Annotated in this window: 47 protein-coding genes (1 of these 47 running past the window's edge); 21 read left to right on the top strand and 26 right to left on the bottom strand. The window is 73.0% G+C overall.

Features of this window, described 5'->3' with window-relative positions:
- Window positions 1–1,426 carry the 3' portion of a Na+/H+ antiporter NhaA gene (nhaA, locus tag Sm713_RS37575; RefSeq protein ID WP_212914405.1) on the top strand. 458 nt of this gene lie to the left of the window's left edge, so only the last 1,426 of its 1,884 coding nucleotides appear in the window; the start codon falls outside the window, past its left edge; its stop codon occupies window positions 1,424–1,426.
- Window positions 1,427–1,618: 192 nt separating this feature from the next.
- On the top strand, window positions 1,619–2,506 hold the full coding sequence (locus Sm713_RS37570; protein WP_212914404.1) for an LLM class F420-dependent oxidoreductase: 888 nt from the start codon (window positions 1,619–1,621) through the stop codon (window positions 2,504–2,506).
- A gap of 97 nt (window positions 2,507–2,603) precedes the next feature.
- On the opposite strand, the gene Sm713_RS37565 is transcribed toward Sm713_RS37570, so the two are convergent.
- Both Sm713_RS37565 and Sm713_RS37560 read right to left on the bottom strand, forming a co-directional pair.
- Window positions 2,604–3,848: a phosphodiester glycosidase family protein gene (locus Sm713_RS37565; protein WP_374196116.1), complete on the bottom strand. Its 1,245-nt coding sequence runs from the start codon at window positions 3,846–3,848 to the stop codon at window positions 2,604–2,606.
- 243 nt (window positions 3,849–4,091) lie between these two features.
- On the bottom strand, window positions 4,092–4,619 hold the full coding sequence (locus tag Sm713_RS37560) for a cupin domain-containing protein (RefSeq protein WP_212914403.1): 528 nt from the start codon (window positions 4,617–4,619) through the stop codon (window positions 4,092–4,094).
- A gap of 177 nt (window positions 4,620–4,796) precedes the next feature.
- Here Sm713_RS37560 and Sm713_RS37555 point away from each other — a divergent pair, with 177 nt between their 5' ends.
- A complete protein-coding gene (locus Sm713_RS37555) occupies window positions 4,797–5,447 on the top strand; it encodes a TetR/AcrR family transcriptional regulator (RefSeq protein ID WP_212914402.1) in 651 nt (216 codons plus the stop codon).
- Window positions 5,448–5,506: 59 nt separating this feature from the next.
- Here the strand turns inward: Sm713_RS37555 and Sm713_RS37550 are convergent, their stop codons facing one another.
- From Sm713_RS37550 to Sm713_RS37530, 5 genes are all read right to left on the bottom strand, one after another.
- On the bottom strand, window positions 5,507–7,297 hold the full coding sequence (locus tag Sm713_RS37550; RefSeq protein ID WP_249416935.1) for a cell wall metabolism sensor histidine kinase WalK: 1,791 nt from the start codon (window positions 7,295–7,297) through the stop codon (window positions 5,507–5,509).
- Window positions 7,298–7,449: 152 nt separating this feature from the next.
- Complete coding sequence (locus Sm713_RS37545) at window positions 7,450–8,148, bottom strand: response regulator transcription factor (RefSeq protein WP_212914401.1); 699 nt, start codon at window positions 8,146–8,148, stop codon at window positions 7,450–7,452.
- Between the two features lie 181 nt (window positions 8,149–8,329).
- Window positions 8,330–9,154, bottom strand: a complete 825-nt coding sequence (locus tag Sm713_RS37540) for a L,D-transpeptidase family protein (RefSeq protein WP_212914400.1) — start codon at window positions 9,152–9,154, stop codon at window positions 8,330–8,332.
- Between the two features lie 139 nt (window positions 9,155–9,293).
- Window positions 9,294–10,952, bottom strand: a complete 1,659-nt coding sequence (locus Sm713_RS37535) for an amidohydrolase (RefSeq protein WP_212914399.1) — start codon at window positions 10,950–10,952, stop codon at window positions 9,294–9,296.
- A gap of 261 nt (window positions 10,953–11,213) precedes the next feature.
- A complete protein-coding gene (locus Sm713_RS37530) occupies window positions 11,214–13,229 on the bottom strand; it encodes an alpha-amylase family glycosyl hydrolase (RefSeq protein ID WP_212914398.1) in 2,016 nt (671 codons plus the stop codon).
- A 354-nt stretch (window positions 13,230–13,583) separates the two neighbouring features.
- Between Sm713_RS37530 and Sm713_RS37525 the strand changes: the two genes are divergently transcribed.
- Window positions 13,584–14,717: a PP2C family protein-serine/threonine phosphatase gene (locus tag Sm713_RS37525; protein WP_249416934.1), complete on the top strand. Its 1,134-nt coding sequence runs from the start codon at window positions 13,584–13,586 to the stop codon at window positions 14,715–14,717.
- A gap of 74 nt (window positions 14,718–14,791) precedes the next feature.
- On the opposite strand, the gene Sm713_RS37520 is transcribed toward Sm713_RS37525, so the two are convergent.
- The 7 genes from Sm713_RS37520 to Sm713_RS37490 form a co-directional block, all read right to left on the bottom strand.
- Window positions 14,792–15,610 (bottom strand): DUF1028 domain-containing protein, encoded by an 819-nt coding sequence (locus Sm713_RS37520; protein WP_212914396.1) that lies wholly within the window; start codon window positions 15,608–15,610, stop codon window positions 14,792–14,794.
- 133 nt (window positions 15,611–15,743) lie between these two features.
- The gene (locus Sm713_RS37515) at window positions 15,744–18,380 is read right to left on the bottom strand and encodes a glycosyl hydrolase (RefSeq protein ID WP_212914395.1); all 2,637 of its coding nucleotides are present in this window, start codon (window positions 18,378–18,380) and stop codon (window positions 15,744–15,746) included.
- A gap of 257 nt (window positions 18,381–18,637) precedes the next feature.
- Complete coding sequence (locus tag Sm713_RS37510) at window positions 18,638–19,180, bottom strand: FABP family protein (RefSeq protein ID WP_212914394.1); 543 nt, start codon at window positions 19,178–19,180, stop codon at window positions 18,638–18,640.
- Between the two features lie 139 nt (window positions 19,181–19,319).
- On the bottom strand, window positions 19,320–19,895 hold the full coding sequence (locus Sm713_RS37505) for an SMI1/KNR4 family protein (protein ID WP_212914393.1): 576 nt from the start codon (window positions 19,893–19,895) through the stop codon (window positions 19,320–19,322).
- Between the two features lie 247 nt (window positions 19,896–20,142).
- Entirely contained in the window at window positions 20,143–21,108 is a 966-nt protein-coding gene (locus Sm713_RS37500) for a pirin family protein (protein WP_212914392.1), read from the bottom strand.
- Window positions 21,109–21,191: 83 nt separating this feature from the next.
- Window positions 21,192–22,679 carry a family 43 glycosylhydrolase gene (locus tag Sm713_RS37495; protein ID WP_212914391.1) on the bottom strand — a complete coding sequence of 496 codons (1,488 nt, stop codon included), beginning with the start codon at window positions 22,677–22,679 and terminating at the stop codon, window positions 21,192–21,194.
- Window positions 22,680–22,873: 194 nt separating this feature from the next.
- A complete protein-coding gene (locus tag Sm713_RS37490) occupies window positions 22,874–23,887 on the bottom strand; it encodes a LacI family DNA-binding transcriptional regulator (RefSeq protein ID WP_212915099.1) in 1,014 nt (337 codons plus the stop codon).
- A 150-nt stretch (window positions 23,888–24,037) separates the two neighbouring features.
- Between Sm713_RS37490 and Sm713_RS37485 the strand changes: the two genes are divergently transcribed.
- The 4 genes from Sm713_RS37485 to Sm713_RS37470 all read left to right on the top strand — a co-directional run bounded on the left by Sm713_RS37485 (window position 24,038) and on the right by Sm713_RS37470 (window position 29,268).
- Window positions 24,038–25,918 carry a glycoside hydrolase family 2 protein gene (locus Sm713_RS37485; RefSeq protein ID WP_212914390.1) on the top strand — a complete coding sequence of 627 codons (1,881 nt, stop codon included), beginning with the start codon at window positions 24,038–24,040 and terminating at the stop codon, window positions 25,916–25,918.
- 116 nt (window positions 25,919–26,034) lie between these two features.
- On the top strand, window positions 26,035–27,393 hold the full coding sequence (locus Sm713_RS37480; protein ID WP_212914389.1) for an ABC transporter substrate-binding protein: 1,359 nt from the start codon (window positions 26,035–26,037) through the stop codon (window positions 27,391–27,393).
- A gap of 23 nt (window positions 27,394–27,416) precedes the next feature.
- Window positions 27,417–28,325 carry a carbohydrate ABC transporter permease gene (locus tag Sm713_RS37475; RefSeq protein ID WP_212914388.1) on the top strand — a complete coding sequence of 303 codons (909 nt, stop codon included), beginning with the start codon at window positions 27,417–27,419 and terminating at the stop codon, window positions 28,323–28,325.
- 1 nt (window position 28,326) lies between these two features.
- A complete protein-coding gene (locus Sm713_RS37470) occupies window positions 28,327–29,268 on the top strand; it encodes a carbohydrate ABC transporter permease (protein ID WP_212914387.1) in 942 nt (313 codons plus the stop codon).
- 6 nt (window positions 29,269–29,274) lie between these two features.
- Here Sm713_RS37470 and Sm713_RS37465 read toward each other — a convergent pair whose 3' ends face one another.
- Window positions 29,275–30,636: an MFS transporter gene (locus Sm713_RS37465; protein WP_212914386.1), complete on the bottom strand. Its 1,362-nt coding sequence runs from the start codon at window positions 30,634–30,636 to the stop codon at window positions 29,275–29,277.
- Between the two features lie 190 nt (window positions 30,637–30,826).
- Window positions 30,827–32,254, bottom strand: coding sequence for an NAD(P)/FAD-dependent oxidoreductase (locus Sm713_RS37460; protein ID WP_212914385.1), 1,428 nt, complete (start codon window positions 32,252–32,254; stop codon window positions 30,827–30,829).
- A 142-nt stretch (window positions 32,255–32,396) separates the two neighbouring features.
- Between Sm713_RS37460 and trxA the strand changes: the two genes are divergently transcribed.
- Entirely contained in the window at window positions 32,397–32,825 is a 429-nt protein-coding gene (trxA, locus tag Sm713_RS37455) for a thioredoxin (protein ID WP_212914384.1), read from the top strand.
- 150 nt (window positions 32,826–32,975) lie between these two features.
- Here trxA and Sm713_RS37450 read toward each other — a convergent pair whose 3' ends face one another.
- Window positions 32,976–34,097 (bottom strand): LacI family DNA-binding transcriptional regulator, encoded by a 1,122-nt coding sequence (locus Sm713_RS37450; RefSeq protein ID WP_212914383.1) that lies wholly within the window; start codon window positions 34,095–34,097, stop codon window positions 32,976–32,978.
- A gap of 112 nt (window positions 34,098–34,209) precedes the next feature.
- Between Sm713_RS37450 and Sm713_RS37445 the strand changes: the two genes are divergently transcribed.
- The 7 genes from Sm713_RS37445 (at window position 34,210) to Sm713_RS37415 (ending at window position 40,591) form a co-directional block, all read left to right on the top strand.
- Complete coding sequence (locus Sm713_RS37445; protein ID WP_374196115.1) at window positions 34,210–34,677, top strand: type II toxin-antitoxin system PemK/MazF family toxin; 468 nt, start codon at window positions 34,210–34,212, stop codon at window positions 34,675–34,677.
- A gap of 198 nt (window positions 34,678–34,875) precedes the next feature.
- A complete protein-coding gene (gene egtA, locus Sm713_RS37440) occupies window positions 34,876–36,156 on the top strand; it encodes an ergothioneine biosynthesis glutamate--cysteine ligase EgtA (RefSeq protein WP_212914381.1) in 1,281 nt (426 codons plus the stop codon).
- Window positions 36,153–37,499 (top strand): ergothioneine biosynthesis protein EgtB, encoded by a 1,347-nt coding sequence (egtB, locus tag Sm713_RS37435; protein WP_212914380.1) that lies wholly within the window; start codon window positions 36,153–36,155, stop codon window positions 37,497–37,499. Before egtA ends, egtB begins: the two co-directional genes overlap by 4 nt.
- Entirely contained in the window at window positions 37,499–38,263 is a 765-nt protein-coding gene (egtC, locus tag Sm713_RS37430; RefSeq protein WP_212914379.1) for an ergothioneine biosynthesis protein EgtC, read from the top strand. Before egtB ends, egtC begins: the two co-directional genes overlap by 1 nt.
- Window positions 38,260–39,222: an L-histidine N(alpha)-methyltransferase gene (gene egtD, locus Sm713_RS37425; protein WP_212914378.1), complete on the top strand. Its 963-nt coding sequence runs from the start codon at window positions 38,260–38,262 to the stop codon at window positions 39,220–39,222. The genes egtC and egtD overlap by 4 nt, the downstream gene beginning before the upstream one ends.
- 17 nt (window positions 39,223–39,239) lie before the next feature.
- A complete protein-coding gene (locus tag Sm713_RS37420) occupies window positions 39,240–39,461 on the top strand; it encodes a dodecin (RefSeq protein ID WP_212914377.1) in 222 nt (73 codons plus the stop codon).
- 59 nt (window positions 39,462–39,520) lie between these two features.
- A complete protein-coding gene (locus Sm713_RS37415; RefSeq protein WP_212914376.1) occupies window positions 39,521–40,591 on the top strand; it encodes an MsnO8 family LLM class oxidoreductase in 1,071 nt (356 codons plus the stop codon).
- On the opposite strand, the gene Sm713_RS37410 is transcribed toward Sm713_RS37415, so the two are convergent.
- The 5 genes from Sm713_RS37410 to Sm713_RS37390 form a co-directional block, all read right to left on the bottom strand.
- Entirely contained in the window at window positions 40,569–41,498 is a 930-nt protein-coding gene (locus tag Sm713_RS37410; protein WP_212914375.1) for a 1-acyl-sn-glycerol-3-phosphate acyltransferase, read from the bottom strand. The two genes, Sm713_RS37415 and Sm713_RS37410, sit on opposite strands and share 23 nt — an antisense overlap.
- On the bottom strand, window positions 41,495–42,265 hold the full coding sequence (locus Sm713_RS37405; RefSeq protein ID WP_212914374.1) for a GNAT family N-acyltransferase: 771 nt from the start codon (window positions 42,263–42,265) through the stop codon (window positions 41,495–41,497). The genes Sm713_RS37410 and Sm713_RS37405 overlap by 4 nt, the downstream gene beginning before the upstream one ends.
- 760 nt (window positions 42,266–43,025) lie before the next feature.
- On the bottom strand, window positions 43,026–43,775 hold the full coding sequence (locus tag Sm713_RS37400) for a succinate dehydrogenase/fumarate reductase iron-sulfur subunit (RefSeq protein WP_212914373.1): 750 nt from the start codon (window positions 43,773–43,775) through the stop codon (window positions 43,026–43,028).
- Window positions 43,772–45,739: a fumarate reductase/succinate dehydrogenase flavoprotein subunit gene (locus Sm713_RS37395; protein ID WP_212914372.1), complete on the bottom strand. Its 1,968-nt coding sequence runs from the start codon at window positions 45,737–45,739 to the stop codon at window positions 43,772–43,774. The genes Sm713_RS37400 and Sm713_RS37395 overlap by 4 nt, the downstream gene beginning before the upstream one ends.
- Before the next feature lie 2 nt (window positions 45,740–45,741).
- Window positions 45,742–46,413: a succinate dehydrogenase gene (locus tag Sm713_RS37390; RefSeq protein WP_212914371.1), complete on the bottom strand. Its 672-nt coding sequence runs from the start codon at window positions 46,411–46,413 to the stop codon at window positions 45,742–45,744.
- A gap of 131 nt (window positions 46,414–46,544) precedes the next feature.
- Between Sm713_RS37390 and Sm713_RS37385 the strand changes: the two genes are divergently transcribed.
- Window positions 46,545–47,426 (top strand): LysR family transcriptional regulator, encoded by an 882-nt coding sequence (locus Sm713_RS37385; RefSeq protein ID WP_212914370.1) that lies wholly within the window; start codon window positions 46,545–46,547, stop codon window positions 47,424–47,426.
- Between the two features lie 61 nt (window positions 47,427–47,487).
- On the opposite strand, the gene Sm713_RS37380 is transcribed toward Sm713_RS37385, so the two are convergent.
- Both Sm713_RS37380 and Sm713_RS37375 read right to left on the bottom strand, forming a co-directional pair.
- Complete coding sequence (locus Sm713_RS37380) at window positions 47,488–49,623, bottom strand: bifunctional diguanylate cyclase/phosphodiesterase (RefSeq protein WP_212914369.1); 2,136 nt, start codon at window positions 49,621–49,623, stop codon at window positions 47,488–47,490.
- On the bottom strand, window positions 49,620–50,432 hold the full coding sequence (locus tag Sm713_RS37375; RefSeq protein ID WP_212914368.1) for an SAM-dependent methyltransferase: 813 nt from the start codon (window positions 50,430–50,432) through the stop codon (window positions 49,620–49,622). The genes Sm713_RS37380 and Sm713_RS37375 overlap by 4 nt, the downstream gene beginning before the upstream one ends.
- A gap of 745 nt (window positions 50,433–51,177) precedes the next feature.
- On the opposite strand from Sm713_RS37375, the gene Sm713_RS37370 reads away from it, so the two are divergent.
- Window positions 51,178–51,792, top strand: a complete 615-nt coding sequence (locus Sm713_RS37370) for a hypothetical protein (RefSeq protein WP_212914367.1) — start codon at window positions 51,178–51,180, stop codon at window positions 51,790–51,792.
- 199 nt (window positions 51,793–51,991) lie between these two features.
- On the opposite strand, the gene Sm713_RS37365 is transcribed toward Sm713_RS37370, so the two are convergent.
- The gene (locus Sm713_RS37365; RefSeq protein ID WP_212914366.1) at window positions 51,992–52,483 is read right to left on the bottom strand and encodes a hypothetical protein; all 492 of its coding nucleotides are present in this window, start codon (window positions 52,481–52,483) and stop codon (window positions 51,992–51,994) included.
- 329 nt (window positions 52,484–52,812) lie between these two features.
- On the opposite strand from Sm713_RS37365, the gene Sm713_RS37360 reads away from it, so the two are divergent.
- The 3 genes from Sm713_RS37360 (at window position 52,813) to Sm713_RS37350 (ending at window position 55,731) form a co-directional block, all read left to right on the top strand.
- Window positions 52,813–53,475, top strand: coding sequence for a class F sortase (locus Sm713_RS37360; protein ID WP_212914365.1), 663 nt, complete (start codon window positions 52,813–52,815; stop codon window positions 53,473–53,475).
- A gap of 67 nt (window positions 53,476–53,542) precedes the next feature.
- Entirely contained in the window at window positions 53,543–54,004 is a 462-nt protein-coding gene (locus Sm713_RS37355; RefSeq protein WP_212914364.1) for a universal stress protein, read from the top strand.
- A gap of 248 nt (window positions 54,005–54,252) precedes the next feature.
- Window positions 54,253–55,731 (top strand): amino acid permease, encoded by a 1,479-nt coding sequence (locus Sm713_RS37350; protein WP_212914363.1) that lies wholly within the window; start codon window positions 54,253–54,255, stop codon window positions 55,729–55,731.
- A 9-nt stretch (window positions 55,732–55,740) separates the two neighbouring features.
- Here Sm713_RS37350 and Sm713_RS37345 read toward each other — a convergent pair whose 3' ends face one another.
- Entirely contained in the window at window positions 55,741–56,874 is a 1,134-nt protein-coding gene (locus Sm713_RS37345; RefSeq protein ID WP_212915098.1) for a CapA family protein, read from the bottom strand.
- Window positions 56,875–57,384: the final 510 nt, after the last annotated feature.

Raw genomic sequence — 57,384 nt, 5'->3', positions numbered from 1 at the left:
GTTCTCGCTGGGGCTCCTGGCGCTGTTCGGCTCCCGCTTCCCGCATGTGCTGCGCACGTTCATCCTGACCGTGACGGTCGTCGACGACCTGGTGGCGCTGGCCGTGATCACGATCGTGTACAGCGGCTCGGTGTCGCGGACGGCCCTGCTGGTCGGGGTGGGCATGCTCGCGCTGGTCCTGGTGCTGCACACCGCCGGCGTGCGGCGCGGACCGGTGGACGCCGTGCTGGGGGTGGCGGCCTGGGTCGCGTTCTTCGCGTCGGGCGTCGAGGCCGTCGTCGTCGGGCTGGTCATGGGGCTGCTCACCTACGCGCGCCCGGCGTCCCGCAGCGACCTGGAACGGGCCAGCGACCTCTTCCGGGAGTTCCGCGAGCAGCCGACGCCGGATCTGGAGCGCTCGGCCCGCAGGGGTCTGGCCGAGGCGCTGTCGCCGAACGAGCGGTTGCAGCGGCTCTTCCACCCCTGGACCAGCTATGTGTTCGTGCCGCTCTTCGCGCTCGCCAACGCCGGCGTGACGCTCAGCACCGACCTGCTCTCCGATGCCGTGCACTCCCCCGTCACCTGGGGCATCCTGCTCGGCTACACGATCGGCAAGCCGTGCGGGATCGTCGGCTCGACCTGGCTGGCATTCCGGTTCAGCAAGGGCCGGCTCCGCCCGGGCACCGGCTGGGCGGGGGTCGCGGCGGGCGGGACCATCGCGGGCATCGGCTTCACGGTGTCCCTGCTGATCGCGAGCCTGGCGTTCCACGGCGAGCATCTGGCGGAGGCCAAGCTCGGAGTGCTCGGGGCGGTCATCTGCGCCCTGCCGACCACCTGGGCGGTGTCGCTGGTCGTCTCCCTCCTTACGCCGCGCTGGCGGACCCGGGCGCTGTACGGCACGGCCCAGGGCCTGGTCGACCTCGCGGAACCGGTCGACCCGGAGCGCGACCATGTGCGCGGCCCGCAGGACGCGCCGGTCACGCTCGTCGAGTACGGCGACTTCGAGTGCCCGTACTGCGGGCAGGCCGAGCAGATCGTCCGGGATCTGCTGCGGGAGTTCGGGGACGAGGTGCGCTACGTGTGGCGGCACCTGCCGCTGAGCGATGTCCACCCGCACGCGTGGCTGGCCGCGGAGGCCACGGAGGCGGCCGCCGAGCAGGGCGCGTTCTGGGAGATGCACGCCCTGCTGCTCGAACATCAGGGGGAGCTGGACCGCCGGGATCTGCTGCGCTACGCCGAGGAGATCGGGCTCGACCCGGAGAGGTTCCGCCGCGACCTGCGCGGCAAGTCCGGGGCGGTGCGCATCGCGCAGGACATGGAGTCCGCCGACCTGAGCGGGGTGTCGGGGACGCCGTCGTTCTTCGTCAACGGGCGCAGGCACCACGGCTCGTACGACATCGAGAACCTGTCCGCCGCGGTGCAGGCGGCAGCGGCGACGGCGCAGTAGTGGATCGGCGCCGTTGGCCTGCCGAACGGTCGCGCTGCCCGCCGAACGGGTGGCGCGGGCCGGCCCGCCGGCATGTGCGGATTCGGCGGAGCCGAGGGATCCGCGAGGGTGAGGGGCGGCCGTCGCGGGCGCCTGCCGGCGGCGGACCGCCGAGGAGGAATAATCGTGACGGGTGGGTTCGCTGGTGGTGGCATGAGTTCCGACAAGCTTGAGTTGTTCGGCCGCATCGGCATCTGGAGCCCCGCGCTGCGCACGGCGGACGCCGACCCGGCACGCCGCGGCGAGGTCACCGAGGCGGTGGCCGCCCTCGACGAGTTGGGGTACGGCACCGTGTGGATCGGGGCGAGTCCCTCGGTGGCCGACGCCGCGAACCTCGTGCAGGCCACCCCCCGCATCACCGTCGCCACTGGCATCCTCAGCATCTGGTCGCACACCGCCGAGGACGTCGCGGCGCAGACGGCCCAGATCGAGGAGCGCGCACCGGGCCGCTTCGTCCTCGGCATCGGCGTCAGCCACGACGCCCTGACGCCCGACTACGCGAAGCCGTACTCGCGCATGGTGGAGTACCTCGACGCCCTGGACGCGGCGGCACGCCCCGTGCCCGCGGAGCGCCGGGTGCTCGCCGCGCTCGGGCCGAAGATGCTGAGGCTCTCCGCCGAGCGGGCCGGCGGTGCCCACCCGTACCTCATCACCGTCCAGCACGTGCGCCAGGCGCGGGAGCTGCTCGGTCCCGAGCCGCTGCTGGCGCCCGAGCTCAAGGTGGTCCCGGAGCCCGACCTGGAGAAGGCCCGCACCATCGCCCGCGGCGTCCTCGCGATGTACCTCCAGCTGCCCAACTACACGAGCAACCTGCTCCGGCTGGGCTTCGAGGAGGGCGACTTCGAGAACGGCGGCAGCAACCGCCTGCTGGACGCGCTCTTCGCCCTGGGCGGCATCGAGGAGATCCAGGCCCGTGTGGAGGAGTTCCACGCCGCGGGCGCCGACCACGTCGCCCTCCAGGTCCTCACGGAGCGGTCGCCCGAGGGGGTCCTGCCCCTGGACGAGTGGCGGGAGCTGTCGGCGGCCTTCTCGCTCCGCTGATCCGCCGTCCCGCGGCCCGGGTCCCCGAACCGAGGGGCCCGGGCGACCGGCTCGGGGGGCGGGCCGCATCCGCGGCCCGCCCCTCATCTCTGCCGCGTCAGCGCCGCGAGAAGACGCCGATCCCGTTGGGCACGGGGCGCTCCGCCCCGCCGCCGGGGTGGTTGCGGACCGTCACCTGGGCGGCTCCGGGGTCGCGGGTGACGAGGGTGGTGGAGCCTCCCCCGTCGAGGTTGACGGCGTCGTCGGCGCCGAAGCCCCTCATCGCCGTGGCCAGTTCGCCGATCGTGAGGCCCGCGCTGGTCTCGGCGTCGCCGTCCAGGGCGAGCAGGTAGAGCATCCGGCCGTGCGAGCCGACGCCGGCCGCCGTGCGGGTCGCGGCGGTGACGGTGTTCAGCCCGGCCAGCGGGCTCCCGTCCCGCAGCACGGGGAAGCCGCCGACCGCGAACCGCAGCGGGACGCGGCCCTCGCCGGCGAGGTGGTGGGAGACCCGTACGCGCGCGCCCGGCGTCAGGGCGCGCAGCTCGTCGGCGCCCTTCTCGCGGCCGACGAGGACCGTGCTCCCCGGTGCGATGGGACCGGAGCCGGGGGTGTCGGCGACGGACACGACGCGGCCGGCGCGCACGGTCACCTCGTAGGTGTCGGTGCTGCACGGCGCCTCGCGCACGGTGTCCGTGCCGCAGGTGGAGCGGGCGCGGGAGACGCTGCCCCAGTCGGAGGTGTAGGCGCCGACGCCGTTCTCCGGCAGCGCGTACTGGTTGAAGCCGCCCAGCGGCAGGGTGGCGGAGCCGGTGCGCACCGTTCCCTTGAGCGAGAGGGTGTCGAGGCGTCCCTTGCGGTCGTAGCCGACCCCGATGACGTCCCGGGTGGAGGTGCCGGGCGGCAGCCCGGGGCCGAACCGCTGCCCGTTCGGCACGGCGGCCTTGACCTGGTGTCCGCCGGCGATGGCGGGACCGTCGGAGGAGCCGGTGGGCGTGATGCCGGGGTGGGTCTCGGAGATGTTGAAGAAGTCGCCGTTCACGCCGGCCACCGCGTGCTGCGCGTCGGCGAGCGCGGACACGGGCTCGCGGTCGGTGACCGAGGTGCCGTGCAGCAGGTCGACGGAGACATGCGGGTTGCGCAGGTCCACGGTGACCAGGTGGCCGTCGATCCGGCCGTGGGACGCGGTGAAGTCGACGTTCTGGTAGGTCACACCGGGTGCGACCGGGGTCGCCTCGGCTGTGGCGACGGCCACCGGCTGCGTGGCGCTCGCCCCCTGCGAGGCGGCCACCGCCGGCCCGGTGCCCGCGATCCCGCCCGCCACGAGCACACCGCACGCGGCAAGGGCGACCGCGGTGGACCGCACCCATCTGGATTCCCGGACAGCTCTCCGTGCCACAGCCCCACCCCTGACGTCTCGGCGTCGTCACATCACTGCGTTCAGCCGAGACTTCAGCACGCGCGGGCGCGGGGCGGAAGAGGGCCCGGGCGGTTGTTGGCCGGGCGCTTGCGGCGTGTTCACCGTGGGCCGCCGCCCGTTCAGTTGCCGTGGTTTCGGGCGTCCCGCCCGAGGACGCCCGCGACCACGGCCGGAGCGCCGGCCCGCGCGTCAGCCGGCGGGCGGTGCCGGCGGAGTACGCAGCTGACCGTTCTCGTCCAGGTCGGCCGGGGTGCTGCCGGGCGGGCCGAGCACGACGTCGCCCAGCTCGGTGCAGACGGCCAGGAACCGCTCGAAGTCGAGCTCGGTACTGGCGTCGGCCAGCCGGGCCGGGGTGGCGGCACGGGCGATGAGCTCGGCGAAGCCGGCGGGCGAGGTGATGTTGAGAAGGCGGGCGCCGTCGGCGCCAGCCTTGATGGCATGCGGCACGTGCAGCGGCACGGTGGCGAAGTCACCCGACTTCAGGCTTGCCTCCTCGGAGCCGGCCCAGACCGTGACCGAACCCGAGAGCACCCACAACCGCTCCTCGTACCGGGTGTGCAGGTGCAGCGGAGTCATCGACCCTGCCGGCTGGGAGGCGTCGACCAGGTCGTGCCGCCCCTCCGTCTCGGCGCCGGTGGTCAGGATCTTGACGCGCAGCTCCTGGCCCAGCACGAACTCGCGGTCTTCCGCGCCCGGCGTCGTGAAGAAGTGACTCATGGTGGAACCTGTCTTTCGGATCTCGGAGACGAGACATGGGGGCTGGTCGGCGGGGGCGCTTCGGGGGGCGGGGTCGACCGTGGCCGCGGCCCTGACGGATCGCCCCGTGACACCGAGCATAATTCGTTATGGGCACCCTATATCCAATGCCGGGTCCCGATGGAAGGTGAGAAGAGGATGGCCGCTGAATCCCCGGGCAGGACCGGTCGGGCGTACCGGTCCCCGCGCCGTGCCCAGGCCGCCGAGGAGACCCATGCCAGGATCCTGGACGCGGCGCGGCGGCTGTTCCTGGAGCACGGCTACGCGCCGGTCACCGTCGGGGACATAGCGCGGGCGGCCGGGACCGCGGTGCCCACCGTCTACGCGAGCACCGGGGGCAAGGCGGCCGTCCTGGCCACGATCATCGACGCCGCGGTCCGCGACCCGATCGTCGAGCACACCCTCGCGGAGGTGCGGGCCGCCGCGGACGCCCGGGAGGCCGTGCGCCGCACGGCACACGGCGTGCGGACGGACAACGAGCGCTACCACGACGTCGTCCGGGTCATGGTGACGGCCGCGGCGACGGACGAGAGCGCCGCCGAGACGCTGGCCGCGGCCGACGCCGACTACCGCGCGGCGCTCGCCGACGTCGCGGCCGGACTCGACGGCCGCGGGGCGCTCCGCCCGGGACTGGCCCTCGGCAAGGCCACCGACATCCTCTGGTTCCTCCTGGGGCACCAGGCCTGGCACCTGTACGTGGCCGAGCTGGGCTGGTCCTGGGACGAGGCGGAGCGCTGGCTGGGCGAGCAGGCCGCCATCGCCCTGCTGGCCCCGGACCCGTCCGGCTGAGGACGGCGCGCTCGCACCGCCTAGGCCGTCCGGACCCGGCAGCGGGCCCGGCGTCCGGCTCAGCCGGCACCGCTCCCGGACACCGGGGGCGGCTCCGGACGGGACGGCAGGCCGAGGCGGAAGACGGAGCCGGCGCCCGGCTCGCTCTCGGCGGTCACGGTGCCGCCGTGCGCGCCGGCGAGCTGGCGGACGATCGCGAGGCCGAGCCCGCTGCCGCCGGTGCGCCTGCTGCGGGACTTCTCGGCCCGCCAGAACCGGTCGAAGACGTGCGGCAGGTCCTGAGGAGCAATACCGCTGCCGGTGTCGGCCACCTCGAAGAGCACCAGGTCGCCGTCCGTCCGGGCGCTCAGCGTGATGCTGCCGCCCGCGGGGGTGTGGCGGACGGCGTTGGAGACGAGGTTGCCGAGCGCCTGCCGCATCCGGACCGGGTCGGCCTCCACCCAGGGGTCGCCCTGCACGGTCGTGGCCAGCCGGATCCCCCCGGCCCCGGCCGCGACCCGGTGGGCGGCGGCGACCTGTTCGAGGAGCTCGTCGGCGCCCACCGGCTCCTTGTGCAGGCGGAGCGTGCCGGCGTCGGCGGCAGCGAGGTCCTGGAGGTCGTCGATGACGCGTTGCAGCACCACCGCCTCGTCGTGGAGGGCGGCCAGCAGGTCCGGGTCGGGGGCGACGATGCCGTCCCGGGCGACCTCCAGCCAGCCGCGGATGTTGGTGAGCGGGGTGCGCAGCTCGTGGGCGATGTCGCTGACCATCGCCTTGCGCTGCGCCTCGATGCGCTCGCGGCGCTCGGTGAGGTCGTTGAAGGCGGCGGCGAGGATGCCCGTCTCGTCCCGGGTGCCGACCGGCACGCGCAGCTGCCGCTCCGGCATCTGCCGGGCGGCCTGGGTGAGGGCGCGCAGCGGCCGGACCAGCCGCAGGCCGACGACGACGGTCACCGCGACGGTGAGTGCGAGCACGAGCGCGGCGACCGCCACCACCTTGGCCTTGTTGGCCGTGGACATGTCGAACGACGGCTGGACGGTGTCGGCGCCGCCGAGGAACAGCTCCGCGGCCGGGGCGACATAGGGGTCGAGCTGCGCGCGGCGCGCCGAGCCGAGGCAGTCCTCCGCCCGCTGGTTCTCCGCGGCGGTGTGCCCCGCAGGGTCCTTGAAGGAGTAGCGGTACGTGAAGTGCTGGGCGCCGAAGTCGATCGACAGGTAGGGCGGCTTGATCGCGGCCGAGCTCTGTCCGTTCCTCGTGAGACAGGCCTGGGCGTCGTCGATGAGCTTCTTCCCGGCTTGCTCCTCCGTCGGCACCGGGGTGTTGAGCATGCCGTCGGCACACTCCTGCGGGACGCTCACGTCGGTGGAGCCGTCCTCGCCGACCAGGACGGACCGGCCGGTCGGCGTCTGGACGACGCGCGTGTCGACACCGCCCTTCCGGGCGCAGGTGCTGCGCGTCTCGGCCAGCATCCGGACCTTCCGGCGCTCCGGTCCGGTCAGCCGGTACGGGCCGACCGCACGCGGATCGATGCCGGTGATCTGGGCCCCGGGTTCGGTGTAGGTGTCGGTGTGCAGCGGGTCGACGGTGGCGGCCGCCCTCGGTGGCAGCGGGATCCGGCCGGCGGCGGAGTCCGCGATGGGCTTGCGGTCGGCGGTGGTCAGGGCGATGCGCCGGCCGGTCTTGCGGGAGAGGGTGCGCAGTTCGCCCGAGACGCCGGTCCAGCTCGGGTGCATGGCGGCCCAGCCGCTCAGCTGCCGCAGGATGTCGGTGTCCTCGGAGAGCACCTGGCCCTGTTCCTCGCGGATGGCGCTGGTGGTGGTCTGCACGGCCAGCCAGGCGGTGCCGGCCACCGAGCACGCGGCAATCAGCACCGAGGTGAACAGGAGCCTGACCAGCAGGCTCCGGTGCAGGGGTATGGCGCGCCCGGCCCCCCGGGGCTCGGACCCGGTCCCGCGCGGGTCGCGGCCGGTGCTGCCGGGGCCTCGCCTGAGCCGCAGGAGGCGCCGGAGCCGGGACAGGCCCTTCACAGCCGCTCGCCGTTGAGCTTGTACCCCACGCCGAACACGGTGAGGAGGCGGACGGGCCGCCTCGGGTCGGGCTCTATCTTCCTGCGGAGGTTCATGATGTGGGCGTCGACGGCCCGCTCGGTGGAGGCCCTGTCGATGCCCCGGGTGCACTGGAGGAGCTGCCTGCGGGAGAACACCCGGCCCGGTTCGGACGCCATCGCCAGCAGGATCTCGTACTCGCCCGGGGTGCACTCGACCGGTGACCCGTCGCAGTGCACCTCGTGGCGCTCCGGGTCGACGGCGAGCCCGGCGGCCCGCACCACCGGGCTGGCGGCCCGTCCGGTCCCCTGACGTCTGCTGCGCCGGAGCACCGTGCGGATCCGGGCCATCAGCTCCCGCGGGCTGTACGGCTTGGTCATGTAGTCGTCCGCGCCGAGCTCCAGGCCGAGCAGCACGTCGTCCTCGGTGGAGCGTGCGGTGAGCATCAGGATGGGGATGTCGTCGTCCTGCCGCAGCGCCCGGCACACCCCGTACCCGTCGATCACCGGCAGCATCAGGTCCAGGACGATCAGGTCCGGTCTGCCGCGGCGGACCTCGTCGAGGGCGGACCGGCCGTCGTGGACCACGCCGGCGGTGTGGCCCTCCAACAGCAGGGAGCGGCGGATCAGCTCGGCCTGCATCTCGTCGTCCTCGGCGACCAGCACATATGCGCACACCCGGCCGATGCTAGGCCGATCCGGCGGCGCCCGGAGCGGGGGTGAGGGGCTTCCCACACGCTGACAGCTTCCTCACAACCGCGTGCGAGGGTGGGGGCGCCGGAGTGTGCCCGGGCCCCGGGCCCGGCTCCCGCAGCCCGTGCGCCCACCGGGGCCGGCGGACGGGGCCCGCGGGCCGGGGTCACTTGAGCAGGGCCGCCGCGTCGCCCATGACCACCACGGGGTGCCGGGCGGGGTCGAGCGTGTGCAGCAGGTCCTTCATGTGCGCCTTGCTGAGGCTGACACAGCCGTGGGTGGGGCCGCCGTGGTCGACGTGGAACCAGATGCCGCCGCCGCGCCCGTCGCCCAGCGGGCGCGTCCAGTCGAGCGGGGAGGTGCCCGGCTTGCGGTTGTAGTTGATGGCGACGACATAGTCGAAGGAGCCTTCCAGGGCCTCGCCCTCGAATCCGGTGCCGGTCGAGGAGAAGCCTCCCGTCGACTGGTCGTACGTGAGCCTGGTGCCGGGGTCGGCGAGGCGGCCGCCGGCGTCGGTGAGGGTGAAGACACCGATCGGGGAGCGCAGGTCCCCGGCATGGTGGTCGTCGCTCCAGCCGTGCAGGGCGTTGTGCGCGGGCCAGCTCTCCCCCGCCTCCCAACCCGCCGCGGTGCGGGTGTAGAGGACGGCGGTGGACAGCGGCGAGTTCCTGCTCCGGCCGGTCACCACGACGGCCTGGCGGGCGTCCGCCGGTACCCGCGCCCACGTCTTGGGGCCGAGGCCGGGGAGTTGCTGGGGTGCCACCTCCACGGACAGCGAGGGTCCGGGGGTGGGGGTCGCCTGGTCCTCGGCGGCGGCCGCCGTGCCGCTCCTGCCGTCGGAGGTGACTGCGCCGCAGCCGGACAGCAGCAACGCGCCCGCGAGGACCGCGGCCGGGACGGCGGGCACCCGGGGACGGGCGGCGCGGCCGGTCGGCGGGGCGTGGTCGGCGAGGGGGGCGGGGGCGGCGGTGCCGTGTTGCTTCCTGGTCATATCCGAGACTGTGACGGCCAGTTGTGAGGAACGCGTCAGGTCCCCGAGGTGATCTCGGCCGCACGGCCGGTTCGGGAGAGCAGCCCGGCTCGCTCCCCGCCGTACGCCCCCTGCTCGCTCCCCACCGCGCACGCGCCGTTCACTCCCCGTCGTGCACCACGCGGCCGTCGACCACCGTGAACTCCGGGCGCAACGTGAGCAGTCGCTCGTCGTCGCAGGTGAGCGGGGACTCGGGGTAGCCGACCAGGTCGGCGGGGGCGCCGGGGACGAGCCTGCCGCCGGAGTCCGTGCCGAGGAGCCCGTCGCCAGCGGTCGTGGCGAGCCGGACGGCGGTGTCCCGGTCGATCGCGTGGCCCGGTCCGAGGAGACCGGCGGGGGTGCGGCGGGTCACCATGCCGTGGATGCCCCGCAACGGGTCCAGGGGCCCGATGGGGTGATCCGTGCCGGCGCTGATCGGCACGCCGGCCGCCACGAGCGGGCGCAGCGGGAACAGTTCGGAGGTCCGGTCGGCGCCCCACGCCGCGGTGAGCGCCTCGGCCAGGCCGTCCAGCAGCGGCTGCTGGACGGTGATGTGGCATCCGAGGTCCGCGGCGTCCGCGATCCGCGCGCCGACGAGCCCGCCGTGCTCGACCACCAGGGCGCCCGGCGGCAGCGGTCCGAGGCTCTCGCGCACTGCCCGCAGGGCGTCGAGGAGGAAGGCCACGGCGCGGTCGCCGAACGCATGGGTGCCGACCGGCCATCCGCGGCGCGCGGCGGTGGCCAGGACGTCGATGAGCGCGGCCCGGTCCCACATCAGCTCTCCGTGGTAGCCGGGCCGGTCGGCGTAGGGCTCCTGGAGCGCCGCGGCCTCGACGCCGCCGTCGAGTACCAGCTTCAGGCCCCACAGGCGCAGTCCGGCATGGCCGGCGCCGGGCCGGATGTCCTGGGCCTCCAGGCGGTCGAGGTAGGCATCGGGAGAACCCGCGCCCTCGACGGCGGCGCGGGTGGTGAAGATCATCGCGTGGGAGCGCACGGAGAGCCGCCCCGCCTTCGCCGTCTCCAGATAGGCGGCCCACTCCCGGGGCGTCACGGCGGGGTCCCTGACGGTGCCGAGGCCGTGCGCGGCGTACCGCGCCGAGGCCTCTTCGAGGCCGGTCGCGAGCTGATCGCCGGGGATCGGCGGCAGGGCACGCAGGGCGTGCTCCAGAGCGGTGTCCTGCACCCAGCCGGTCGGGCGTCCCCCGGCGTCCCGGGCGATGAACCCCCCTGACGGGTCCGGGGTGCCGGGCCCGATGCCCGCGCGGCGCAGGCCCTCGGTGTTCAGGACGCCGTTGTGGCCGCCCCGCATCACGAGCACCGGGTGCTCCGCGGTGGCCGTGTCGAGCTCCGCCGCGGTGGGCAGGCGCCGCTCTGCGAGCCGGAGTTCGTGCCAGTCGGCGGCCGTGACGATCCACTCCCCCGGCGGGGTGTGTGCCGCACGCTCGTGGACCAGCCGCAGGAACCCTGCGAGGTCCGCCGCCTCGGACACCGGCACGCCGAGGCGGTTGCGGGCGGCGAGCATCAGGTGGTTGTGGGTGTCGACGAAGGCGGGGAGCACGACGGCGGACGGGCCGCCGAGCCGGCGCGTGCCGGGTCCGCACCGCGCCTCCAGGGCGTCGGCCTCGGCGTCGGTCCTGGCCACCGCGGCGATCGTGCCGTCCCGCACGGCCAGCGCCACCGCGGTCGGATCCCCCGCGTCCATGGTGTGGATCCGCCGCGCGCGGACCAGCAGATCGGCCCGGGTCAGGTCTGTCACCTCTGTCACCTCGGCGTACGCCATGCCGACGATCGTATGCACGCGGCACGGCACGGGGTGCGCCGGGGCCGCACCGCGGGGAGGACCGGTGCGGGTGGCCCGGGAGGCGGCTCGCGGTGCCGGAAAGGCCGCCGTGCGGGCAGCGGGAGGCTGCCGCGCGGGCAGAGGAAGGCCGCCGCGCAGGTGCCGGTTGCCCCGGAACCGTGCAGGGGCTTCGCCCCGCGGTGGCCCGCCGGCCGCCCCTGGACATGGGAGCGGCCGGCTGCCTGGGTGCGGTACGCGCCGTCAGTTCCGCGTGAACACGGTCACCGCGAGGCCCCCGCAGGTGGCGTCCGGGGCGTGCGTGGAGCCGGAGGCGTCGAGGACCTTGGTCCAGGTGCCCGGCGGCAGTGCCACCGTGTAGTCGGTGTCGGTGGGGTTGTCGACCACGACGGTGTCGGGGACGTCCGGTGCGCCGGGGCGGGAGCTGATGGCGGAGACCACGACCTGGCCGTCCGTGCGTGTCGCCATCTGGTCGTGCACGGCGTCCCAGGAGGTGAGGCGCAGGGCCGGGGTGGCCTTGCGCAGGGCGATGGCGTCCTTGTAGTAGCGCAGGACGGCGGCGTTCGCGGTCTTGTCGCCCCAGTGCAGGGCGTTGACGGTGTCGGGTGCGTCGTAGGAGTTCATCGCGGTGGTGTAGTCGCCGCCGACCACCTTGGAGCGCAGGAACTCGTCCCCCTCGCTGATGAACGGGACGCCCTGGGAGGTCAGCACCATGCCCGCGGCGAACCGGTCGATGCGCCCGGCACTGCCGTCCGCGCCGCCGGTGCCGCCCGAGTATGTGATCTTGTCCCAGAGGCCCAGGTCGTCGTGGACCGAGACGTAGTTGACGGTCTGCTCGGGGTCGAGGGCGAACGCCGGGTCCCACGGGTTCGGCAGCGGGTCCGTGCTCCTGGTGGCGAGCGGGGAGCCGCGCATGCCGGTGGCGACGGCGTTCGCGTCGCCGGAACCGCCCATGTAGGCCATGACGGCGTCCCGGGTGCCGCCTCTGATCGCGTCGCGGTAGGCGCCGTTGAACACGCCGACGTGCGCGTCCGCGAGCGCCGGCACCGTCCCGTAGCGCACCTTCTGGGACTCCTGCGGGTCCGCGACCCCGCCGCTCCAGGGCTCGCCGTGGAACTGGAGGGTCCGGCCGGGGTAGGCCGCGTTCAGGTACCGCGCCCAGCCGGCCACGTTCGCGTAGTGGTGGATGCCCATCAGGTCGAAGCGGAACCCGTCCACGTTGTAGTCCCGCACCCAGTGCTCCAGCGAGTCCCGGATCATGCGGCTGACCATGGGGTTGCCGTCGTCCAGGGAGTTCCCCGTGCCGGAGAGGTCGACCGGTGTGTAGTACTCGGGCGTGATGCCCTGGAGGACGTCCTTGCTGTAGGTGTGGTTGTAGACCACGTCCATGATCACGCGGATGCCGTTCCGGTGGAACGCGTCGACCATGTCCTTGAACTCCCGCACCCGGTCCTCCGGGTCGGTGAACTGCGAGTACTGCTCCTCGGGGACGTTGTAGTCCAGCGGGTCGTAGCCCCAGTTCGGCACGGTCGAGCCGAAGTCGAAGGACGGCATCAGCTCGACGTCCGTGACGCCGAGCTCCTTGAGGTGGTCGAGCCCCGTGCTGACGCCGTCGTGCGTGGTGCCGCCCTGCACGAGGCCGAGGAACTTCCCGCGCTTGTCCGGGTCGACCCCGGAGCTGGGGTCGATGGTGAAGTCCCGGACGCCGAGCTCGTAGATGACGGCGTCCTCGCGGGCGGCCAGCGCAGGTGTGGGCGCCCAGCCGCCGGTGGGCCCCACGGCCGCGCTGTTGAGGACGACGCCCTGGGTGGTGCCGGGCTTCACCATCTGGGCGTACGGGTCGGGCACGGCCCTGCCGGCGACGCGGAACTGGTACGTCTGGCCCTTGAGGTCTCCCTCGACGACGGCCTGGTAGACGTCGCTGTAGCCGTCCAGGCTCACCGGGCCGAGCGGGTGGCTCCGGCCGCCGATGTCGACGCGGACGTCCGGGGTGTCCGGCGACCAGATCCGGAAGGTGGTTCGCTCGGGGGTGTAGATCGCCCCGAGGGTGTCCAGGGGGCTGGTGGGCGGCGCCGCGGTCCGCGCGGCGGCGGCCGGGCTCGTCTGTCCCGCGGTCAGGGATGCCGCCTGGCCGCCGCTCGGCAGCAGGGCCGCGAGCAGTACCGCGGCGGCGAGTGCGGCGGGGGCGAGCCCGAGCGGGGCACGCGCTCGGCGGTGCCCTCTGCCGGTGCTCAGGCGTGCGGGCATGCGTGTGGCCACGGTGTCTCCTTCGCTTCGCTGCGGAAGGCCACACGCGCCGGCGGCTTCCGGTATGGGGGTGCCGTTCTCGGTCTGCCGGAAATCTACAACGGCGCCAGGCCCCTGAGGGACGACCCGGCGGACGGGGCGTCAGCGGCCGGGCGTCAGCGGCCGAAGCTCCGGTGGCGGCGCGCGACGGCGGCCGTCGTGCAGGTGCCGGCGCGCCACATGACGGACCGGGCACGGGCAGGTGCGGCCGTCCCCTCACTCCGGGAAAACCCGGGGGCCGTCACCGTCCGACCGGAACGCACCCGTCCGCTATGCTCACCGATCGGACTATCAGCGATGTTTCTCCCCTTTTGGGAAGGAGAGGCCGTGCGTGCGGAGCGAAGGGAACTGCTGACTCGGGTCGCGCGGACCCTGGGCACCACGAAGCCGCGCACGGCAGTGATCTTCCCGCTCAGCCTGATCGCCGGGATCGTGCTCGCCGACGTGCTGGCCCCCGCGGAGGTGCACCTCGGCTCGCTGCTGATCGTGGCTCCCGCCATCACCGCCTCCTTCGCCGGGCCACGGCTCACCTGCGCGGTCGGTGCGCTGGCGGTCGTGGCGCAGGTGCTGACCAGCCTGCTGCCCAGGCGGGATTCCACCGAGAACGTGGTCGCATTCGCCATCGCCATCGTGGTCATCACCGGCCTGGTCAGCCTGTTCCGCTATTTCCAGGACCTGCGGGCCAGCGAGCTGGGCCAGGTCAGACGGGTCTCGGTCGCCGCCCAGCAGGCCGTGCTGCGCCCGCTCCCGAAGCGCATCGGCCCCCTGAGGGTGGAGTCGCTGTACCTGGCGGCGGAGAACGAGGCACTCATCGGGGGCGACCTCTACGCCGCCGCGCGCACCGAGTACAGCACGCGGCTGCTGATCGGCGACGTCATGGGCAAGGGCACGACGGCCATGGGAGACGCTGCCCTGCTGCTCGGCGTGTTCCGTGAGGCCGCGCCCCGCATCCCGGCCCTCGACGAGCTGATGGCGTACATGGAGACCCGGATGTCGATGCCCGTCGGCGAGCCGGACCGGCCCGACGAGACCACGGAGTTCTTCACCACGGCCGCGGTCCTCGACATCCCCGACGCCCCCGGCCCGGCCCACGTCATCAACTCCGGGCACGTACCCCCGCTCCTGCACCGGCGGGACCGGCTCCAGACCGTGGACACCGAGACGGACCCTCCGCTGGGCCTGGGCATGCCGGGTGCCCGGTCCTACCGCACGCGCGCCTTCACCTTCGACGGTGGCGACGTGCTCCTGCTCTACACCGACGGCGTCACCGAGGCCCGCGACCCGGACGGCACGTTCTTCCCCCTCGCGCACTGCGCGGAGGGGTGGGACTGGGACAACCCCGGCATCGTGGTCCGGCAACTGCTGCACGACCTGCAACGCCACGTGAAGGCGCCCTTGCGGGACGATGCCGCGGTGGTCGCCATCCAGCGGGCCGGCCCCGACCAGCCGGGCCCCGGCTGACGGCCCGGCTTCAGCACGCTGGCAACTCGCCGGTCTGACGCCGGCACTCCGCTCGTGAGGGGTGGCTACGCCCCTTACGCCCCCTCCGGAGCCCCGTCCTCCCTCAGACGGGCCAGCACCACCGGGTCGATCCTGCCGGGAACCAGGCGGTCCTCCAGGTTCTCCACCCCGGCCCAGGTGTCCAGGCAGGCATGCCCGCGCGCGGCGACCAGGCGCCGGACCTCCTCCCCCAGCTCACCCGTCAGGTCCAGCAGGGTGTCCGGGTCGGCCTTGCCGAACAACAGCTCGTGGACGTCCATCAGCCGCTTCAGCTCGCCGACGGGGTCGGGGTGGTCGTCCACCCGCAGGTCGCAGGCGACATCGCTGCCACCGCCGTACCCGGCGCTCGGAGCGACCACGTACAGGGCCGCGCTCTGGCGGCCCCGGCGGTCGCCACCGGCCGTGTCCCCCGCGGCCAGCACCGCGGCCAGGCGCCGGCCGAACGGCGCCTGCGGCGACGACAGCCAGGCCGCCTCCATGGCCTCGACCACCTCGGGGCCGGCGAGGATGTTGCCCTGGATCGCGTAGCCGTCCCCCGCCACACCGCCGGCCCAGTCCAGGCACTCCTCGCCGGTGTGCGTGGTGCCCGCGCCCTCGGGGCCGACGATGCCGAGTTGGCGGTGCGCGCGGTCCCGGTCCGCGGCCAGGAGGGCGGCGACCACGTCGGCGGAGTCCAGGCCCGTACGCAGCAGCGCGAGCCCCTGGGGCCGGTAGCGGAGATTGGCCGACGCCTGGGTGGCCACCGCCCCCACCCCGGCCTCCGCGGCCGGCACCGCGGCGCCCACTGCCAGGAACTTGCTCGCCACCGCTATGCCGAAGGCCGGACCCGACCGGGCCACGATCGAAAATGTCATAAGACAGGACAGTAGAACAGTCCGACCGTCCGGCGTCCTCCGGCGGCTCCCCTGGCCGGCGGGCCGGTCCTGCGCCGGCGCGGGTACGCCGCGCCCGGCGCCCGCGTGGATGCGGGCGCCGGGCGCGGTCCCGTCACCTCAGGTCGCCGACCCGGGTGGTGTAGATCCCGCGCCCGTGCGTGGCCGCGTAGAGCAGGCCGTCGGGGCCGATCTCCATCTGGAGGACGGCCACCGCCGGCAGCGATCCGACCCGCTTCCACGTGGTGGCGTGCGGGGCCCGGTACACCACGCCGAGGTCGGTGGCGACCGCCAGGCCGCCGGTCGGGGTGATGACGGCGGAGTCCGCGGGCACGTCCGGGAAGTTGCCGGAGACGTCCTTCCACGTGGTGCCGCCGTCCGTGGACTCGAAGACGTGGCCGACGCCGGCGCCCGGACCCTCGGTCCACTGCCGCGAGAAGCCGCTGACGGTGAGATACACGTGATCGGCGTTCTTCGGGTCGATCGCGAATCCGCTCACGTAGCGGTTGGGCACGGTGGCGTCGGTGGGAAGGCCGATCTGGTGCCAGCCGCTGCCGTCGGCGTTGCCGACCGCGATGCCACGCGCGAAGCCCTCGCTGTCGCAGGGGCCGCACCACGCGGCGTACACCCTGCCGCCCGAGGACGCGACCGCGGTCGCGGTGCGGCCCTCGCCGAGGTCGAACGCGTCGGTCCACTCGTCACCGCTGCGGATGCCGTAGCCGTGGGTCTGCACCCACACGTGGCGCCCGCCCGCGACCCAGGTCGAACTGTCCTTGATGTCCGCCGACATCGGAGCGACGAAACGGGCCTCACCGGTCTCGTTGTCGGGCGGCGCCACCGAGTACGACGTGGCCTTGCCCGGGTCGTCCACCCAGGATCCGTCGTTGACGGCGCAGTTCTGGGTGACCTGGATCTGGAGGTAGACGTACGCCTGGGCGATGTCGCAGCCGTCGGCGGGGTCGGTGATCGTCGTGGTGCCGTCGCCGCCGAAGTTGGAGCCCATCACCTTGTCGCCCGCGCGCAGCTCCGACTGGCCGTTGTCCTGGAGGCCGCCGGTGACCGCGACACCGCCGCGGTCGGGGTCCTTGCCGACACCGACCGAGTAGTACTGGAGGGTGTCGATGGTGCCGTCGTTCAGCGACGTCCAGTCGGTGGCGTGTCCCTCGGCGTCCTCGGAGCCGTTGACGGGGCGCTTGTAGACGCCGCCGTCGTTGCCGACGTACACGTACGATTTGCCGTGGTAGCTGCCGATCGCGACGCCGTGCTGGTCGGAGTGCGTGGTCGGCCGGCAGTCACCCGTCTGCTTGCCGGGGTCGATGTTCCAACAGGGGAAGTCGAAGTTCCAGTACGGGCCGACCGTCGACCACTTCGCGCCGCCGTCCTTGCTCTCGTAGACCTCTTCCAGGCCCGCGTACACATGGTCGGCGTCCGCCGGGTCCACGGCGAGGAACTGGTTGTACCAGGCCTGCACACCCGGCATGAAGCCCGGCTCGGTCAGCGCGGAGCCGGAGGCCGAAAGCTGCTTGTAGTCGGCGATCCTCGTCCACGGGCCGAAGGGCGAGCCGGACCTGGAGACGTAGACGCCCTCCAGCGAGCTGTCCGGGTTGGCCTCCAGTTCCTCGGGCGACTGGTCGATCGCGTAGTAGCGCGACCCGTCGGCGGAGGGAGTGAAGGTGACCTGGCCGATCTGGTCCGGGTCGGACGGAAGGTCGCCGAGTCCGGTCGTCACCTTCTGCCAGGTGCCGTCCTTCTTGGCGTAGAGGCCGTTGTAGTCGTCACCGCTGCGCCAGCCGACGGCCAGCAGGACCTTGCCGGGGTCCTCGGGGTCGACGGCGATGTCGTTCGTGATGTTCTTGTAGGGCGCCTCGGGGTCCTTCGCCTTGGAATGCCCGGGGAGGTAGTCGGGGTTGGGGGCGTACTCCAGCTTCCAGTGCCCTGACAGGTCCTTGGTCGAGTGGCTCCACACGCCCTCGCTGGTGGCCGCCCACACCTTGCCGGCCCCGAACCGCAGCTCGTGGATGGTGGTGCTCTCCAGCTCGTCCCCGCCGACGCGGGTGCGCGGGGAGAACGTGCCGTGCCGCGGGTCCGGCAGCACGTAGACACCGCTGCCGAGGTAGGCGTCGGCGTTCGTGGTCGCCTCTCCGGTGCCGAGCCACAGCCGGCCCGTGCCGTCCAGCGCCAGCGCACCGGTCGCCTGGGTCGGCAGGTCGTCGCTGATGGGCGTCCAGTGCCCGCCGCCGGTGCCGGAGCGCCAGACACCGCCGCCCGCGCTGCCCGCGTACACATGGCCGTCGTCGTCGGCGGCCATCGCGGCCATGCGGCCGGTGACCAGGCCGGAACCGCCGCTGGAGTTGGAGTCGATGTCGCGGTAGCGCCGGTCGTCCGAGTCGTAGGGCAGGTCGGTGATGTTCTTCCAGCGACCGGTGCTCGGCAGCCCGACGAGGTCCTTCCAGGCCGCGCCGAAGGCTCCGGGGGCGACCACGCCGGGGGCGGTGCGCGCCTCGGCGAACTGCTGCGCGCCCTCGGCTATCTCCTCGGACTCGTTGCCGTCGTCGTCGGAGTCGTCCCGCAGCGCGGCATGGGACCGGCCGGCCGCCGACAGGCGCTCCTTGGCCTGCGCCTTCATCTCGCGGGCACCGAACGGGCTCGCCTTCCCGCCTGGTGCCGCGGAGGCCGGCACGGCGGCCAGCACACCCGCCAGGGTGATGGCACAGCCCGCGAGCCACCGTCTCCCGCGTCTCGATGGTGACACGTTGTTCCCTCCTCGAAACCGTATGCGAAATGGGGGTGGTGGAGGGAACTCGATCACGAGAGCGGTGACAAGGCAGGCACCAGTGCAGGGATTTGGTCAAGGTTTTGACGCTCGGCCGCCCGAACCGGGGCGAGCCTCGCACGGCGCGGGCCCCGGGGCGGGCGTGAGTGGGCGGTCCACGGCCCGGGCCGCGTCCGCACCACCGGCACGGAATGCGGTGTCGTACCCGCTCAGCGGCCCGGCGGCACGGTCCGGCCTCAGCCGTCCCGTCGAAGCCGTGCGGAGAGGTGGTGGTGCAGTGGCTCGCCGACGGCCGCGAGGTCGTGGACGAAGTCGAGCGTGCCCTCGTTCACCAGCGTGTAGCGGCGTCGGGTGGCGGTGACCTCCTTGGCGGTGGGAGCCAGCGCCACCTGGTGGGTGGTCAGGTCGACCGCTCCGCGCTCCGCACGGCCGACCGAGATCTCCGCGATGCCGGTGGGCTGGGTGATCAGCGCCTCCACGCGCCCTTCGGGACCCAGCCGCCACCAGCCGCTCTCGCGGGCCGCGGGCCGCAGGGGCGTGCCGTCCGTGTCGAGCAGCCAGGCGCGCGACTCGTAGTGGAGGAAGGGCCGCCCGTCGTGCCGGAAGGTGACCTGCTGCGTGTACTCGAACTCCTCCGGGAGCGTGGGATACCCGCCGCGGCCCCGGCCTGTCCACGCGCCGAGGAACCCGATCAGCGGCGCGAGCAGGGCGTGCGGCGCGGGGTTGTCGTCAGGTCGAAGAGCGTCGGGGTACGGGTACTCCCGGGCGAGGTCGGACATGGTGCGCGCTCCTGGGTCGGGGGCGGGTGCCGGGGTGGCAGCCTACGGTGTCGCTTCGGGCGTGCGGGCACGCCCGGGTCGGCGGGAGGCCCGGCGACGGACGCAGTGCACGGCACCCCGTCCCCGACCCGGCACACCGTCAGCGTTCGCCGTAGCCGGCGAGGGACCACTCCTCCCGAGCGCTGACCACCAGTTGGGCGAGGCTGTCGTACGGATGGGGGTCCTCCCCGTCGCCGGCCCACCACCAGTAGGCCCTCCACTCGCCGTCCGGCCCGATGCTGCTCGCGTCGAGCAGCCAGTAGTCGCCGTCGGCAGGCCCGGACAGGAGTATGGACCGCCTGAGCTGCTCCGTGATGTCCTCATCGTGTGACCAGGCGTCCCACATCCCGGGGTCCGCATCGGGGAACCACCCGATCTCCTCGACCTTGACCAGTTCGTACAGGGAGTGGGCGATGGCACTCCAGCCGTTGCTGGCCAGCAGGAAGTTCCGGTGGCTCGGCGGCAGCCGGATCCCGAGCCGGTCCTCGGCGGCGAGGATCTCCTTCTCGCCGGCCGGCCCGTAGCCGAGCCACCGGGTACGGCGCTGGACGGTGTCCACGTCGCCCCGCCCGTCCTCCGCCAGCTCGCGCAGGTATGCGGAGTCCAGGTATTCGGAGCTGTAGCCGAGGAGGAACTCGCGCCACTCGGGGACGGTCAAGGGTGTGGATCGGGTCATGCCCGGCCTCCTTCGACGGGGACGGCGTGCGCCGGTCATCCTCGCAAGATCCACAGCCGCATCACTCCCCGGGTCCGGCACGGACCTCGGCAGGGGCTCGGCCCTCGCCTTCGCCCCGCCTGACGGCCATCGCGACTCGACCGACCACGCCGTAGACAACGCCACCGGCCCCGTCATCGCCGACGGTGCTGTTCGCGGACCGCCGTGTCCACCGTGTGCGCGCCGGCCGCGTGACGGTTCGCCCGGTTCAGCGCACCCGTCCCCGCGGTTTCAGCGCGACCGGGGGCAGTTCGGGAGCAGGCAGCCGATCGCCGTCGTAGCCGTGCACCTCGCCGAAGCGGGGGCCGGTCATCCAGTCCTCGCGGGCCTGGGCGATCTCCTCATGGCTGCGGCCGATGAAGTTCCACCACATCACCAGCTCCTCGGCGAACGGCTCCCCGCCGAGCAGCATCACCGAGGCGTCGGAACCGGCGCGCAGCGGCAGCTCGGTGCGGCCGCAGCCGAGGTAGAGCATGGCGCCGGGCTGCACGGGCACGCCGTCGACGCGGATCTCGCCGGCCATCCCGAGGACGGCGTACTCGAAGTCGGGATCCAGCGGCAGGCGGGCCTCGGCGTCGGCGGACAAGGCGAGGTCGGCCCCGACGAGCGGGCTGTAGGTGGTCCCCGGGGAGGTCGTGCCGTCCAGCGAGCCGAGGATGAGCGTGGCGGTGAGGCCGGGTGCGGTGACGGCGGGCAGGGCGGCGTGGTGCTCGAAGTGCGGCTCGCTGTGCCGGTAGCCGTCGGGCAGCGCCACCCAGAGCTGTGCGCCGTGCAGCAGCCTGGCGTGCCCGCGGGGGCTCTCCTCGGAGTGGCTGATGGCCCGCCCGGACGTCATCAGCCCCAGCTCGTAGGGGCGGACGGTCTGGAGGCTGCCCAGCGAGTCCCGGTGCAGCACCTCGCCCTCGTGCAACCAGCTCACGGTCTGCAGGCCCATGTGCGGATGCGGCGGGACCTGCATGCCGGCCTCGTCGGCGATGTCGTCCGGACCGTAGTGGTCCACGAAGCACCAGGCGCCGACCATGCGGCGGCCCAGGTTCGGCAGCAGGCGGCGGACCTCGGTGGACTCCCCCAGCTTGACCCGCCGGGGGCTGAGGAGCTCGCGCACCGGTTCGGCGACGACGAACCCCCGCCCGCCGCATGGCGTGGCCACGGCCTCTCGTTCGAGATTGCTCATGGCTACAACCTAGCCCGCCCCCCGGCGGACGTACCGGGCCCGGTGCCCGGAGTCCGGGAGCGGGCCGGGGCGGGACGCCGCGCTCAGTCCGTGTAGACCTCGGCGCGGTCCACGCTGACGAAGGATGCCCCGGAGTCCGGGTCGTGCCGGCCGGTCACCCTGATCCGCAGGGTGTGCGGCCCGGGCGCCAGCCGGGGGCTGATGTACTGCACCACCTCGCCGGTGCGGAGGGCACCGTAGTAGTCGACCTGCTGCTCGGGGCCGCCGTCGACGCTGATCGCCGCATAGCCGTTGCCGACGTCGCGCACGGACAGCAGCGCGATCCGGGTGCCCGTGAAGGAGAAGGTGGCCGTCGCCCCCGCCTGGTCGAGCCAGTGGTCGTCGCCCCAGAAGCACTGCGCCGCACAACCCGTGCCGGAGTTCCAGGTCCCGGTGAACGCCACACTCCCGGCACCGCTGGAGCGCCCGTCGTCGTTGATCCAGTACGCGCCCGGCCCCGGGTCGCCGGACGGCAGGTCCTGGGTGGCCCCGGTCGCCAGCGGCGTGCCCAGGTCGGGGCTGCCGTCGGCGCGCCAGCTGAACCGCTGGGCGCGGGTGGTGCGGTTGTCGTACGTGTAGGCGGCCGTGCTCTTGGCGTGGTACACGATCCAGTCCTCGGTGCCGTCCGGGGAGCGGAAGAAGGCGTGGTGCCCCGGGCCGTAGACGCCGTTCGCGTCGGCGCGGGAGAACACCGGGCCCTGGTGCTGGGTCCAGTTGCCGGGCACCAGCGGATCCGCGCCGTCCGGCAGCGACATCATCCAGAGCTGGTAGTCGGGCTTGCCGGTGTCGCACGTCGAGTACGTCATCCACGTCCGGCCCCCGTGGTAGAGGAACTCGGGCCCCTCGCGCACCTCCGGGCAGCCGCCGTCCGCGTCGATGGCGACCGCGTCGCCCGAGACGGTGTAGGGGTTGGAGAGCGGCGCGATGTTGAGGCCGTTGTGCTGGTACTGGTTGATCCCGCTGTAGGCCAGATACAGCCTGCCGCCGACCTGGAGGATGCCGGGGTCGATGGCGAAGTCCTGGGCGTGGTTGGGCGGGGCGAGCTTCGCCTTGAAGTGGTAGGGGCCCGCGGGGTCGTCGCGGTCGGACTCCAGGACGTAGATCCGGTGGTGGTCGTCCACGCCGTCGTCGGCCGTGTAGTAGAGGTACCAGCGCTCGCCGAAGCGGTAGAACTCCGGGGCCCAGATGTCGCGGTTGCGCGAGGGGTCGCTGTCGGTCCAGACGGTGACGGGGTCCGCCGTGAGCAGGGTGACCAGGGACGGCGAGTTCCACATCCTGATGCTGCCGCCCTGGGTGGTGGTCAGGTGGTAGGCGCCGTTCGCGTACGTCAGATACGGGTCAGGGCCGGTGTTCAGCGGGTTGCGGAAGGTGCCGGACGCGGCGAGCGCCGGCGCCCGGTCGCGGGCGGACGGCCCCGCGCCGGGGGCGGCCACCGCGGGCAGCGAGCCGGCGAGCAGCGCGAGGAGCCCGAGCAGCAGGGCGGCGAACAGGCCCCTGCGGCCTGCCCGGTGAGCGGGAAGCGGTGCGGACATACGGCATCCCTCCGTGACACGTCTCGGCCGGAACCCGCCGCGGCCCCTCCGGCGCGCCACGGGATTTACATCGATGTAACCATGTCGCGACGACGGTAAGGACGGGACGTGGACCTGTCAATGGCGCGGCGGCACGCGGAGAGGGCGACGGTGGCGGCGAGGGTTCGAGGCGGAGGGCCGCCCCCGCCACCCGCTCAGCCCCCCGAACTCTCCCGCACGATCAGCCGGTGGGCCGCCACGTGCTCCACGGGAGGCCGGGTCTCATCCGGCTGGTCGATGCGGTCCAGCAGCAGGCGCACGGCGGCGCCGGCGATCTCCTGCTTGTCGGGAGCCACCGTGCTTATGGTCGGGATGCTGAACCGCGAGGCCTCGATGTCGTCGAAGCCCACCACGTCCAGGTCGTCCGGGACCGCCAGGCCCCGCTCGTGCAGGGCCCGCACCGCGCCCAGCGCCAGGTGGTCGTTGAGGCAGAGCAGCGCGTCCGGCCGGTCGGGGCGGTCGGCGAGTTCGGCGGCGGCGCGCGCCCCGTCCTGCCAGTGGAAGGCGGGAACGGGGACCACCAGGGAGGCGTCGAAGGGCACGCCGGCGGGGCGCAGCGCCTCGCGGTAGCCGTGGGTGCGCAGCCGGTCGGTGCCCTGGGGGCCGCGCAGCGCGCCGCCCACCACGGCGATACGGCGCCGGCCGCGGGCGAGCAGGTGGGCGGTCGCCTCCCGCGCCGCGCCGACGTTGTCGATGCCGACGTGGTCGGCGCCGCCGGGAGCGGTCCGCTCGCCCAGCAGCACCAGCGGCAGACGGGTGTCGCGGTTGGCCAGGTCGCGGGGCAGCAGGGCGAGCGGGCTGAGGATCACCCCGTCGGTGAACTGCGCGTCGAAGCCGTGCACCGCGGCCAGCTCCCGCTCGCGGCGCCCGCCGGTCTCGTGGATGAGCACGGTGCCGCCGCGCCGGTCGGCCTCCAGCATGACGTGCCGGGCCAGTTCGGCGAAGTAGGCGACGTCCAGCTCCGGCACCGCGAGCGCGAGCATGCCGGTGCGCCCGCGGCGCAGCTGGCGGCCCGCGAGGTTCACCCGGTATCCCAGCGCGTCGATGGCTTCACGGACGACGGCCCGGGTGCGCTCCGAGACGTGCTCGTAGTCGTTGATCACGTTCGAGACGGTCTTCGGGGAGACGCCCGCGTACTCCGCCACGTCCTTGAGCCTCGGCTTGGCCACCACGTTCTGTTCCCTTCCGCCGCCATGATCGTACCGAGCATCACGAATCGGTCTCGCGCCGCACTGGCTCCGCCGCAGCCATTTACATCGATGTAAGCAAGTGGTGGCATGACCCCGCACCGAATCGCACCTGCGTACGCGAGGAGCACCATGGCCTCTGCCCCGCCGCACTCGGACGTTCCGCGTCCCGAGTACCCCCGGCCCCAGTTCGTCCGTGCGGACTGGCTGAATCTCAATGGCCGCTGGCAGTTCGAGATCGACCGGTCGGACACCGGCCTCGAACGCGGTCTGCGGGAGCGCGAGCTCGAAGGCGTCATCACCGTGCCGTTCTGCCCGGAGTCCACGCTGTCGGGCGTCGGCGAGAGCGACTTCATGGAGGCCGTCTGGTACCGCAGGACCGTGACGGTCCCCGCGTCCTGGGCCGGCTCCCGGGTCCTGCTGCACTTCGGCGCCGTCGACCACGACACCACGGTGTGGGTGAACGGCACGGAGGTGGCGCGCCACCGGGGCGGGTTCACGCCCTTCACGGCCGATCTGGACGGGGTCGTCGAGCCCGGCATCGAGGCGGTGATCGTGGTCCGGGCGCGGGACACCCGCCACGGCCCGCAGGCCCGCGGCAAGCAGTCCACCTGGTACGCCAACTCCGGCTGCCACTACACCCGTACCACCGGCATCTGGCAGACGGTGTGGCTGGAACCGGTGCCCCTCGCCGCCCGTCTCAAGCGGCCCCGGATCACCCCCGACCTGGGCTCGGGCGCGTTCCACCTGGAGCTTCCCGTCACCGCGAACCTGCCGGGCCACCGGGTGCGTGCCGTCCTCGGCGACGAGCACGGTCAGGCGGTGCGGGCCACCGCACGGGCCGACCTGGACCTGTGCCCGCGCCTGGTGCTCACCCTCCCCGAGGACCGGGTGCGCCCCTGGTCGCCCGGGGACCCGCACCTGTACGACCTGCGCCTCGAACTGCTCGACGAGCGGGGCGAGGTGGTCGACCAGGTGCGCTCGTACGCCGGCCTGCGCTCGGTGGCCCTGCACGGCAAGCGGGTCCTGCTCAACGGCGAGCCGGTCTTCCAGCGCCTCGTCCTCGACCAGGGCTACTACCCGGACGGGCTGATGACCGCGCCGGGCGACGCGGACCTGGAGCGGGACATCCGCCTCGGCATGGCGGCGGGATTCAACGGCGCGCGGCTGCACCAGAAGGTCTTCGAGGAGCGCTACCTGTACCACGCCGACCGGCTGGGCTACCTGGTCTGGGGCGAGTTCGGCGACTGGGGGTGCGAGGTGGGCGAGCGGGACGGCAACCAGCGACCGGACGCGTCCTACGCGGCCGAGTGGCTGGAGGCGCTGGAGCGCGACTACTCGCACCCGGCGGTGATCGGCTGGTGCCCGCTGAACGAGACCTACCAGCCCCTGCACGACCGCATCACCCGGCTCGACGACGTCACCCGCGCCATGTTCCTTGCGACGAAGGCGACGGACACCACGCGCCCGGTGATCGACGCCTCGGGCTACGCGCACCGGATCGCGGAGACCGACGTCTACGACTCGCACTGCTACGAGCAGGACCCCGAGGCGTTCGCCACGATCATGGCGGGCCTGGCCGAGGGCAGGCCGCACGTCAACGCGGCCCCGGACGGCAGGCCCTGGTCGGTGCCGTACCGCGGGCAGCCGTACTTCTGCAGCGAGTTCGGCGGCATCTGGTGGGACCCGGCCGCCGCGGGGACCGCCGCGGGCGACGAGCGCGACTCCTCGTGGGGGTACGGCGAGCGCCCGCGCACCGCGGAGGAGTTCGTCGCCCGCTTCACCGGCCTGGTGGAAGTCCTGCTCGACGACCCCGGCATGTTCGGCTACTGCTACACCCAGCTCACCGACGTCTTCCAGGAGCGCAACGGGGTCTACGGCTTCGACCGCTCGGAGAAGATCGACACCGGTCTGCTGCGCGGCGTCCAGCAGCGCCCGGCGGCCTGCGAGTCGGGCGCCCGCGCCGATCCCGGTGGCGAGCCGCGGGCGGCCGAGCGGACCCCGGCGCCCTGAGACCCGGGCGGGACGCCGGGCACCTCCCGCGTCCCGCCACCCGGCGCCCGGGCGGGCCCTGAAACCGGCTGCCACCCCGCGCCAAGACATACCTCGACACACAGGAAGGGCATTTCATGGTCGACCTGCCTCTCCCCCGTGCCGCCGGCCCCGGCGGCGGCACCGGTGCGACACGCCGCCGGGTGCTACGGGCCTCGCTCGCCTCGGCCGGTCTGCTGCTCGGGGGTTCGGCCCTCAGCGGATGCGGCTCGGCACTCGCCGCGGACGAGCGGACGGTGCGGCTGTGGGACCTGTTCCAGGGCGGCGACGGAGCCAACCTCAACGCCATGATCGACAAGGCCCGCCCGGACATGCCCGGCACCCGGATCGAGCGCACCGTGCTGGAGTGGGGCACCCCCTACTACACCAAGCTCGCCATGGCTTCGGCGGGCGGGCGCGGCCCCGATGTGGCGATCCTGCACATGTCCCGGCTCCCCGGCTACGCGCCGACGGGGCTGCTCGACCCCTGGGACCCGGAGCTGCTCGCCGAGTACGGCATCCGCCGCGAGGACTTCGCGCCGAGCGTCTGGGCGCGCGCCCAGTCCGGCGGCCACACCTACTCCGTGCCGCTGGACACCCACCCGTTCATCGTGTTCTTCCACCCCGGCCCGGCCGGGAAGGCGGGCCTGCTGAGGCCGGACGGCTCCCTGGACCAGGAGGCGTTCTCGTCGCCCGCGCGGTTCATCGAGGCGGGCCGCGAGCTGGCGAAGGCCTCCGGCAAGCAGGGCATCTCCTTCGGCTACGTCAACGACCCCGCCCAGGGATGGCGGCTGTTCTACGGCCTGTACCGGCAGACCGGCGCCGGGCTGGAACTGCCGGACGGCGGTCCCGCGAAGGTCGATGAGGACAGGATGGCGGAGGTCATCGCGTTCATGGCGAGGATCACCGACGGCAAGGTCAACCCGAAGGCGCTCGACTACCCCGCGGGCCTCGCGAGCTTCGTGGGCGGCCAGACGTCCATGACCCTCTCAGGTGAGTGGGAGCTGCCCACCTTCCAGGGCGCCGACCCGAAGGTGGGCGCCGCGCCCTTCCCCACCGTCTTCGGCACGCCCGCGGTCTACGCCGACTCGCACTCGTTCGTGCTGCCGCACCGCCCGCACCCGGACCCCGCCCACCGCAGGCGGGCGCACCGTGCGGTCGCCGCCCTCCTCAAGGCGGGCCAGGTGTGGGCCACCGCCGGCCACATCCCCGCCTACCGCCCGGTGACCCGCACCGCCGCGTACGCGCGTCTGATGCCGCAGTCGCGGTACGCGGCGGCCCAGGACCACGTGGTGCTGGACCCGGCCGCCTGGTTCGCGGGAGCGGGCTCCGACTTCCAGAACGCGATGTGCCAGGTGCTCCAGCAGGCGCTGCTGAACGGTCTCGCGCCGAAGGCGGCCGCGCGCGCCATGGTCGAGCGCCTCAACACCTTCCTCTCCAAGCCGAGTCCGGCGTGAGCCCGAGCGCAGGAGGCACCACGATGTCCGCTCCCCCAGCCGCGCCGCGCCCGTCCGCGGCCACCGCCGTGCGCCGCTTCCTCAGCCCGGGGCTGCTGTTCGCGCTGCCCTTCCTGGCTCTGTTCGGGGTGTTCATGGTCTGGCCCCTGGTCCAGGGACTGTGGATGAGCCTGACCGACCGTTCGCTCTCCGCCCACGTGCCGTCCTTCGTGGGCCTCGGCAACTACGCCGAGGCCCTGGGCGACGGCGAGATGTGGCGGGCGGTGTGGCACACCGTGCTCTTCACCCTGATCTCGACGGTGCCGCTGGTGCTGGTGGCGCTGGTGATGGCGCTGCTCGTGCACACCGGGCTGCCGGGCCAGTGGGTGTGGCGGCTCGCCTTCTTCGCGCCGTACCTGCTGCCGGTCGGTGTGGTGAGCCTGCTGTGGACCTGGCTCTACCAGCCGGACCTCGGTCTGTACAACCATGTGCTGAGCGCGGTGGGGCTGGACGGTGTCCCCTGGCTGAGCAACGAGTCGGTGGCGCTCTGGGCGATCGCGCTCGCCACCCTCTGGTGGACCGTCGGCTTCAACTTCCTGCTCTACCTCGCCGCCCTCCAGTCGATCCCCGACCACCTCTACGAGGCGGCGGCCATCGACGGCGCCGGTGCGTGGCGGCGGCTGGCGTCGATCACGCTGCCGGGGCTCGGCCGGATCACGGGCGTGGTCACGGTGTTGCAGGTCCTGGCCTCGCTCAAGGTCTTCGACCAGGTGTACCTGCTGACGAAGGGCGGCCCGAACGGCGCGAGCAGGCCGGTCATCGAGTACGTCTACGACGTCGGGTTCACCGGCTACCGGCTCGGTTACGCCTCCGCGATCAGCTACGTCTTCTTCGCGCTGGTCGTCGTCGCCTCCGTCGCGCAGCTCACCGCCTTCCGCCGCAGGGAGAAGTGACATGACCTCCACCGAACTGCCCATGTGCCCCGCGCCTTCCGAGGCTCCCCGGCGGATGCCCGTGCGCGGCGCCGGCCGGCGGCCCGCCTTCGCGACGGGCACCAACCTCACCCTGGGCAGCGGCCCGCTCGCCAGGATCCTGGCCCTCGCCGCACTGGCCGTGCTCGCCGCCGCCTGGCTGCTGCCGCTGCTGTGGGCGCTGCTCACGTCGTTCAAGTCGGAGAAGGACGCCAGCGACGCCGCGCACTGGGTCTGGCCGGGCGGCGGCTTCACGCTGGAGGGCTTCCGCACCGTCGTCGAACGGGGCGACCTGCCGCTGTGGATGTTCAACAGCCTGCTGATATCGACGGCCGTCACCCTCGTCACGGTGCTGGTCTCCGCGATGGCGGGCTACGCCTTCTCGCGGACCCTCTTCACCGGCCGCAGATGGCTGTTCGCCCTGACGGTGGCGGCGATCCTGGTGCCGCAGCAGGTGCTGATCGTGCCGTGGTTCCAGCAGATGCTCACGCTGGGGCTCATCGACACCTACGCGGCGGTCATCCTGCCGCAGACCGTGATGCCCATGATGGTCTTCATCCTGAAGAAGCACTTCGACACCCTCCCCCGTGAGCTGGAGGAGGCCGCCAGGATCGACGGCGCCGGGCACTGGCGGATCTTCCGGTCCGTCATGCTGCCGCTCTCCAGGCCGATGCTGGCCGCCGTCGCGATCTTCGTCTTCATCACCGCCTGGAACAACTTCCTCTGGCCGTTCGTCTCGACGTCGGACCCGTCGCTGATGACGCTTCCGGTGGGCATCACCTCGGTCAAGGACGCGTACGGCATCCAGTACGCGCAGACCATGTCCTCGGCGGTGCTCGCCGCGCTTCCGCTGGTCATCGTGTTCATGCTCTTCCAGCGGCACATCGTCAAGTCGGTGGCGACGACGGGACTCGGGGGGCAGTGAGGGCGTTCACGGGGTTTCCGTTCCGGTCCCCGGAAGGCGGATCCCCCTCAGGACGGGTGTGCAGGCGAGCACGGCAGCCGTCAGGCACACCGCGCCGAACCCGGCGAAGAGGGCGCCGGGGCCCCACGCGGCCGCGACCAGGCCGGTCACCGGCAGCAGCAGGGGGCTGACACCCAGCGTGCAGAGGGTCGTGACGGCGGTGATCCGCCCCTGATACGCGGGCTCGGTCTCCCGCTGCACCAGCGCGTTGCCGAGGCCGGACGCCACCCCGGAGGCGGCGCCCAGCGCACCGCCCAGCACCACGGCGGCCGCTGCCGTCGGTGCCCGGCCCACGGCCGTGATCGCGGCGGCGGCCACCAGGAGCGCGGCGGCCATGACCGGCCCGGCGCCCGGCACCCGGGGCGCGACCGCGAGGCTCAGGCCCGTAACGGCCCCGCCCACGCTGAAGGCCGTGAGGATCCAGCCGAGTGCGGCGGGCGGCCAGCCGCGCCCTGTGGTCAGCAGGACCAGGCCGGTGGCGACGGGGCCGCTGAAGCACATGTCGCCCAGCGCGACCACGATCACCAGCATCAGCAGCCGCGGCCGGCTCCGCAACCGCCGCAGCCCTGCCCGGAGATCGGCCCATGCCGTGGGCCGGGGTGCACGAGGTCCGGCCGCCTGCTCCCGGGCCTCGCCCTCCGCAACTGCTGCGGTGGAGGCCGCGCCGTCCTCTCCGGCGCCCGCTCGGCCGCCGGCGCCGACGGAGGCGCCGGTCGCACCCGGCGCACCGGCCGCCGCGAGCGGTGCGATCCGCAGCGCCAGCAGGAAGGCGAGGGACAGGGCGAACAGCGTCCCGGACACCGTGAACGCCATGGCCGCCCCGCCCGTGGACAGCGCCACCCCGGCGAGCAGCGGGCCCACCGCGTTGCTCAGCCGGACCGCGAGGCTCCGCAGTCCCTGCACCCGTGCCAGCTGGTCCGGCGAGGTCAGCCGGACCGGCAGCGCGCCGACCGCGGGCATGAAGACGGCGTCGACCGAGCCGAACACCAGGGCGAGGCCGCACAGGGGCCACAACCGCGGGCCCGCGCCCGCGGTGAGGGCCGCGACTGCCAGGACCACCACGGCACGGACGAGGTCGCTGCCGATCAGTACCCGGCGCGGCCCCCACCGGTCGGCGAGCACCCCGCCGCCCAGCATGAGGACCGCCCGCGGCAGGGCGCCCACCGCGACCACGGCGCCGACCTGCGCGGGCCCGGCCGCCCGGGCGACGGCCCACGACAGCGCCATGAAGTACGCGACATCACCGGTGACGGAGCAGGTGTAGGCGGCCAGCCAGCGCAGCACACGGGCGTCCCGGAACGCCGCGGGGGCGGCGGCGGGCGCGGTCATGTGCCGGCCCCCGGCCGCCGCCGGCTCCGGCCCCGGCTCCGTCGCCGATTCCATTTCCGGCCCCGGACCCGGCTCCCCATCCTGCCGCCCGTACGCCTTCGCACTCGCCCACCCCCCGTGCGCTGGTCGTGCCCGCACGCCGTCGTACGGACGGGCGCCCGCAGACCGCGGCGGCGCGCGGGCGCCAGCCTCAACTGTCCCGGTACTCCTCCAGCAGCCGCAACCACACCTCGCTCACCGTGGGGAAGGACGGCACGGCGTGCCAGAGGCGCTCGACGGGGACCTCGCCGGCGACGGCGATCGTGGCCGAGTGCAGGAGCTCGGCGACGCCAGGGCCGACGAAACAGACCCCCACGAGCACGTCCCGATCGAGGTCGACGACCATCCGGGCGCGACCGCGGTAGCCGTCCGCGTAGAGCGCCGCCCCCTCGACCGAGGCCATGTCCTGGTCGACCGCACGCACCCGCAGGCCCCGCTTCTCGGCCTCGGCGAGGGTGAGGCCGACGGCGCCGACCTCCGGGTGGGTGAAGACGACCTGCGGCACGGCATGATGATCGGCGGTGGCCGTGTGCAGGCCCCACGGGTCGGTCTCCAGGATGGGCACGCCCTGGGCGCGCGCGGCGATGGCGGCGCCCGCGATGCGCGCCTGGTACTTGCCCTGGTGGGTGAGGAGCGCACGGTGGTTGACGTCACCGCACGCATACAGCCAGGTGGTGCCCTTCACCAGGCAGGTGTCGTCGATGTCCAGCCAGGAGCCGGGTTCGAGGCCGATGGTGTCGAGCCCGATGTCGTCGGTGCGCGGGACGCGCCCGATGGCGAAGAGGATCTCGTCGGCCTCCACGCTGCCGCCGCCCGCGAGCTCGGCCCTGACGCCGTCGTCGTCCCGGGCGAGGGAGGCCAGCGCGGTGCCGGTGCGCACCACGGCCCCCGCCTCGCGCAGGGCGTCGGCGACCAGCTCCCCGGCGAACGGTTCCATCCGCGGCAGCAGCCCCCGCCCGCGTACCAGCACGGTGACCCGGGAGCCCAGCGCCTGCCAGACCGTCGCCATCTCGCAGGCGACGACGCCGCCGCCGACGATGACGAGCCGGCCCGGCACATCATGGGCCGAGGTGGCGTTCCTGTTGTCCCAGGTCCGCGCCTCGGCCATGCCGGGCAGGTCGGGCAGCGCGGCGCGGCTGCCGGTGCACACGGCCACCGCCTGCCGCGCCGCCAGCTCCGTCACCTTGCCGTCCGCGCGGGTGACGGTGACCCGGCGGGGTCCGGCGATCCGGCCCTGGCCCCGGTACAGCTCGACGCCGATGCCCTTCAGCCAGTCGACCTGGCCGTCGTCCTTCCAGTTCGACGTGAAGTAGTCGCGGTGGGCGAAGACCTCGGCCACGTCCAGCGGCCCCTGCACGGCGTCCCGCACGCCGGGCACCATGCGTGTCTCCGCCCGCGCGATCACCGGCCTGAGCATGGCCTTGCTGGGTACACAGGCGTAGTAGGAGCAGTCGCCTCCCACCAGTTCGGCCTCCACCACGGCCGTGCTCAGGCCGGCGGCGCGGGCCCGGTCCGCGACGTTCTCGCCCACCGGGCCCGCGCCCAGCACCACCACGTCGAACTCGATCACGTCCGTCATGAGCGCCAGTCTGAGGGCAGGTGTGCATCGCAGCCACTCGGGTACGCGCGCGGAATACGTACCGGTCCGTATCCGTTGTGCCAGCGGCTGCACCGGATCCGGGAACCGGAGTCCGGATATTCAGGAAGAGGTAAGGACGCCCATGAGCAGCACCGTCGAGCTCACCAAGGACAACTTTGACCAGACGGTCACGGACAACAACTTCGTCCTGATCGATTTCTGGGCGTCGTGGTGCGGACCGTGCAAGCAGTTCGAGCCCGTTTACGAGAGGGCCGCGGAATCCAACCCCGACCTGGTTTTCGGGAAGATCGACACGGAGGCCCAGCCCGAGCTTGCACAGGCGTTCGGTATCCAGTCGATCCCGACGCTGATGATCGTCCGCGACCAGGTCGCCGTCTTCGCCCAGCCCGGGGCGCTGCCGGAGGCCGCACTGGAGGATGTCATCGGCCAGGCCAGGAACCTGGACATGGACGAGGTCCGCAACTCGATCGCCCAGGCGGAGGCGCAGGGCCGGCAGGGCGCGCAGCCCAACGGCAGCGGGCCCGCCGAGGGCAGCGGCGCGGCCGAGTAAGGCACCCGCTTTCCACCCAAGCCCCGGCTTCCACCGGCCCGGGCCCGGTTCATGCTGCCCGGGTCCGGGCCGGTGCGCGTACGGCGCCGAGCTCGGCGCGGTCCTCGGAGGGCCGCGCCCCGGCGGGTCGCCCAGGGGCGCCCGCTCCCGTCAGGTGGACTCCCGCTGCACCGCCGTGGCGGCCAGCAGGTCATGCGCCTCGGCGCGCGTGCCCGGCGTGCGCACCAGGCGGTCGACGAGCTCCGCAAGGGCCCGGCCGGACGGCAGCCCGATCCGTACCGTGCTCAACCGGGGCCGCAGCAGCCGGCAGAGCATCAGGTCGTCGGCGCCCATCACCGCGGTGTCGCCGGGTACCGACACACCCTCGTCCTGCAGGGCGCGCATCAGCAGCATCGCGTACTCGTCGTTGTAGGTGAACACGGCATCGAGTCCGAGAGCGCTCCAGCGGCGCGCGAGACCGGACGCGGCCTCCTCGGTATGGGCGAGCGGGACCTCCCTGATCTCGGCCCCGGTGTCCTCGGCGGCGAGCCGCATGCCCTGCGCGATGGGCCGGGAGAACACCTCGAGGCCCGGCTCGGCGGGCACCACCACCCCGATGCGCCTGCGGCCGCGGGCCAGCAGGTGCCCGGCGGCGCACTGCCCGACCAGGCTGTGGTCGGTGAGCAGGGCGTGCGCGCCGTCGACCCGCTCGGGACCGAGGGTGAGCACCGCCCGCGCGCCGGAGCGCTTGAGCACCGAGACACCCCCCGGCCCGAGCCCGGCCCCGGAGGGCGCGAGCACGGCCACCGGACGCAGCTCGGCCCAGGCGCGCGCCGCGGCGTCCCCGGTGCGTCCGAGGCCCCCGTACTGGACGACGGTGTACTCCAAACGGCCCAGTGCCGCCTGGAGATCGCTCAGGAAATTGCCGTAGAAGGGGCTGAGCGGAACGTTGGACGAGGGCATCAGCACCAGGCGGCTGTGCCCGGCGCGCAGGCTGCGGGCCGCGGCGTGGGGCACGTAGCCCAGTTCCTCGGCGGCCGCCCTGACCCGCCGGCGGGTGGGCTCGCTGATCCGCATGGTGCTGGTGTTGTTCAGCACATACGAGACCGTGGCCCGCGAGACACCCGCGAGCCGGGCGACGTCCGCGCTGGTGGGAGCGGGTCGGACGACCGGTGCGGGGGCGCGGGGCAGGGCGGGGGCGGGGGCCGCCTCGGCTAAGGGAGCGGCGGCCGGCACGCCGGGGCGCTGTCCCCCGGTCGGCCGCGGTCCATGCTGTTTCGGTATCTGCACCATGACGCCCCGTATTTTTCCACTCACACGCCGCTGTGGGGCGAACTCCCGTAAAACCACGGCCTTCCGGCAGCGCCCCGCCCCGCCCGGGGCGGGGACGGACCCTGGTTCTAACGTGACCCGCGTGACTGAGCGCATCGATCACCCGCAGACCGAAGACACCCCGGGCCGCAGCGGGCCCACCGCCACCACCGAGGCCCGGCCGGACCGGGTCGGGCGGGTGCGGACCGAATATGCCCCGGAACATGACGGAGATCCCGATCCCGGCGAAATCGTCTGGACCTGGGTACCGTTCGAAGAGAACGACGGCCGGGGCAAGGACCGGCCGGTACTGGTCGTCGCCCGCGAGGCGATGGGCACCCTGCTCGCCGTCCAGCTGTCGAGCAAGCGGCACGACGGCGACCGGGAGTGGGTGCCGATCGGGAGCGGGCCGTGGGACCGGGAAGGCCGTGACTCATGGGTGGACATCGACCGGGTGCTGCGTGTGCACGAGAAGGGCATGCGGCGGGAGGCGTGCGCGCTGGACCGGATGCGGTTCAACCTGGTGATCCACCGGCTGCAGTTGCGCTACGGCTGGCGCTGAGGAGCCTTCGGGGCCCCTGAGGACCGCGCGGCACCCGGTGGCCGTGGCCGATGTCCGGGAGCCGTAATCAGACGTAAGTTCGAAGCACTCTTGTGTGCGCCGTCGTGATCGGCTTGGGTGGGACATATGTGGCCGACCGGGCCGTGTGGGTCCGGATCGGTCCGTGGTTCTCGACCGCAGGATCAGGAGGCTCTCGACATGCCCGAGGCGAACTGTACGGAGGACGGCCCCGATATCCTCGGGGCCGACCTGGACGCCCTGGTTCGCGGCATCTGTTTCAAGACGGGCCCGCCGCGGACGGTGGGCGTGGAGGTCGAATGGCTCCTGCACGAGCCCGGACGCCCCACCGCCCCGATCACGCCCGCCCGTTTCGAAGCGGCACGTGCCGCCGTCAAAGAACCGTCCCTGAGTTCGGCGCTGACCGTCGAACCCGGCGGCCAGCTTGAGCTGAGCTCGCTGCCCGCCACGTCCCTCATGGAGTGCGTCACCGCGGTCTCGGCCGACCTGGCGCTCGTACGCGAGGCACTCCAGGCTCTCGATCTCACCCTCACCGGTCTCGGTACCGACCCCTGGCGTCCCCCCACGCGGCTGCTGCGCGAGCCCCGGTACGACGCCATGGAGACGTATCTGGACCGCGCGGGTCCGGCGGGCCGGGGCATGATGTGCTCCTCGGCCTCCGTGCAGGTCTGCGTCGACGCCGGATACGAGGAACCGGGCCCGCTGGGCCACGGCCGGCGCTGGCGGCTCGCCCATCTGCTCGGCCCCGTGCTGGTCGCCGCGTTCGCCAACTCTCCCCTGATCGGCGGCCTGCCGAGCGGCTGGCGCTCCACCCGGCAGGCCCTGTGGGCCGGCATCGAACCGGGCAGGTCCGCCGCGCCGGGACTCGACCAGGAGCCCCGTGCGGCGTGGGCGAGACGGGCGCTGGACGCGCCCGTGATGTGCGTGCGCGGGGACGACGGGCCCTGGCTGGTGCCGGAGGGCCTGTCCTTCAGAGCGTGGGCGCGCGACGGAGGGCCCCGCCCGCCGACCCGGGCCGACCTCGACTACCACCTGTCCACCCTCTTCCCGCCGGTGCGGCCGCGCGGCCACCTCGAACTGCGCATGATCGACGCCCAGCCGGGCGACGACGGCTGGATCGTCCCGCTCGCCGTGACGACCGCGCTGTTCGACGACGCCGCGGCGGCGGAGACCGCCTACCGCGCCGTCAAGCCACTGGCGGAGCGTGCGGGGGCGAGACCCGCGCCGCGCAACGCGCTCTGGCTGGCGGCGGCGCGGCACGCCCTCGCCGACCGGGAGCTGCACGAGGCCGCCGTGGTCTGCTTCGCCGCGGCGCTGGACGCGCTCCCGAGGATCGGCGCCGGCACGGCCGTGCTGGACGCCGTGGGCGCCTACAACGAGCGCTATGTGGTCCGCGGGCGCTGCCCCGCGGACGAGCTGATGGACCGATACACCCAGCAGGGGAAGGACGCGCTGTCATGACCGATCCAACCGCCCCCACGGCCGACCCGGACGCGCTGCGCGGGCGCGCCCTCGCGGCCCTGCTCGCGGCCCGCGAGCGCACGGCACTGCTCACCGAGTGCGTCGACGAGGCGGACCTGACGGCACAGCACTCACCGCTGATGTCACCGCTGGTGTGGGACCTCGCGCACATCGGCAACCAGGAGGAGCTGTGGCTGCTGCGCGCGGTGGCCGGCCGTGACGCGATGCGCCCGGAGATCGACCCGCTCTACGACGCGTTCGAGCACCCGCGCTCCGAGCGGCCCACGCTGCCGCTGCTGGCCCCCGGCGAGGCCCGCAGCTACGCGGCCGAGGTGCGCGGCAGGGCGCTCGACCTGCTGGAGCGCATCGAGTTCCGCGGCACCCCGCTCACCCACGACGGCTTCGCCTTCGGCATGATCGCGCAGCACGAGCAGCAGCACGACGAGACCATGCTCATCACGCACCAGCTCCGCAAGGGCCCCGCGGCCCTCAGTGCCCCCGATCCTGAGCCATCCGGCTTCGCCGGGCCCGCCGAGGTGCTGGTGCCGGGCGGCCCCTTCACCATGGGCACCTCCACCGAGCCCTGGGCGCTGGACAACGAGCGCCCGGCGCACCGCAGGCTGGTGCCGCCGTTCTTCATCGACACGGTGCCGGTCACCAACGGCGCCTACCAGCTCTTCATATCCGACGGCGGGTACGAGGAGCAGCGCTGGTGGACGCCGGAGGGGTGGGCGTACATCCGCGAGCACGGCGTCACCGCACCGCTGTTCTGGCGGCAGGAGGGCGGCATGTGGCTGCGGCGCCGGTTCGGTGTCACCGAGCCGGTGCCGCCGGACGAGCCGGTGCTGCACGTGAGCTGGTACGAGGCGGACGCGTACGCGCGCTGGGCGGGCCGCAGGCTGCCCAGCGAGACCGAGTGGGAGAAGGCCGCGCGGCACGACCCGGTCACCGGCCGCACGATGCGCTTCCCCTGGGGCGACGCCGACCCGCGGCCCGAGCACGCCAACCTGGGGCAGCGCCACCTGCGCCCGGCACCGGCCGGCAGCTACCCGGCCGGCGAGTCGCCGCTCGGGGTGCGCCAGCTCATCGGGGACGTCTGGGAGTGGACGTCGAGCGACTTCCTGCCGTACCCGGGCTTCGTCACCTTCCCCTACAAGGAGTACTCGGAGGTGTTCTTCGGCCCCGACTACAAGGTGCTGAGGGGCGGCTCGTTCGCGGTGGGCGAGGTGGCCTGCCGGGGCACGTTCCGCAACTGGGACTACCCGATACGGCGGCAGATCTTCTCCGGCTTCCGCACCGCACGGGACGCGACGCCCGCCGAGCGCTCCCAGGGGGCGCTCTGATGTGCCGCCACCTGGCCTATCTGGGGCCCTCGGTGCCGTTCGGCGAGGTGGTCCTCGCCCCGCCGCACAGCCTCATGCGGCAGTCGTGGGCGCCGCGCCGGCAGGAGCACGGCACGGTCAACGCCGACGGCTTCGGGATCGGCTGGTACGCCGAGGGCGATCCGGTGCCCGCCCGGTACCGCAGGTTCGGGCCGATCTGGGCCGACCAGTCGGTCGTGGACCTCGCCCGGGTGGTGCGCACCGGAGCGCTGCTCGCGGCCGTTCGCGACGCCACGCTCTCCGGCGCGGACGGGGAGGCCGCCGCCGCCCCGTTCGCCGACGGGCCCTGGCTGTTCAGCCACACGGGTGCCGTCGGCGGCTGGCCGGGCTCGCTCGCGCCGCTCGCCGCCGGCCTGCCGCCAGCCGCCCTGCTGGAGCTGGCGGCGCGCAGCGACTCCGCCCTGATCTGGGCGCTGGTGCTGCACCGGCTGCGGCACGGCGACTACCGCGACCGCGCCGGGCAGGCGCTCGCGGACACGGTGCAGGAGGTCGCCCGGGCCGCCCCCGGGTCCCGTCTCAACCTGCTGCTGACCAACGGTTCGGCGATCATGGCGACATCGTGGGGTGACGCCCTGTGGTACCGCACCGGTCCCGGCCCCCGGGTCGTCGTGGCCTCCGAGCCGTACGACGACGAACCCGGGTGGCAGCCGGTGCCGGAGCGGTCCCTGCTGGTGGCCACCCCCACGGAAGTCGAGCTGAGCCCCCTCAAGGAGGTCGCGGCATGAGCCCGTTCCGCGTGACCCGCACGCTGCCCGAGGACGCCACCGGCGCCGCACTGCGCGCCGACGTCCGAAGCGGCCTCACCCGAACGCCCAAGACCCTGCCCCCCAAGTGGTTCTACGACGCGCGCGGCAGCGCCCTGTTCGAGGAGATCACGGCGCTGCCCGAGTACTACCCGACCCGCGCGGAGCGCGAGATCCTGCGCGACCGCGCCACGGAGATCGCCGCCGCCACCGGTGCGCGCACCCTGGTGGAGCTGGGCTCCGGTTCCTCCGAGAAGACCCGGCACCTGCTGGACGCGCTCACCGGCCTGCACACGTACGTCCCCGTGGACGTGAGCGAGAGCGCGCTCGTCCTGGCGGGCGAGGCGCTGCTCGAGGAGCGCCCGGAACTCGACGTGCACGCGCTGATCGCCGACTTCACGCAGGGCCTCGCCCTGCCCGAGACGCCGGGGCCACGGCTGGTGGCGTTCCTCGGCGGCACCATCGGCAATCTTCTGCCCGCCGAGCGGGCGGCGTTCCTCACGGCGGTGCGGGCGCTCATGGTTCCCGGGGACGCGCTGCTGCTCGGCACCGACCTGGTGAAGGACGAGCAGGTGCTGGTCGCCGCCTACGACGACGCGGCCGGGGTCACGTCGGCCTTCAACAAGAACGTGCTCGCTGTCGTCAACCGCGAACTGGCGGCCGATTTCCACCCGGACATGTTCATCCACGTGGCCGTGTGGGACCCGGAGGAGGAGTGGATCGAGATGCGGCTGCGCTCACGCACCGCCCAGACGGTGAAGATCCGGGCGCTCGACCTCGCCGTCGACTTCGCGGCGGGCGAGGACCTGCGCACGGAGGTGTCCGCCAAGTTCCGCCCGGACGGCGTGCGCGCCGAGCTGGCCGCCGCCGGCCTGGCCCGCACCCACTGGTGGACGGATGCCAAGGGGCGCTTCGCGCTCTCGCTGAGCACGGCCGTGTGAAACGAAGGGAGAACTGCATGTCCCATCACACCTACCGGGTCACCGAGATCGTCGGTACCTCCCACGAAGGGTTCGACCAGGCCATCCGCAACGGCATCCAGCGGGCCTCGCGCACCGTCCGCAACCTCGACTGGTTCGAGGTGACCGAGGTGCGCGGGCAGATCGAGGAGGGACAGATCGAGCACTACCAGGTCGGCCTCAAGCTCGGCTTCCGGCTGGAGGAGGACGGCGACCGCTGACGGACGGCCGTTGACGGACCGGACGGGAATCCTGGCGGCGCCCACGCGTTGACGTGGAGGTGAGTTCCCTCATCGCCGCCACCCGATTCTCCGTGCTGGACCGCTCGCGGGTCCGCGAGGGGTACGGCGAGGCCCGCGCACTGCGGGACACCGTGCGCCTCGCGGTCCGCGTCGAGCGGCTCGGCTTCCACCGGTTCTGGGTCTCCGAGCACCATGGAGTACCCGGAGTGGCGGGCTCAGCACCGACCGTGCTGGCGGCGGCCGTGGCCGCCGCCACGCGGTCGATCCGGGTGGGCACGGGCGGCGTGATGCTCCCGAACCACCGCTCGTACGTCGTCGCCGAGCAGTTCGGCGTGCTGGAGTCGCTCTTCCCGGGCCGGATCGACATGGGCCTCGGGCGCTCGGTGGGCTTCACCGACGGGGTGCGCAGGGCGCTGGGCCGCGGCAAGGACGACGCGGACGACTTCGCCGGCCAGCTCGCCGAGCTGCTGGGCTGGTTCCGCGGCGACTCCCCGACTCAAGCGGCAGAGCGCCGAAGGCGCATTCCTTTGAGGGCGGTGGCGGGTGACGGGCGGGCCCATGCCCGGCCCGCCGAGGGCCTGCGGGTGCCCGCGTTCGTGCTGGCCACCGGCGAGGGCGCGGACATCGCGGCCGGGGCCGGGCTGCCGCTGGTGATCGGTGACATCAGGGGCCGGGAGCGGATGCTGCGCGCCATCGACCGCTACCGGCAGGCGTTCCGGCCCTCGCCCTGGGCGGCGGAGCCGTACGTCGTGGTGTCCGGCACCGTCGCGGTCGCCGCGACCGAGGAGGCGGCGTACCGCCTGCTGATCCCGGAGGCCTGGTCAGGGGCCCACTCCCGCACCCACGGCACGTTCCCGCCGCTCCCGCCCGCCGAGGCGGCCTTGGACCGCCCCATGACGGACAGGGAGCGCGAGCTCTACGCGTCGGCGCTGCAGGGCCACGTGCACGGCACGGAGGAGCAGGTCGCCGACGCGCTCGAAGAGCTGATCAAGGACAGCGGCGCCCAGGAGGTGCTGGTCACCACCAGCACCCATGACCGGGTGGCCCTGCTGGACTCCTACACCCGGCTGGCCCGGATCGCGGGGCTCACCCCGGGCCGGACGTCCTGAGCGCGGGCCCGGGGAACGCGGTCCTGGCGGCCAGCGGCACCGTTCCGGCGAGCCCCACGGGGTGCCCGGCCGGGGGCGGCGCGACGCCCGGCGCCGGAGCCGTCGGCGAGAGCCCGGCCAGGACTTCCTGGGCGGCGTGGGCGAGGGCCCGGCGGTCCGGGTGGTCGGTGCGCGCGAGCGGCGGCCGCACCCCGACGTGGGCGACCACGCCGCGTGCCATCGCCGTCCGCCACAGCGACCCCAGCAGCGAGTCGTCGCCTATGAAGGCCGTGGCGGTGCTCGGGCCGCCGGAGGTTGCCGCGTACCGCAGCTGGACGGGCTGCACGGGCACGTTCGCGTCGAGTGCCGCCTGGAAGACGGCCCTGCGGATCGATCCCCTGTCCCGGCCGCACCAGGTGCTGCCCTCCGGGAAGGCAGCGACGGCGGAGCCGGCGCGGAGCGCGTCGGCGATCTGCCGCACCGTGCCCGGCAGGGCGCGGGGCCTCGTCCTGTCGATGAACAGGGTGCTGCCACGCGCAGCGAGCGGGCCGGCGACGGGCCAGTCGCGCACGTCCGACTTGGCGAGCATCCGGGACGGCCGGACCGCGGCGAGCAGCGGGATGTCGAGCCAGGAGATGTGGTTGGCGACGACCAGCACCCCTGACTCGGCCGCGATCCCACCGGTGATCCGGACCTTCACCCCGATCGCGCGCACGAGCGCGCGGCACCAGAACCGGACGAGCCGCTCGCGTCGTACGCGCTCGAACCGGAAGACCACCGGGGTGAGCGCGATCCCGATGATCAGGATCGCCAGCAGGGCGGCGATCCTGATCACGGCACGCGGGGCGCCGGCCACGCCCGCCAGGAGCGGCTTGCCGGTGATGCACGCCTCAGGGGTGCACGTCGACGTGGGCTGCCACAGGCTCATGACGCCGGCACAAGGGAGAGGAAGTGCCGCAGGTAGCGCGGGTTGACCCGCTTCATGGGCAGCAGCACGTAGAGGTCGATGACGCCGAACTCGGCGTCGAGCGCGGGCTCCGAGCAGACCCATGCGCCGAGCCGGAGGTAGCCGCGCAGCAGCGGGGGCAGCTCGGTGCGGCCCTGCCGGAGTACGTCCTCATGGCGCCACGGCAGCAGCGGCTGGACCCGGTACTCCTCGGGCGACAGGTGCCGCTCCTTGACGCGGTCCCAGGTGCCCGCGGCGAGCACGCCGCCGTCGGCGAGCGGCACCGAGCAGCACCCGCCCAGCCACTCGTGGCCCGAGTCGGTCATGTAGCGGGCGATGCCGGCCCAGATGAGGCCGATGACGGTGCCGTCGCGGTGGGCGGGGTGCACGCAGGAGCGGCCGACCTCGACCAGGGAGCCGCGGATGCCGTCGAGGGCCCGGACGTCGAACTCGCTCTCCGCGTAGAGCCGGCCCGCGACCGCGGCGCGCTCGGGCGGCAGCAGCCGGTAGGTGCCGACCACCTCGCCCGTGGCCTCGTCCCTGACGAGCAGGTGGTCGCAGTACGCGTCGAAGGAGTCGACGTCGAGGTCCGGCTCGGTGTTGGCCCGCAGGTTCGCGCCCATCTCCAGGGCGAACACGTCGTGCCGAAGCCGCTGGGCGGCCCGCACGTCGGACTCGTCACGGGCGAAGGTGACGGTGTAGCGGGCCGGGGGCGCGGGCGGGACGGCCACGGCGGGGACGGCGGTCATGGCTCTCTCCTGGTCACAGGCGGCACAAACAGGGACATCACGGGCTCACGATCGGGCCCGTGATGTCAGTTCTTCCGCTGCGTTCTGGCGCGAACATGACGAGTGACGGGAGCGGGGGTGAGCGGATGCTGAACGGCCAGGGGGCCGCCCTGGCCCCGGCGGGGTGGCCCCGGGGGCCGGTGACCGTCCTCAGCCTCGGCCGTGGCTGTTCGCGCGGTTCCCCGCGCCCCTGATCAGGGCCTCAGCCCCTTGCGGTTGCCGGTCGGCTGCCGCCGCGTCGTGTTTTTCTGCGCAGTTCCCCGCGCCCCTTCTCAGGTCCAGCCCCTCGCGGTCGTTGTTCGGCTCTCGGCCCACTGTGGTTCTCGCGCAGTTCCCCGCGCCCCCGATCGGGGCCTCAGCCCCTTGCCGTCGTCGGTCGGCCGCCGCCGCGTCGTGTGCCGCGTCGTGGTCCTCTGCGCAGTTCCCCGCAGCCCCGATCGGGGCCTCAGCCCCTTGCCGTCGTCGGTCGGCTGTCGCCCTGTTCGTGGTTGCGCGGGCCCGTTGATCGGGGCGGAGCCCGGCTCTTCAAGGGGCGCGGGGAACTGCGCGAGCAACCACGACGGACCGAATGCCGAACGAGGGACCGCAAGGGGCTGGACCTGAGAAGGGGCGCGGGGAACCGCGCGAAAAGAGCAGGCCCCGAAAGGGGCACGGAGTGAGCCCACGGTGCCGGGGTACCGGGCACCGTGGGCTCGCCCCGGAAGGGCTTGCCGCTTGCCGGTTACCGCTTACCGGCCTTGCGGGTAGCCCGCAGCCACTCCTTGTTCATCCCGGTGATGGACATCAGCGGGATCCCCTTCGGGCAGGCCGTGGCACACTCCCCGGTGAGCGTGCACCCGCCGAAGCCCTCCTCGTCCATCTGGGCCACCATGTCGAGCACCCGGCTCTCCCGCTCGGGAGCACCCTGCGGCAGCACGTTGAGGTGGTTGATCTTCGCCGAGGTGAAGAGCATCGCCGCACCGTTCGGGCAGGCCGCCACGCACGCGCCGCAGCCGATGCACTCGGCGTGCTCGAACGCGAAGTCGGCGTCCGCCTTGGGCACGGGCGTCGAGTGCGCCTCGGGGGCCGCGCCGGTGGGGGCGGTGACATAGCCGCCGGCCTGGATGATCCGGTCGAACGCGGACCGGTCGACGACCAGGTCCTTCACGACCGGGAAGGCGGCGGCACGCCACGGCTCGATGTCGATCGTGTCGCCGTCCTTGAACGCCCGCATGTGGAGCTGGCAGGTGGTCGTGCGCTCCGGGCCGTGCGCGTCGCCGTTGATGACGAGCGAGCACGCGCCGCAGATGCCCTCGCGGCAGTCGTGGTCGAAGGCGACCGGGTCCTCGCCCTTGAGGATGAGCTCCTCGTTGAGGGTGTCGAGCATTTCGAGGAACGACATGTCCTGCGAGATGCCGTCCACCTCGTAGGTGGACATGGCGCCGTCGGCGCCGGCGTTCTTCTGGCGCCAGACGCGCAGGGTGAGCTTCATGCATAGCTCCGCTGAGTGGGGTGGACGTACTCGAAGACCAGGTCTTCCTTGTGCAGGACGGGGGCCTGGCCGGTGGCGGTGAACTCCCAGGCCGCGGCGTAGGAGAACTCGTCGTCCCTGCGGGCCGCCTCGCCGTCGGGGGTCTGCGACTCCTCGCGGAAGTGGCCGCCGCAGGACTCGCTGCGGTGCAGGGCGTCGAGGCACATGAGCTCGGCGAGCTCCAGGTAGTCGACGACCCGGTTGGCCTTCTCCAGCGACTGGTTGAACTCCTCGCCGGTACCGGGCACCTTGATGCGGCGCCAGAACTCCTCACGGATCGCGGGGATCCGCTCCAGCGCCTTGCGCAGCCCCGACTCGGTGCGGGCCATTCCGCAGAACTCCCACATCAGCTCGCCGATCTCGCGGTGGAAGGAGTCCGGGGTGCGGTCGCCGTCGACGGCCAGCAGCCGCGCGAGGCGCTCCTCGGTCTCCCCCAGCGCCTCGACGGCGGCCGGGTGCTCGGCGTTCACCTCGTCGTGGTGCGGGTTGCGCGCCAGGTAGTCGTTGATCGTGGACGGCAGCACGAAGTAGCCGTCCGCGAGGCCCTGCATCAGCGCGGAGGCGCCCAGGCGGTTGGCGCCGTGGTCGGAGAAGTTGGCCTCACCGACGGCGAACAGGCCCGGGACGCTGGTCTGCAGGTCGTAGTCGACCCACAGGCCGCCCATCGTGTAGTGCACGGCGGGGTAGATCCGCATCGGCACCTCGTACGGGTTCTCCGCGGTGATCCGCTCGTACATGTCGAAGAGGTTGCCGTACTTCTCGGCGACCTTCTCCTTGCCCATGCGCGCGATGGCGTCGGCGAAGTCCAGGTACACGCCCTGCCCGCCGGGGCCGACGCCGCGGCCCTCGTCGCAGACGTTCTTCGCGGCGCGCGAGGCGATGTCACGCGGCACGAGGTTGCCGAAGGACGGGTAGATGCGCTCCAGGTAGTAGTCGCGCTCGTCCTCGGGGATCTCGCTCGGCCGGCGGGTGTCGCCCTTGGTCTTCGGCACCCAGATGCGGCCGTCGTTGCGCAGCGACTCGCTCATCAGGGTCAGCTTCGACTGGTGGTCGCCGGTGCGCGGGATGCACGTGGGGTGGATCTGGGTGAAGCAGGGGTTCGCGAAGTAGGCGCCCTTGCGGTGCGCGCGCCAGATCGCCGTGGCGTTGGAGTTCATGGCGTTCGTCGACAGGTAGAAGACGTTGCCGTAGCCGCCGCTGGCGAGCACCACCGCGTCCGCGAAGTACGTGTCGATCTTGCCGGTGATCAGGTCGCGGGCGACGATGCCGCGGGCCCGGCCGTCGACGACGATCAGGTCCAGCATCTCGGTACGCGCGTGGATCTCGACGTTGCCGGCCGCGATCTGCCGGGACAGGGCCTGGTAGGCGCCGAGCAGGAGCTGCTGGCCCGTCTGGCCGCGGGCGTAGAAGGTGCGGGAGACCTGCACGCCGCCGAAGGAGCGGGTGTCGAGCAGGCCGCCGTACTCCCGGGCGAAGGGCACGCCCTGGGCTACGCACTGGTCGATGATCTCCACGGAGATCTGCGCGAGCCGGTGCACGTTGGACTCGCGGGAGCGGAAGTCGCCGCCCTTCACGGTGTCGTAGAAGAGGCGGTGCACGGAGTCGCCGTCGTTGCGGTAGTTCTTCGCGGCGTTGATGCCGCCCTGCGCGGCGATGGAGTGGGCGCGGCGCGGGGAGTCCTGGTAGCAGAACTGCACGACGTGGTAGCCCTGCTCGGCGAGCGTGGCGCCCGCGGAGCCGCCGGCGAGGCCGGTGCCGACGACGATGACCGTGTGCTTGCGGCGGTTGGCCGGGTTGACCAGCTTCGCCTCGAAGCGGCGGGTGTCCCAGCGCTCGTTGATCGGTCCCTCGGGGGCCTTGGTGTCGGCGACCGGCTCACCGGTCGTGTAGGCGGCGTATTCGCCGTATTCGCTGCTTGAGGTCATGTTCAGGCCACCAATCCGGTCATGACGCCGACGGGCACGGCGATGAAGCCCGCCGTAAGGACCACGGCGAGCGCATTGGCGATGATCTTGAGGGCCCGGTCGCGGCTGCGGCTGCCGGCGCCGAGGGTCTGCGCGGCGCTCCAGAAGCCGTGCTGGACGTGCAGGCCGAGCGCCAGCATCGCGACGATGTAGATGACGTTGCCGTACCAGGTGGAGAAGGTGTCCACGACGTTCTGGTACGGGTGTCCGGGCTGGAAGCCGCCGGAGTGCAGGGTGCCGGTGGTCAGGTCCAGGATGTGCCAGACGATGAACAGGCCGAGGATGACCCCGCCCCATCGCATGGTGCGGGTCGCGTAGCTGGCGCGGGCCCGGGTGTGCACGTACTTGCTCGGGCGGGCCTTGATGTCGCGGCGGCTGAGCTGGTAAGCGGATGTGGCGTGCGCCACAACGGCGACGACCAGCACCACGCGGATCACCCAGAGGGTCCACTCGTAGTGCACGAACGGCTCGCCGATGGTGCGCAGCCAGTGGGCGTACTCGTTGAACGTGCCCGGACCGAAGAAGATCTTCAGGTTGCCGTACATGTGGACGACCAGGTAAAGCAGCATGATCAGGCCACTGACGGCCATCACCGTCTTCTTGCCTACCGACGAGTCCCAAAGGGAGCGTGTCATGGACGGCCGTCGGTCCGTCCGCGTTGCCAGAGCCATGTGACAGAACGCTAGAACTACTAGGGCCGATCGGTCCAAGAGATGGAATAGCTCATTTCGATAGGCCAAACCTATTGATTGGCTAAGCTGACCTCATGCAGTTCCAGCAGCTTCAGTATTTCGTGGCGGTCGCGGAGACCCGGCACTTCACCCGGGCCGCCGAACTGGTACATGTCGCCCAGCCGTCGCTGTCCCAGCAGATCAGGTCGCTGGAGCGGGAGCTCGGCGCCGATCTCTTCCGGCGCGCCCGGGGCAACATCACGCTCACCGACGCCGGCGAGGCGCTGCTGCCGCTGGCCCGCCGGATCCTCGCGGACGCCGACACGGCCCGCCAGGAGGTCCAGGAGCTGGCGCAGCTGCGCAGCGGCCGGGTGCGCCTCGGAGCGACGCCGAGCCTGTGCACCGGCCTGCTCCCGGACGTGCTGCGCGGCTTCCACGACCGGTACCCCGGGATCCGGCTGCTGATCGAGGAGGGCGGCTCCCACGACCTGGTGCGCGAGCTGGCGCGCGGCGCGCTCGACCTGGCGCTGGTGGTGCTGCCGCTGCCCACCCCCTCCCCCGCGCTCACCACGGTGGAACTGCTCCGCGAGGACCTGGTCGTGGTCTCCTCCCCGCAGGCGCCGTTCCCCGGCTCGGGGAGCGTCGTCCGGGTGCCCGACCTGGAGGGCGAGCGCCTGGTGATGTTCCGGCACGGCTACGACCTGCGGGAGCTGACCGTGGCGGCCTGCCGCGCCGAGGGCTTCGAGCCGGCCTTCGCGGTGGAGGGCGGCGAGATGGACGCGGTGCTGGGCTTCGTACGGGCCGGGCTCGGGGTGGCCGTGGTCCCGCAGATGGTCGCCGAGCGCGCCGGCCACGGCCTGCGGGTGACCCCGCTGGCCCGGCCCGGCCTGCACCGGGTCATCGCGCTGGCCCACCGCAGCGACGTCGCGCCCCCGCGGGCGGCGCGCGAGCTCCAGCGGATGCTCCTGTCCCGGTGAGCAGGCGGTTCCGGTCAGCCCGGTGCCGCCCGGGGCGCGAGCACCCCGCGGGGCCGGGGCGTCAGCTGGTCGCGTCCGCCAGGGCGAGCTCGTGCAGCCGGTCGAGCGGGCCGGGGCGCGCGTAGTACCACCCCTGGGCCGTGTCGCAGCCCATGTCGCGCAGGGCCTCGGCCTGCGCGCCCGTCTCCACGCCCTCCACGGTCACCGAGAGGTTCAGGCTGTGCGCGAGCGCCACGATCCCCTCGACGATCTTGAGGTCGATGGGGTCGGCGGGGAACTGCTGCATGCCCCGGGTGAAGGACCGGTCGAGCTTGAGGATGCTGACGGGCAGCCTGCGGAGGTTGGCGAGGTTCGAGTAACCGGTGCCGAAGTCGTCGAGCGCGATGTCGACGCCCATCTCGGCGAGCCGCCGCAGCGGCTTGAGGAGGTCGTCGTCGGCGCCGATCAGTGCCGACTCGGTGACCTCCAGGCAGAGCGCGGAGGGGTCGAGCCCCACCCGGTCGAGGATGTCGACCGTGTCGGCCACCAGCCCCGGGTGCTGGAGCTGGCAGGGCGAGAGGTTGACGTTGATCCGCAGCGGCCCGGCGTCGGCGTGTCGTTCCTGCCAGCGTCTGGCCTGCCGCACGGACTCCTCCAGCACCCAGCGGCCGAGCGGCACGATCAGGCCGGTGTCCTCGGCGAGCGGGATGAACCGGTCGGGCCCGAGCACGCCGTGCTGCGGGTGCGCCCAGCGCACCAGCGCCTCCGCGCCCCGCACGCTGCCGTCCCCGAGGTGCACCAGCGGCTGGTACTCGATGAAGAACTCGTCGCGCTCCAGGGCGGCGGGCAGCGCTGTGGTCAGGCCGTGCCGGGTGATGGCGCGGGCGTCGGCCTCGGGGTCGGCGAGCTCGTAGCGGTTGCCGCCCGCCGACTTGGCCCGGTACATCGTGATGTCCGCGCTGCGCAGCACCTCGGCGGGGCTTCGCTCCTTCGCGGGGCCCTCCACGATGCCGATGCTGCCGCGCACCGTCAGCTCCCGGCCGTCGATGCGCACCGGGCCCGCCAGCGCGTTCATGATCCGGCTCGCCAGCTCGTCGACGTCGCTCTCGCCCGCGGGCCCGGACGTCAGCGCCACGAACTCGTCGCCGCCGAGCCGGGCGACCATCTCGCCGGGGGCCGTCGCGCACGACTGGAGCCGGTCGGCGACCTCGACCAGCAGCCGGTCGCCAGCCGCGTGCCCGAGGCTGTCGTTGACGGTCTTGAAACCGTCGAGATCGAGGTAGCAGAGGCCGAACCGTCTGTCCTCGCCGGCCGCCAGGGCCTTCTCCAGGCGCTCGAAGAACAGCGTCCGGTTGGGCAGCCCGGTGAGCGCGTCATGGGTGGCCTCATAGCGCAGCCGGAGATTGAGCAGCCTGCGCTCGGTGGTGTCCTCCATCAGCGCCAGTTGGTACTGCGGGCGGCCCTCGGCGTCGCGGAGCAGGGAGACCGTCAGATTCGTCCACAGCACGGTGCCGTCGGGGCGGTAGAACGCCTTCTCGACGCGGTAGTGCTCGCGCTCGCCGGACACCAGCTCCTCGTAGAGGCGCCAGGTGTGGGGCGTGTCGTCGGGGTGCGTCCACTCGGTGACTTTGCGGCCGCGAATGAGTTGCTCGGAGCCGCCGAACATCCGCACCAGGGCGTCGTTGGCGTCGAGGACGGTGCCCTCCAGGTCGGCTATGCCGATTCCTATGGCGGCGCCCTCGAAGACCGCGCGGAAGCGTGCCTCACTGGCGTGCAGGGCGAGAGCCACGGCACCGCGGGCGTCCAGCGTGGCCCGCGCGATGGCCTCCTGCTCGGCGAGGGTGCGCTCCCGCAGGGCCCCCGCGAAGCCGGCCGCGACGGCATGCTGCACCCGCGAGCAGCGGGAACGCAGCTCCTCCTGGGGGCCGTCCGCCCCGCAGTAGAGCACCAGGTAGGCGTCGACCACGTCGAGGGTGGCGCTGAGCGCCTCGGGGTCGGTGCAGTGGGCATCGACGAGTGCCGCGCCGATCCGCCGGCCCGCGGCCGACTCGAACGCGCGGGCGAGCAGGGCGTCGCGCAGCTGCCGTGCGAGCGGGAGGAGTTGCCGCTCGAACTCGGGGCGGTTCAGCGAGGTGCCGGCCACCGGGTGGACCGCCCGGCTCCAGATGGTCGCGAACCTGCGCAGTCTGTCCTCCGGGCCGTCCGGCTCCGCGGTCACGCCTTTCGCCCCACACCGGCGACGCCCCAGAAGGCGAAGGAGTCCTCCCCCTCGGGAGCGGTCACCGGCCGCCAGCGCGGCAGCGGCACGAGCCCCGGTTCCACCATGTCGTACCCCTCGAAGAACCGCGCGATCTCGTCACGCGAGCGCATGATCAGTGGATTGCGGATGTTCCTGTACACATCCAACGCTCTGCCCGCCTGTTCGGCCGGGACGGGGATCCCTTCGTCCGAGACGTGCGTGAGGATGAGCAGACTACCCGGTGCCATGGCGTCCCGGAGGGCTTGCACGGCCTCGTACGGCTCGTCGGCCTCCGCGAGGAAGTGGAGCACCGCGACGAGCAACAGCGCGGCCGGCCGCCTCAGATCGAGCAGCCGGCCGACCGCTTCGAGTCCCAGAACGTCACGCGGACTGCGCAGGTCGGCCGTGGCCGCGTCCGCCCCCGGATTGGCCTCCAGGACCGCCTTGCCGTGCGCCACCGCGACGGGGTCGTGGTCGACGTACACGACCCGGGCGTCCGGGTCGGCCTCCTGGGCGACTTCGTGGACGGTGCCGAACGCCGGTATTCCCGAACCGATGTCGAGGAACTGCGTGATGCCCTGCGCCATCGCGTACCGCACGGCCCGCCGCAGGAACGCACGGTTCGCGCGTGCGAGCCCCGGCAGCCCCGGCATGCTCTCCATGGCCTTGCGGCCCGCCGCCCTGTCGGCCTCGAAGTTGTGCGAACCGCCGAGGTAGAAGTCGTAGATGCGGGCCACGCTGGGCACCGAGACATCGATGCCTCGCGGGGCCCACGGCGGACGCTCCATCAAAGTCTCCAAGGCTCGGACGATCCGGTGTTCGAGCTGAGGCTACTGATCGCCTGCCAAAGGGGCGAGCCCAAACGGAAATTGGCGATCCGTTCTCGGTCACTGCCTGCGGCAAGTGCCGTAAAACGGCCACCACGAAAACCGCCGAATCTGTCGCAAGCCTGCCAAGGGCGCCCGAAGGGCACCGGCCGCCGCCATCCGGACGGCGCCGCCGAGACCGGGCTCGCGAGGCCTTGGACGCCCCGTGTGACGGGTGATCAGGTGCGCCGGGCCGGTACGGCGCCGGGGTGCACGGCGCTCACGGAACTCCACGGGAGCAAATGGGGGCGCTTGCGAGCGCGTACACGCCGTCGTTTGCTCGGCACGGGACCGCGTAGCGGAATGGCTGATTCTCGTCCTTGTGGCCCGATAATCGGGCACCCAGGCGCGCCCTCAAGGGGCCGGCCCCAGGACGTCGTGCGGCTCCGCCGCGTGGGCACCCCCCGCCGTGGCGGCGGCCGGAGCCCGTGGAGTCGGCTCCTCCGGCACTACCACGACAGTGCCGACCAGCCGGTCCCTCCGAGCCCGGCACGCCGCTCCGTGCGCCCTCAAGGAGCGTCCCGCACCCGATCGGCCCCGGCCCTTGCCCCGTTCGCGCGACAGGGATCGCGCCACGCCGCGCGCCTTCATAGCGTGTGGACATCGAGGTGCATAACGCGCGCGGAAACGATCCGCTGGGTGCGTCTCGGGACGTGGAGGACGTTCTATGCGCGCCATACACGCCGCCTCGGTCGCAGTGCTCGGCACCGTGGCCATGGTGCTCATACCTCCGCTCCCCGCGCTCGCGCGGCCCACCGCGGCGCCGCCCGCCCTCACCGGCCGCGCGGAGGAGCGCTTCCAGGGGCTGGTCACGCCCGCGGTGATCCCGGCGGGCGGGCGCGTGACGCTCACCGCGCTCGGCTGCGCGGGCGACACCACGGTGGCCTCCCCCCTCTTCGGGAGGGTGACACTGCAGAAGCACTCCGGCTCCGGTACGGCCTCCGTGAGCCCGGCGGCCCGTCCCGACGGGGCGCAGCGGGTGACGTTCGTCTGCGCGGACGGGCGCGTGCGGACCCGCGAGCTGACGGTCGCGAGCGGCGGCGACAGGGGCGGGGAGAGCGGGAGCGGCGGCAGCGGTGCCGGCTACGACGGCCCTGCCCGGCACGGTGTGCGGGCCGGTCTCGGCGGCACCCTGGGCGCCTTCGACCTGCAGCAGATCGGGGTGGGCGTGGCACTCCTCGCCGGCGCGCTGGCCCTCGCCTACCGCCGCGCCCGGCGCCACCCCGGGGGGCAGCAGACACCCGCCGAGTCCGGCGAGCAGGCCGGCCGGACGCCGGGGTGAGCACGGCCCTTCGCCCCGGAAGCGGTGGTCCCGGGGTGAAGGGCCGTACGGGCGGCCACGGGCACCAGGTGCGCGGCCGCGATGTGTCGGGGAGTCGGGGTCGGGGGTGTGGGACCGGTGGGACCGGGGGGCGGTGGCGACGGGCGGGACGGGGGCGCCGGACGGCCGGGAACTGAGGACGGCCGGGAGCGGGGTGGGATCAGGCCTTGCTCTCGGCGCGCCGGTGCCGGAGCACCAGGCTGCCGCCGAGCAGGGCGGCGCCCACCAGACCGCCGCCGACCAGCATGTCGGTGCCGGCGGCGCCCGTGGTGCTGCCACCGAGACCGCCCTGCACACCGCCGATGACGGTGAAGGCGTTCCGCTTGGTGAAGGTCCTGCCGTCGCACCGGGCCGTGACGTCGTACGAGCCGCGGTTGGCGTTGTTGAAGACGCGGACGGTGGCCGTGACACGGTTGCTGCCCGGGATGGGCTGGAGCGTGGTCCTGGGGAAGGCCTCCGACTCCACGGTGCTGCCGGGCACCCGGCACTCCGGGGCGTCGGCGGAGATGGTGAGCTGGCCGCCCCGGGCGATGACCTGGGGGGTGACGGTGATGCCGTCGGGGTCGTCGTTCCAGGCCGCGGCCGAGGGGGCTGCGAGTCCTACGGCGGCGGCTGATACTGCCGAAACCACCAGGGCTCGGAATCTGCGCATGGGAATCCTCCGCGGAAGGCGCCCGGGGTGCCGTCCCCGGTAGGTCGGTGAGCACGCCTTCCAGACAGACCCTCAGATGCGGTGCCCACCGTCGCATGTCGGGACTCCTCCGTCCCGGTGAGACGACACGCCGGGGCCCCGGGCGCACGCCTGGATCACCGCAGGTCACCTCACCTCAGAAATTTCCCATCCGGCGGGACCCGGATGGCGCACCGGCGCGCCCCCGCCACCCGTTCGCCACTGCCGCGTCGCCGCCCCCGGGCGGTCCGCCTAGCGTGCTGGTAAGCGCACGCACGCGGCTCGCAGGCCGCGTCGAGAGGGGATGGCGAATGTCTTCGTCCGAGTCGGCCGAGGAGGAGGAGCGGCCCAGGAGGCGCACACCGTGGGGTGCGCTCGCACTGGTCCTGCTCACCGGTCTCGCGCTGATCCGCAACGGCTCGGGGGAGTTCAACAGCGGTCCCCCGCAACCCGCGTCCGCAGCGGCCCCGAGTTCGAGCTTCGCGGCCGGGGTGCCCGCCCCGGGGATGCAGCCGCTGCCGTACTCGATGGTCGACCGGGTCACCATCCCGGAGATCAAGGTGGACGCGCCGGTGACCCCCGTGGGTCTGGACGGGGACGGCTGGGTGGGTGCGCCGCCTCCGGAGGACCCCAACCTCGCGGGCTGGTTCACCGGTGCGGTGTCCCCCGGTGAGAAGGGCACGGCCGTCATCGTCGGCCATGTCGACAACGCGCGCGGGCCCGCCGTGTTCTACGGCCTCGGCTCGCTGAAGCAGGGCAACCACGTCGAGATCAAACGGCGGGACGGGCGCACCGCCGTCTTCGAGGTCTACGGTGTGGAGCTCTTCCAGAAGGAGAACTTCCCGGGCGACCGGGTCTACGCCAACACGGGGAAGCCGGAGCTGCGGGTGATCACCTGCGGTGGCGGGTTCTCCAAGCAGCACGGCTACGACGGGAACGTGGTGGTGTTCGCGCGCATGGTGGAGGTGCGCTGAGTGCCGCCGCCGTCCGGGGCCCTCCCCGAGGGGCCGTGGACCGACGGGTTCCGCTAGCCTCACCGCTGTGACCCATCAGCAGTCCACCCGGTTCGAACGCGGCACTGACGGGCCGAAGGTGATCGTCGTCGGCGTCGACGGCTCGGAGTCCTCGTTGCGCGCCGCGGCCTACGCGGGTGGGCTGGCCCGCCGGCAGCACGCACTGCTCGCCGTCGTGTACATACAGCCGGTGATGGCGGCCGGTGCCGCACTCGGTGTGCCGGTCGCCGACGCCACCGACGAGATCGCCGAGACCCTCGCCCGCGAGATCCGGCTGGCGGCCGAGCGGGTGAAGGACATCTTCGAGGTGCGCTGGGAGTTCCACACCTTCCGCGGCGACCCCTACAACGGCCTGGTGACCGCCGCGGACGAGCTCAAGGCCGACGCGGTCGTGGTGGGCGCCTCGGAGCAGGCGGGCCACCGCTTCGTCGGCTCGGTGGCGATCCGGCTGGTGAAGGCGGGACGGTGGCCGGTGACGGTGGTGCCGTAGGCCCCGCGATGGGCTGCCAGGCGTGTGACCCGGGTCTGCGTCGCCGGTGACGAGGGCCGCCCCAGACCGGGTGGCGGTGTGGTGCGCGAGGCCCGACTTGCGGGCACACCGTGACGCACCACCCACAGCGTGTCACGACAGGGCTGCACCGCACCCGGTTCCCTGGTGCGGTGTCTTCCCTCCCGGACGTTCGTCAGACATCATGATCGGCCATCAGCCGACTGCCGTCCGCGAAGAGGTGGGTCCTCATGGCGCGACTCCGTATGGGCGAAGGCGTACTGCGCCGCAAACCGATCGACCAGATCGCCGAGACCCGTGGCGCACCGGGCGCCGAGGGAGTGGAGAGCGAGCAGCTGACCCGCACGCTGGGCCTGTGGCAGCTCACCGCGATCGGGGTGGGCGGCATCATCGGCGCGGGCATCTTCGCGCTGGCCGGCACGGTGGCCAACGGCACCGCCGGCCCCGCCGTGCTGGTGTCCTTCCTGATCGCGGGCGTGGCGAGCGCGGCCGCGGCGCTGTCGTACGCGGAGTTCGCGGGGCTCATCCCGAGAGCGGGCTCGGCCTACACCTACGGTTACGCGGTCCTGGGCGAGCTGGCCGGCTGGTGCATCGGGTGGGACCTGCTGCTGGAGTACACGGCGATCGTCGCGGTGGTGGCGATCGGCATCTCCGGCTACTTCAACTTCCTGCTCGGCGACATGGGCGCCCACCTGCCGGCGTGGATGCTGGGCGCGCCGGGCAGCGGGAGCGGCCACCGCGTGGACCTGTTCGCGGCGCTGCTCTGCCTGCTCATCGCCTACCTGCTCAACCTGGGCATCAAGAGCGCGGCACGCTTCGAGACGTTCGTGGTGGGCCTGAAGGTCCTGGTCGTGCTGCTGGTGATCGGTGTCGGGTTCTTCCACGTCAGCACGGGCAACTACCACCCCTACTTCCCCTACGGGGTGGGCGGCGCCTTCACCGGCGCGGCCACGGTGTTCTTCGCGGTGTTCGGCTACGACGCGATGAGCACGGCGGCCGAGGAGTCCAAGGACGCCCAGCGCCACATGCCGAAGGCGATCATCTACTCGCTGGTGATCGCGATGGTGCTCTACGTGCTGGTCTGCCTGGTGCTCACCGGCATGCAGAACTACCGGCACATCGACAAGGCGAGCGGGCTGTCCTCGGCGTTCAAGGCGGTCGGGCTCGGCTCGCTCGCCGACGTGATCGCGGTGGGCGCGATCATCGGCATCCTCACCGTGATGTTCACGTTCATGCTCGGGGTGACGCGCGTGTGGTTCTCGATGAGCCGCGACGGGCTGCTGCCGAAGTGGTTCGCCAAGACCCATCCGACCCGCCGGGTGCCCACCCGGGTGACCTGGATCGTGGGGGCCGCCTCCGCCGGCATCGCCGGGTTCCTGCCCATCGCCGAGGCGGCCGAGCTGACCAACATCGGCATCCTGCTCGCCTTCGTGGTGGTGTGCGTGGCGGTGATCGTGCTGCGCTACCGCCGGCCCGACCTGCCCCGGACGTTCCGCACCCCGGGCATGCCGGTGGTTCCGGCGATCGGGGTGGTGTTCTCCATCTGGCTGATCACGTTCCTGCAGTGGGTGACGTGGGTGCGGTTCGCGGTGTGGTTCGCGATCGGCCTGGTGATCTACTTCGCGTACTCCCGCCGCAAGTCGCTGCTGGCGGCACCCGGTGCGGGCGACGCGGCGGCGCCGGACGCGCGGGACGCCACCGCACCGTGACCGGGCCCGCTACCGCCCCATGACCAGGCCGTCGCCGCCCGCGCCGCGGCTGAGCACGACCTTGCGGATCCGGTCGCGCACCGCGGTCACCGGGCGGCCCTTGCGGATGGCCTCGTTGAGGTTGACGACCCGGCCGGTCGCGGTGTCGTACCACTGCGGGATGAACTCCGCCTTGGTCACCCGCCACCGCTCGCCGCTGCGCGCGGGCGGCGCGAAGGTGAAGCGGGCGAGGGTGCTCTCGTTGCCGCGCGGGTCCGGCCGGCCCATCTGGTTGATCATGTCGCCGGCGATCTGGTCGCCCATGCCGTAGACCACCCAGGTGCCCGCCACCTTCTCGTAGGCCTGCGGGATGTGGGCGTGGGTGCCCACGATGAGGTCGATGTCGGGGCGGGGGCCGGTCCTGGCGGCGGTGAGCTCCCGGGCGAGGGTGAGTTGCCGGGCGTCCGGCTCGTCCTGCCATTCGGTGCCCCAGTGGACGGACACCACGACCACGTCGGCGCCGGCCTTGCGGGCCGCACGGGCGTCCGCGACGATCCGGTTCCGGTCGATCAGGTTGACCGTCCACGGCTTGCCGGCGGGCAGCGCGATCCCGTTGGTGCCGTAGGTGTACGAGAGGTGGGCGACCCTGGCGCCGCCCGCCTGGAGCCAGGCGGGTCCGCGCGCCTCCGCGGCGGTGCGCGCCGATCCGGTGTGCCGCACGCCGGCCCGGTCCAGCGCGTCCAGAGTGCGCTGCACGCCGGCGGCGCCGTCGTCGAGCGTGTGGTTGGAGGCGGTGGAGCAGGCGTCGTACCCGGTGGCGCGCAGGCCCTTGGCCACCTCGGGCGGGGACTTGAAGGAGGGGTATCCGGTGTAGTTGCCCTTCGCGCCGTAGACCGTCTCCATGTGGCAGATCGCCAGGTCGGCCCGGGACACCACCGGTTTGACGTCCGCCAGCATCGGGGCGAAGTCGTAGCCGCGGCCACCCGCGTCGGTGCCGGCCTGGCGGATCACCGAGTCGTGCGGCAGCACGTCGCCGGAGGCGACCAGGGTGAAGCCGCGCTGCGCTCCGGCGCTGCCCATCGGGTGGGGGCCGGTGCCGCGGGCGGCGTGCCGCTCCTGCGTGGCGCAGGCGCCGACGGTCAGCAGGACGGTGAGCGCGGGCATCAGCGTCCAGCGCAGGACGCCCCGGAGCCTGCCGGGGCGTCCGGCGTGGCCGGGCTCCACGGCGGTGCGGCAGCCCCGGGCGCCCGGCATCCTGCCGGCTCCCGGCTCGGCACGCCCGAGGCAACGTGCGGGTCTGCTGCGTGGTCTGCGCTCGGGCATGGGCGGCCTCTTCCTCGGATTGCGTTACCTACACAATCCGCATATATGACTAATAGTCAGTCAAGCAGCAATGCCGGAGCGGTCCCCGAATCGGCGGCACGGGCCTCCCGGTGGGAGTGCCGAGGTCGTGCCGGAACCCCGAGGCCGTGGTGGTCGCTTTTCTGCGCAGTCCCCGCGCCCCTCTGTCAGGGGCCTGCCCCCTGCGCCCTTCGAGGACCTGCCCCCACGCCGTGGCCTCTCGCGCAGTTCCCCGCGCCCCTTATCAGAGGCCCTGCCCCTTGCGCCCTTCGAAGATCTACTCCCGCGTCGTGGCTGGTCGCGCAGTTCCCCGCGCCCCTTCGGGGCACGGCC

It is taken from the genome of Streptomyces sp. TS71-3 (assembly GCF_018327685.1).
Lineage (GTDB): Bacteria > Actinomycetota > Actinomycetes > Streptomycetales > Streptomycetaceae > Streptomyces.
The sequence above is the reverse complement of the archived record's forward strand: the minus strand, read 5'-3'. Positions and strand labels throughout refer to the sequence as shown.

Bases quoted from the DNA above. Each gene is read 5' to 3' on its own strand.
- Sm713_RS37570 (WP_212914404.1), top strand. From the start codon at position 1,619: ATGAGTTCCGACAAGCTTGAGTTGTTCGGCCGCATCGGCATCTGGAGC.
- Sm713_RS37560 (WP_212914403.1), bottom strand. From the start codon at position 4,619: ATGAGTCACTTCTTCACGACGCCGGGCGCGGAAGACCGCGAGTTCGTG.
- Sm713_RS37555 (WP_212914402.1), top strand. From the start codon at position 4,797: ATGGCCGCTGAATCCCCGGGCAGGACCGGTCGGGCGTACCGGTCCCCG.
- Sm713_RS37540 (WP_212914400.1), bottom strand. From the start codon at position 9,154: ATGACCAGGAAGCAACACGGCACCGCCGCCCCCGCCCCCCTCGCCGAC.
- Sm713_RS37535 (WP_212914399.1), bottom strand. From the start codon at position 10,952: ATGGCGTACGCCGAGGTGACAGAGGTGACAGACCTGACCCGGGCCGAT.
- Sm713_RS37520 (WP_212914396.1), bottom strand. From the start codon at position 15,610: ATGACATTTTCGATCGTGGCCCGGTCGGGTCCGGCCTTCGGCATAGCG.
- Sm713_RS37510 (WP_212914394.1), bottom strand. From the start codon at position 19,180: ATGTCCGACCTCGCCCGGGAGTACCCGTACCCCGACGCTCTTCGACCT.
- Sm713_RS37505 (WP_212914393.1), bottom strand. From the start codon at position 19,895: ATGACCCGATCCACACCCTTGACCGTCCCCGAGTGGCGCGAGTTCCTC.
- Sm713_RS37500 (WP_212914392.1), bottom strand. From the start codon at position 21,108: ATGAGCAATCTCGAACGAGAGGCCGTGGCCACGCCATGCGGCGGGCGG.
- Sm713_RS37495 (WP_212914391.1), bottom strand. From the start codon at position 22,679: ATGTCCGCACCGCTTCCCGCTCACCGGGCAGGCCGCAGGGGCCTGTTC.
- Sm713_RS37485 (WP_212914390.1), top strand. From the start codon at position 24,038: ATGGCCTCTGCCCCGCCGCACTCGGACGTTCCGCGTCCCGAGTACCCC.
- Sm713_RS37480 (WP_212914389.1), top strand. From the start codon at position 26,035: ATGGTCGACCTGCCTCTCCCCCGTGCCGCCGGCCCCGGCGGCGGCACC.
- Sm713_RS37475 (WP_212914388.1), top strand. From the start codon at position 27,417: ATGTCCGCTCCCCCAGCCGCGCCGCGCCCGTCCGCGGCCACCGCCGTG.
- Sm713_RS37470 (WP_212914387.1), top strand. From the start codon at position 28,327: ATGACCTCCACCGAACTGCCCATGTGCCCCGCGCCTTCCGAGGCTCCC.
- Sm713_RS37465 (WP_212914386.1), bottom strand. From the start codon at position 30,636: ATGACCGCGCCCGCCGCCGCCCCCGCGGCGTTCCGGGACGCCCGTGTG.
- Sm713_RS37460 (WP_212914385.1), bottom strand. From the start codon at position 32,254: ATGACGGACGTGATCGAGTTCGACGTGGTGGTGCTGGGCGCGGGCCCG.
- trxA (WP_212914384.1), top strand. From the start codon at position 32,397: ATGAGCAGCACCGTCGAGCTCACCAAGGACAACTTTGACCAGACGGTC.
- Sm713_RS37450 (WP_212914383.1), bottom strand. From the start codon at position 34,097: ATGGTGCAGATACCGAAACAGCATGGACCGCGGCCGACCGGGGGACAG.
- egtA (WP_212914381.1), top strand. From the start codon at position 34,876: ATGCCCGAGGCGAACTGTACGGAGGACGGCCCCGATATCCTCGGGGCC.
- egtB (WP_212914380.1), top strand. From the start codon at position 36,153: ATGACCGATCCAACCGCCCCCACGGCCGACCCGGACGCGCTGCGCGGG.
- egtC (WP_212914379.1), top strand. From the start codon at position 37,499: ATGTGCCGCCACCTGGCCTATCTGGGGCCCTCGGTGCCGTTCGGCGAG.
- egtD (WP_212914378.1), top strand. From the start codon at position 38,260: ATGAGCCCGTTCCGCGTGACCCGCACGCTGCCCGAGGACGCCACCGGC.
- Sm713_RS37420 (WP_212914377.1), top strand. From the start codon at position 39,240: ATGTCCCATCACACCTACCGGGTCACCGAGATCGTCGGTACCTCCCAC.
- Sm713_RS37410 (WP_212914375.1), bottom strand. From the start codon at position 41,498: ATGAGCCTGTGGCAGCCCACGTCGACGTGCACCCCTGAGGCGTGCATC.
- Sm713_RS37405 (WP_212914374.1), bottom strand. From the start codon at position 42,265: ATGACCGCCGTCCCCGCCGTGGCCGTCCCGCCCGCGCCCCCGGCCCGC.
- Sm713_RS37400 (WP_212914373.1), bottom strand. From the start codon at position 43,775: ATGAAGCTCACCCTGCGCGTCTGGCGCCAGAAGAACGCCGGCGCCGAC.
- Sm713_RS37395 (WP_212914372.1), bottom strand. From the start codon at position 45,739: ATGACCTCAAGCAGCGAATACGGCGAATACGCCGCCTACACGACCGGT.
- Sm713_RS37390 (WP_212914371.1), bottom strand. From the start codon at position 46,413: ATGACACGCTCCCTTTGGGACTCGTCGGTAGGCAAGAAGACGGTGATG.
- Sm713_RS37385 (WP_212914370.1), top strand. From the start codon at position 46,545: ATGCAGTTCCAGCAGCTTCAGTATTTCGTGGCGGTCGCGGAGACCCGG.
- Sm713_RS37375 (WP_212914368.1), bottom strand. From the start codon at position 50,432: ATGGAGCGTCCGCCGTGGGCCCCGCGAGGCATCGATGTCTCGGTGCCC.
- Sm713_RS37370 (WP_212914367.1), top strand. From the start codon at position 51,178: ATGCGCGCCATACACGCCGCCTCGGTCGCAGTGCTCGGCACCGTGGCC.
- Sm713_RS37365 (WP_212914366.1), bottom strand. From the start codon at position 52,483: ATGCGCAGATTCCGAGCCCTGGTGGTTTCGGCAGTATCAGCCGCCGCC.
- Sm713_RS37360 (WP_212914365.1), top strand. From the start codon at position 52,813: ATGTCTTCGTCCGAGTCGGCCGAGGAGGAGGAGCGGCCCAGGAGGCGC.
- Sm713_RS37350 (WP_212914363.1), top strand. From the start codon at position 54,253: ATGGCGCGACTCCGTATGGGCGAAGGCGTACTGCGCCGCAAACCGATC.
- Sm713_RS37345 (WP_212915098.1), bottom strand. From the start codon at position 56,874: ATGCCCGCGCTCACCGTCCTGCTGACCGTCGGCGCCTGCGCCACGCAG.